Genomic DNA, 56522 nt, shown 5'->3' with positions numbered 1-56522 from the left:
TGGCGCACGCCGGCTTCCTGCTCACCGGTGTGGTGGGCCTGGCAGCCGGCCGCGACGGGTCGGGGCTGTCCGCGACGCTGTTCTACCTGCTCACCTACGCGGCCACGACGCTCGGCGCCTTCGCCGTCGTCACCCTGGTCCGGCGCGGCGACGGCGAGGCCACCGGGCTCGCCGACTGGGCGGGGCTCGGCCGCCGCTCGCCGGTGACCGCCGGGCTGATGACGCTGTTCCTGCTGGCGCTCGCCGGCATCCCGCTCACCAGCGGCTTCACCGGGAAGTTCGCGGTGTTCCGGGCCGCCATCGAGGCCGGGGCCTGGCCGCTGGCGCTGGTCGGCGTGGTGGTCAGCGCCGTCGCCGCCTGGTTCTACCTGCGGCTGGTCGTGCTCATGTTCGTCAGCGAGCCCGCCGCCGACGGGCCCACCGTCGGCGTGCCCGGGCTGCCGACCACGATCGTGCTGGCGGTCACCGCCGCGATCACCCTGGTGCTCGGCGTCGTCCCGGGCTCGCTGCTGGACCTGGCCCGCGATGCGGCCGTCTTCACCCGGTGACACCGCCGTGAGCAGGGCGGTGCGGTGTGACGCGCGACCGGCGGCTATCTTCGTCGGTTGATGACCGGGACCGGGACCACCAGCGCGCGCGGCGGCGCGGCGGAGAAGCAGCTCTGGCACCGCCCCTCCACGCCGCCGTCGACGATCGGCCCCTGGCTGCCCGAGGGCGAGCTGGGCGAGACGCTGGCCGAGGGGCTGGCCCGGGTCGAGGCCGCCCTGCACGGGGCGGCCACCAGCGACAACGAGTTCGTCAGCGAGACCGCCGGTCACCTCATGAGCGCCGGCGGCAAGCGGTTCCGGCCGATGCTCGCGCTGCTGGCCGCGCAGCTGGGCGACCCGTCCGCCGCCGATGTCGTCACCGCGGCCGTGGTCTGCGAGCTCACCCACCTGGCCACGCTGTACCACGACGACGTCATGGACGAGGCCGCCGTGCGCCGCGGTGCGCCCAGCGCCAACAGCCGGTGGAGCAACAGCGTCGCCATCCTCACCGGCGACTTCCTCTTCGCCCGGGCCAGCGACCTGCTCGCCGACCTCGGCCCCGAGGCGGTGCGCATCCAGGCCCGCACCTTCGAGCGGCTGGTCACCGGCCAGCTGCGGGAGACCGTCGGCCCCCGCCCCGGCGAGGACCCGGTCGAGCACCACCTGTCGGTGCTCGCCGACAAGACCGGCTCGCTGGTGGCCACCTCCGCCCGGTTCGGCGCCTCCTTCGCCGGCGTCGACGAGGAGCTGGTGGCCGCGCTGACCGCGTTCGGCGAGGAGGTCGGGGTCGCCTTCCAGCTCTCCGACGACCTGATCGACATCGTCAGCGACGGCGGCACCTCCGGGAAGTCGCCCGGCACCGACCTGCGCGAGGGCATCGCCACGCTGCCGGTGCTGTTCGTGCGCGCCGGCGACGACCCGGCCGAGGCCCGGCTGCGCGCGCTGGTCGCCGGCCCGGTGGTCGACGAGGCCGAGCACGCCGAGGCGCTGGCGCTGCTGCGCACCTCCGCCTCGCTGCAGCGGGCCACCGCGGTGCTCGAGGAGTACGCCGACCGGGCGCGGGCGCGGCTGACCGCCGTCCCCGAGGGTCCGGTCCGCGAGGCGCTCACCGCGCTGTGCGGCTACGTGGTGACCCGCACCAGCTGACGGCGCGCCCCGGCCGGACCGGGGATGCTGGTGGCATGCCCACCCCGCGCCTGGTCGGCGCCGCGCTGCTCGCCGCCGTCCTGCTGACCGGCTGCACCTCCGGCTCGGCCGACCAGCCCGGGCGGGAGGGCGATACGGCGGCCACCGACGTGCCCGACGACGCCGCCCCGGCCACGACCGGGGTGCCCGCGCTGCAGGTCGAGGTGGTCGCCGGCGGCCTGGACCACCCGTGGGACGTCGCGCAGGCCCCCGACGGCACGCTGCTGCTCGACGAGCGCGGCGGCGGGCTGACCGCCGTCCGCCCCGACGGGACCGTGCGGCCCCTGGACGCCGACTTCGGCGACCTGTTCGCGCGCGGCGAGACCGGGCTGATGGGCCTCACCCTCGACCCGGCGTTCGCCGGCAACCGGCGCTTCTACACCTGCCAGGGCGTGCAGGAGGACGGCGGACCGGAGATCCAGGTGATCGCCTGGACCGTCGACGAGGGCTGGACGGCGGCCACCCGGGTCGCCGACCCGCTGCTCGGCGGCATCCCGGTCAACCCGTCCTCGGGCCGGCACGGTGGCTGCCGGCCCCGGTTCGACCCGTCCGGGCAGCTGCTGGTGGGGACCGGCGACAACGCCGTCGGCCGCAACCCGCAGGACCGCGGCACGCTGGCCGGGAAGGTGCTGCGCATCGACCCCGCCACCGGCGGGCCGTCGGCCGGCAACCCGTTCCTGGACTCCACCGACCCGGCCACCCGGCTGATCTGGAGCTACGGGCACCGCAACGTGCAGGGCATCGCCGTCCAGCCGGGCACCGGCGCCGTCTACACCGTCGAGCAGGGCACCGCCCGGGACGACGAGGTGAACTCCTCGGTCGCCGGCGGCAACTACGGCTACGACCCGGACGGCGCGGGGAGCCGCTACGACGAGAGCGTGCCGATGACCGACCTCGACATCCCGGGGGCGATCCCGGCGGTCTGGTCGTCGGGCTCGCCCACCATCGCCACCAGCGGCGGCGACTTCCTCGCCGGCAGCCGGTGGGGCGGCTACGACGGCGTGCTGGTGGTGGGCGTGCAGAAGGACACCGGGCTGCTGGCGCTGCGGCTCGGCGCCGACGGCCGGCTGGCCGACCAGTTCCGGGTCCCCGAGCTGGAGGACACCCACGGCCGGGTGCGCACCCCGCTGCTGGGCCGCGACGGGCTGCTCTACCTGACCACCGACAACGGCGACGGGGACGACGAGCTGCTCCGGGTCACCCCGCGGAGCTGACCCGGGCCTGCACCCGGTCGGGCACCGCGGTGCCGGCCGGCAGCAGCGGGTCGGGCTCCGGCTCCCCGTAGACCGTCCGCACCGGCAGCACCCCGCCCCACACCGGTGCGGCCAGGTCGCGCTCGTCGTCGCCGGGCGGGCCGCTGCGCGCCTTGACGCTCGCCTCGGTGAGGTCCAGTGCCAGCACCGCGGTGGCGGCCAGCTCCTTGCGGTCGGGCAGCCGGGTGGCGTCCCACGAACCGGGGGCCAGGTGCTCGGTGAGCGCCGTGAGCCCGCGCAGCCGCTCGTCCGGGTCGGTCACCAGCCGCAGCACGCCGTGCACGACGGCGCACCGGTAGTTCATCGAGTGGTGGAACACCGAGCGGGCGTAGACGACGCCGTCGAGCAGGGTGACGGTGAAGCAGACCGGAGCCCCGGCAGCCGCGGCCCGCAGCGTCGCGGCGCCGGTGGAGCCGTGCAGGTACAGCGTCCCGCCGTCCCGGCCGTACCCGGTGGGCAGCACGACGGGCGCGTCCCCGAGCTGCACCCCCAGGTGACCGACGAGCCCCGCGTCCAGCACCGCGTACAGCTCGGCGCGGTCGGTGCGGGCGCGCACCGGGTTGCGGCGGACCGTGCTGCGGGGGGTGGGGGAGAGGGGAGGCGCGTCCATGCGGTCGATCGTGGCTGGCAGAGTGGCTCCCTCCAAGGTCCACTCCGGAGCGATTCCAGCAGGCCACTCGACGGGAGGCGGAGATGAACGACCTCCCACCGGTCGTGCTCGACCGGGCCGGCGGCGTGCCGCTGGCCGTGCAGCTCGCCGACGCGCTGCGCCGGGCGGCCGGTGACGGCACGCTGCGCCCCGGCGACCGGCTGCCCTCGACCCGCGCGCTGGCGGCCGCGCTGCGGATCAGCCGCACAGTTACCGCCGCCGCCTACGACCAGCTGCTCGCCGAGGGCTGGGCGCAGGCCCGGCGCGGCGCCGGCACCTTCGTGGTCGGGACGTCGGTCGCGGCCCCGGCCGCGCCGGCGGCGGTCGAGGGGCCGGTGCCCGCCGCGGGCACGCCGGTCGACCTGCGCGCCGGGGCGCCCTGCCTGGAGGTGCTCGACGCCGCCGCCTGGCGGCGGGCGTGGCGGGCGGCGGGGGACCAGCCGCCGGACGCCGCCCCCGACCCGGCCGGCGACCTGGGGTTCCGCGCCGCGGTCACCGAGCACCTGCTCCGGCACCGCGGCCTGGTGGTGCAGCCCGCGGACCTGCTGGCCACCGCCGGCACCTCCGCCGCGGTCGGCGAGCTCGCCCGGGTGCTCCCGCCGGGCAGCCGGGTGGGCGTCGAGGACCCCGGCTACCAGCGGGTCGCCGGCGCGCTCCGGGAGGCCGGGGCCGAGGTGGTGCCGCTGCGGGTCGACGACGACGGGCTGGTGGTCGACGAGGTGCCCGCGGGGCTCGCCGCCGTCTACTGCACGCCCGCCCACCAGTACCCGCTCGGGCGCCGGATGCCCGCCGCCCGCCGGACCGCCCTCGTCGGGCGCGCCCGGGCGGAGGGCTGGTGGGTGCTGGAGGACGACTACGACGGCGAGCTGCGCTACGACGTGGCGCCGCTCCCGCTGCTCGGGTCGCTGGGCCCGGACGTCGTCGTGCACCTGGGTACCACGAGCAAGATCGTCAGCCCGACGCTCGGGGTGGGCTGGCTGGTCGCGCCCGCGCCGCTGCGGGCCCAGCTGGTGGCCCGGCGCACCGCCACCGGCACCCGGCCCGCCCGCGCCGGCCAGCGGGTGTTCACCGCGCTGGCCACCTCCGGTGACCTGGCCCGGCACCTGCGTCGGCTGCGGCGCGAGCTGGCCGGCCGGCGCGCCCTGGTGGTCGCCGCGGTCGCCGGCGCCGGGCTGCGCGCGGCCGGCGACCCGGCGGGCGCGCACCTGCTGGTGCCGCTGCCGGACCGGGCGGCCGAGGACGCGGTGGTCGCCGCGGCGGCCGGCCGGGGCATCGCGCTGGAGGGCCTGACCCGGCACGGTGGCGCGGCGGCCGGGCTGGTGCTCGGGTTCGCCGCGCCGACCCGCGCGCAGCTCACCGCCGCGCTGCCGGTGCTCACCGAGCTGCTCGGCCACCGCTGAGCCCTGGCGCGGCGACCGCCGCGGTCAGCCCTCCGGAGCCCGCCGGGGCGCGGCCAGCGCGCGGAGCAACCCCAGCGCGTGTGGACCGTCGACCACGGAGAAGAACGCGGCGTCCGCGGCCTCCACGGCCGCGACCGCGCGCGGGGCGAGCGCGGCACCGGCCTCGGTGACCTGCAGCCGCCGGGCGCGCGTGTCGGCCGTGTCGACCTGCCGGGTCAGCAGGCCCTTCCGCTCGAGGGTCCGGAGGACCTGCGAGGTCATCTTGACGTCCGCGCCGGCCCGGCCGGCGGCCTCGGCCTGGGTGGGGGTCTCGCCGTGGGTGTTGGCCCACCAGGTGACCGCGAGCAGCACGAACTGGACGTGCGTGAGGTCGAAGGGCGCCAGCGAGACGGCGATCCGGCGCTGCCAGGCCAGGGTCGCCTGCCACAGCAGCAGGCCGGGGCTGTCCTCGGGGGTCAGCGCCATCAGCGGACCGGTGCGCGGTCGGCGGCGGCGAGGAGCGAGGCGAGGACGTCGGGGAAGTCGCCGGACACCGCCCGCCCCACCTCCTCCAGCACGTCCCCGGGGGCCGCGCCGGTCACGGTCAGCGAGTAGACGACGCGGTGCCGGCCGGGTGCCGTCCCCGGCTCGATGCGGTGCTCGGTGCGCACCACCAGGCCGTCGACGGTGGCGGTGTCGACGAAGCGGGCGCCCGGCTCGACCGTCTCCAGGGTCAGGACCACGACCTCGCGGTCGGGCAGGGTCATCGCGACGGTGGAGCCGGTCGCGAAGGGGCCGTCCACCGTGGCGCTCGCGACGCCGGGGTTCCAGTGCTGCCAGCCCGGCACGTCCTGCCACAGCTGCCAGATCGCCGCCGGGCTCGTCCCGGTCTCCGCCGCGTGCTCGAAAGTGTCCATAACAATTCCTCTCTCCACGGATGATCTGCACACAGACTATCTGCCGGCCGGGTGCGGGGGAAGAGCACCGCGTGCTGCCGGCGTCAGCCGCTGACCGGGAAGCGGAGCGGGCCCCGCAGCACGGTCGCCACCCGCGGCACCGGGCGGCCCAGCGCGCGCAGCCGGGGCGCCCGCTCCGCGAGCACCCGGAGCGCCACCTCGCCCTCCAGCCGGGCCAGCGGGGCGCCCAGGCAGTAGTGCACCCCGCTGGAGAACGCCAGGTGCGGGGTGGTCTGCTCGCGGTGCAGGTCGAACCGGTCGGGGTCCGGGTGCGCCGCCGGGTCGCGGCCCGCCGCGGCGAGCAGCACGAGCACCCCGCCGTCCCGGCGCACCACCGCCCCGCCGACCTCGGCGTCCTCGTGCGCGACCCGGGCCGTCAGCTGCACCGGCGGGTCGAAGCGCAGGGTCTCCTCCACCGCGGCGCCGGCCAGCGACGGGTCGTCGGCCAGCGCCGCCCACTGGCCCGGCGTGCCGAGCAGCGCTCGGACCGCGCTGCCGATCAGGTTCGTGGTGGTCTCGAACCCGGCGACCAGCAGCAGCTGCGCGAGGGCCAGCGCCTCGTCGGCGGTGGCGGCGTCCTCGTCGACGGCGGTGGCCAGCGCGGACACCACGTCCTCACCCGGCGCGCGGCGGCGCTGCTCGAGCAGCGCCCCGAACAGCTCGCGCAGCTCGGCGGTCGTCGCGGTGAGCTGCCGCAGGTGGGCGGGGGAGCGGACGCCGTCCAGGGCGCTGCCCAGCGCCCGCCCCCAGCGGGCGAACCGCTCCTGGTCGACCGCGGGCACGTCCAGCAGGGCGGAGATCACCGTGATCGGCAGCGGCGAGGCCAGGTCGCGCACCAGGTCGAACCCGCCCTCGCGACGGCCGCGGGCCAGCGCCTGGTCCAGCAGCCCGGCGGTCACGTCCTCGGTGACCGCGCGGTAGCGGGCCAGCCGGCGCGGGGCGAACGCGGGCTGCGCGAGCCGGCGCAGCCGGTCGTGGTCGGGCGGGTCGAGGGTCAGCAACGACAGGTCGACCGGTTCGAACAGGTCGGCGGCCGCGCCCCCGGCGTCCCGGTCCTCCATCCGTCGGCGGCCGTCGGCCAGCCGGACGCCGAACCGGCGGTCCCGCAGCACCGCCTCGCAGGTCGCGTGGGTGGCGACGGCCGAGATGCCGGTGCGGCTGCGCACCGGGCTCCCGCCCGCGGCCGCCTGCGCGGTCCGCAGGTCGCGGTAGACCGGGTAGGGGTCCAGCCGCCACGGCCGGTGCAGCAGCCGGGCGACCCGGTCGCCGCCCACCGCCAGCGCCAGCCCGCCCGCGCGCAGCGCCCCGATCCGCAGGCCCAGTCCCGCGTCCGACCGCAGCCGGCCCACCCGCTCGTCCCCGACGGTCATGCCCACCATCCCACCCGTTCCGGTGCGGAGGACGCCAGTGGCCCAGGACCGGTCCGGTCCTGGGCCACTGGCGTGCAGGGCTCGTGCCTACGCGCTGACGGTCCAGCTGTCCTGGCCGGCGAGCAGCGCGCCGAGGTCGGCCGGCTGCTGCGCGGCGGCGTCCTCGAGCTGGTCGGCCATCATCCGCTCGTAGCTGGGCTTGACGACCTTCCGGAACACGCCCATCGGGGTGTACCGCAGGTCCTGCGAGCTCAGCCGGGAGAGCGCGAACGCGTACGACGGGTCCTCGCGGGTCGAGTCGTGGACGACGATCTCGGACGCGTCGACCTGGTTGGTCTCGGCGATCCGCAGCCCGCCGACGTCGTCCCGGACCACGCACGAGGCGCCGTCCGGACCGAAGACCAGCGGCTTGCCGTGCTCGAGCGGGATGGTCCACATCGGGCCGGTCGTCGGGTCCTTGAGCAGCTCGAACGCGCCGTCGTTGAAGATGTTGCAGTTCTGGTAGATCTCGACCAGCGCGGTGCCCTGGTGCTCGGCCGCCTGGCGGAGCACCTCGGTGAGGCCCTTGCGGTCGGAGTCCATCGCCCGGCCCACGAAGGTGGCGTCGGCGCCCAGCGCCAGCGACACCGGGTTGAACGGGTGGTCCAGCGAGCCCATCGGCGTCGACTTGGTGATCTTGCCGACCTCGCTGGTGGGCGAGTACTGGCCCTTGGTGAGCCCGTAGATCCGGTTGTTGAACAGCAGGATCGTCATGTTCACGTTGCGGCGCAGCGCGTGGATCAGGTGGTTGCCACCGATGCTCAGCGCGTCGCCGTCACCGGTGACGACCCACACCGACAGGTCCGGCCGGGAGGCGGCCAGGCCGGTGGCGATCGCCGGGGCGCGGCCGTGGATCGAGTGCATCCCGTAGGTGTTCATGTAGTACGGGAAGCGCGAGGAGCAGCCGATCCCGGACACGATGACCATGTCCTCGCGGGCGATGCCGAGGCTGGGCAGGAAGCTCTGGACCGCGTTGAGGATGACGTAGTCACCGCAGCCGGGGCACCAGCGCACCTCCTGGTCGGTCTTGAGGTCCTTGGCCTTGAGGTCGGCCTTCTTCTCGCCGGCCAGCTCGACGGACCGGGAGATGGCGGCCGAGATGGGGTTGCCCGGCATCCCGAGGTCGTGGACGTGCGGGTCGAGCGCGGTCACAGGGTCGCTCCGTTCCCGGCCGGGGCAGTGGCCGGAGTGGTGGTGCCGTCGATGGCGTCCTGGAGCACGGCGGCGAGCTCCGCGGCGCGGAAGGGCAGGCCGCGCACCTGGGTGTGGCTGACGACGTCGACCAGGTACTTGGCGCGCAGCAGCATCGCCAGCTGGCCGAGGTTCATCTCCGGGCAGATCACCCGGTCGTAGCGGCGCAGCACGTCGCCCAGGTCGCTGGGCATCGGGTTGATGTGCCGCAGGTGCACCTGCGCGATCGACCGGCCCGAGGCGCGGATCCGCCGGCAGGCGGCGCCGATCGGCCCGTAGGTCGACCCCCAGCCGATGACGGCGACCCGCGCGTCGCCGTCCGGGTCGTCGACCTCGGTCAGCGGGATCGTCGCGGCGATGCCGTCGACCTTCGCCTGCCGGGTGCGGGTCATGAAGTCGTGGTTGGCCGGGTCGTAGGAGATGTTGCCGGTCTTGTCGGCCTTCTCCAGCCCGCCGATGCGGTGCTGCAGCCCGGCCGTGCCCGGCACCGCCCAGGCGCGGGCCAGCGTCTCCGGGTCGCGCAGGTAGGGGAGGAACTCGCCGTCCTCGCTGTTCGGCTCGCTGGCGAACACGACCCGCAGGTCGGGCAGCTCCTCCACGTCCGGGATCTGCCACGGCTCGGCGCCGTTGGCCAGGTAGCCGTCGGACAGCAGCATGACCGGGGTGCGGTAGGTCAGCGCGATGCGCGCGGCCTCCAGCGCGGCGTCGAAGCAGTCGGCGGGCGACCGCGGGGCGATCACCGGCACCGGCGCCTCGCCGTTGCGGCCGAACATCGCCTGCAGCAGGTCGCTCTGCTCGGTCTTGGTCGGCAGGCCGGTCGAGGGGCCACCGCGCTGCACGTCGACGATCACCAGCGGCAGCTCGGTCATCACGGCCAGGCCGATGGTCTCGGCCTTGAGCGCGACACCCGGGCCGGACGTCGTCGTGACGCCCAGCGCGCCGCCGAACGAGGCGCCCAGCGCCGCGCCGATGCCGGCGATCTCGTCCTCGGCCTGGAAGGTGCGCACGCCGAAGGCCTTGTGCCGGCTGACCTCGTGGAGGATGTCCGACGCCGGGGTGATCGGGTAGGCGCCGAGGAAGACCGGCAGGCCCGAGCGGGCGCCGGCGGCGACGATCCCGTAGGCCAGCGCCTGGTTGCCGGAGATGTTGCGGTAGCGGCCCGGCGCCATCGGGGCCGGCTTGACCTCGTAGGAGACGGCGAACGCCTCGGTGGTCTCGCCGTAGTTGAAGCCGGCGCGGAAGGCGGCGATGTTGGCCGCGGCGATCTGGGGCTTGCGGCGGAACTGCCGCTCCAGGAAGCGCACGGTGCCCTCGGTGGGCCGGTGGTACATCCAGCTCAGCAGGCCGAGGGTGAACATGTTCTTGCTGCGCTCGGCCTCCTTCTTGCCCAGGCCCGAGTCGGCGAGCGCCGCGAGGGTCATGGAGGTGAGCGGCACGCTGACCAGCTGCCAGCCCTGCAGCGAGTCGTCCTCGAGCGGGTTGGTGGCGTAGCCGACCTTCGCCAGGTTCCGCGGGGTGAACTCGTCGGAGTCGGCGATGATCAGCCCGCCGCCCGGGAGGTCGGGGAGGTTCGCCTTCAGCGCGGCCGGGTTCATCACGACCAGGACGTCGGGCGCGTCGCCCGGCGTCATCACGTCGTGGTCGGCGAAGTGCAGCTGGAAGGAGCTGACCCCGGGCAGGGTGCCCGTCGGCGCCCGGATCTCGGCGGGGAAGTTCGGCAGCGTGCGCAGGTCGTTGCCGAACGACGCGGTCTCGCTGGTGAACCGGCCGCCGGTCAGCTGCATGCCGTCGCCGGAGTCGCCGGCCAGCCGGATGACGACCCGGTCGAGCTCGACGACGCTCTTGACGAGGCCGCCGGGGGCCGAGCTCTGCACGGGCGCGTCGGTCTCCATGGTGGGGGCAACGCCGCTGTCGGCGGAGCTGATTCCGGGGTTGGTGCCAGTCATGTGTGTGAGCTACCTCCGGCCCGCCAGGTTACGTGCGCCGGGTCCGGGCCACCCGGTCCGGCCGACGACGTGAGGGAAGCCACACAGGAGAGCCTTCCCTGCCCGGCCCCGCCCGGCCGGGTGACCTGGGGGAACGAGGGGCCGGGAGCCGGCGTTCTACCCGACGTGCACCGCTGGAACAACGGTCTGAAGACCGCTCTGCTGCTCGGCCTGATGGCCGGGCTGATCCTGGCCGCCGGTGCGCTCATCGGTGGCCGGAGCGGGCTGTTCATCGCCCTGCTCATCGCGCTGGGCATCAACGGCTTCGCCTACTTCAACTCCGACAAGCTCGCGCTGCGCGCGATGCGCGCCTTCCCGGTCACCGAGACGCAGGCGCCGCAGATGTACGCGATCGTGCGCGAGCTCGCCACCGAGGCCCGTCAGCCGATGCCCCGGCTGTACGTGAGCCCGACCGGCCAGCCCAACGCCTTCGCGACCGGGCGCAACCCGCGCAACGCCGCGGTCTGCTGCACCCAGGGCATCCTCGAGCTGCTGGACCGCCGGGAGCTGCGCGCGGTGCTCGCGCACGAGCTGTCCCACGTCTACAACCGCGACATCCTGATCAGCTCCGTCGCCGGGGCGATGGCGTCGGTGATCACCTACCTGGCGCACATGGCGATGTTCGCCTCGCTGTTCGGCGGCCGGTCCGACGAGCGCGACGGCGGGAACGCGCTGGGCGGGCTGCTGCTGGTCTTCCTCGGCCCGATCGCCGCGGGCCTGGTGCAGATGGCCGTCAGCCGCAGCCGCGAGTACCAGGCCGACGCGTCCGGTGCCCAGCTCTCGCACGACCCGCTGGCGCTGGCCGGCGCGCTGCGCAAGCTCGAGCTGGGCGTCGCCGCCCGGCCGCTGCCGCAGGACGAGCGGCTGGTCACCCAGAGCCACCTGATGATCGCCAACCCGTTCCGCGGGCAGGGCATGGCGTCGATGTTCGCCACCCACCCGCCGATGCCGCAGCGCATCGCCCGGCTGGAGCAGATGGCCCGCGAGATGGGCCAGTAGAAGGACCCCGCTGCCCCCCACCACTCGCAAGCTCGCGGTGGGCCCCTGCACCGGGGCCGGCGGCTGGTTGCGGGACGCAGCCTTCTTACGCTGGGTGTCATGCGTTACGTGGCGATCGGGGACAGCTTCACCGAGGGCGTCGGCGACGAGCTGCCCGACGGGACGGTGCGCGGGTGGGCGGACCTGGTCGCCGAGGGGCTGGCAGCCGGCTCCCGTGAGCCGGTGCAGTACGCGAACCTCGCCGTCCGCGGCCGGCTGCTGGACCGGATCGCGACCGAGCAGGTGGACGCTGCCCTCGCCCTGGACCCGGCGCCGACGCTGGTCACGTTCAACGGCGGCGGCAACGACCTCATGCGCCCCGGGGTGGACGCCGAGCGGCTGCTCGCCCTCACCGAGCAGGCGGTCCGCCGGTTCACCGCCGCCGGCGTCGACGTGGTGCTGCTGAGCGGCCCCGACCCGTCGGCCCGGCTGCCGTTCGGCCGGGTGATGCACCGGCGCGGTGAGGTGCTCACCGAGCAGCTGGCCCAGCTCGCGGCCCGGTGCGGGGTGCGCTTCGTCAGCGCGTTCGGCGACGTCGAGGTGCGGCGTCCCGGGTACTGGTCGCCGGACCGGCTGCACCTGGGCCCCGCGGGCCACCGGCGGGTGGCCGGGCTGGTGCTGCGGGCGCTCGGTCAGGACGTCGCGGCGCACGTCGTCGATCCCGGGCCGGAGGCGCCCCGCGGACTGCGCACCGAGGCCCGGTACTACCGCGAGCACGTGCTGCCCTGGGTGGAGCGCCGGCTGCGCGGCCGCTCGTCCGGCGACGCCCGAACGGGCAAGCACCTGGACTGGGTGACCGTCGCCGGGCCCGCCCCGGCGGACCGGACGGCCTAGCGGCGGTCGTCCGGCCGGCCGCCCGGCAGCGGCTGGCCGGCTCCAGGAGGAGGGTCAGCCGGACGTCGTGCCCGGCCGGCCCGGCTGGGCGCGCAGGCCGAGGTCGACGAGGTCGATGAGCCAGTCGAAGCTCTCGTCGGTGGCGGTGCCCCACCGGAACCCGCCGCCGGCCTCGATGGTGGCGAAGCCGTGGAAGATGCTGCGCAGTGCGCGCAGGGCGTGGGTGGTGTCGGCCGGGGCGAGGTCGTAGCCGCGGAGCACCGCGGTGAAGGGCTCCATGCTCCGCGCCGCGGCGACGGCGAGCGGGTCGTCGGGGCCGGTGAGGCTGAAGCCGAGGGTGGCTGCGTACCGGCCGGGGTGGGCCAGGACGAAGTCGCGCAGCGCGCGGGCGGCGGCCCGCAGCGCGTCGCGGCCGGCGCGGCCCTGGATGGCAGCCCCGATGGCGTCGGTGGCCTCGCCCACGGCGAGGGCGGCGATGCGCCGGTTGAGGTCCTCCTGGCTCGCGACGTGCTTGTAGAGCGAGGGGGTGCGCACCCCGAGCCGTTCGGCCAGCCGGCCCATGGTGAGGGCGGGGAAGCCGATCTCGTCGGCGAGGTCGGCGCCGGCGGCGACGACGGCGGCGGGGTCCAGGCCGGCCCTAGGCACCGACGGCTGCCAGGAAGGTGAGCACGGCGGTGGCGACCTCGGCGGGGTGCTGGACGTGCGGGTAGTGACCGGCGCCGTCGACCACCACCAGCCGGCCCAGCCCGGTGGGCAGGTCGGCCACGACGGCCTCGCCCTCGGCACGGGGATCGGCCCAGTCGCAGTCGGCGCCGCCCTGGACGACCAGCACCGGGCAGCGCACGTTGCCCAGCTGCTCCCCGGCGTCGACGGGGGAGGTCCGGGCCATGGCCTGCAGGGCCTTCATCCGGCCGGGCTCCGCGAGCATGGTGGTGATCTGCTGCAGGCGGGTGGCGTGGTCGGCGGGCCTGGTGCCGGGGTACGCGACGTCGAGGTACCTGGTCCACTGCGCGGCGCTGCCGAGCACGCTCGTGCCCAGCAGGTGGCCCAGGCCGCGGCGGTGGGAGGCCACCCGGAGGTCACCCAGGCGCAGCGTCTGCTTGCGGGTGAACGGCGCGAGCTCGACCAGCGCGGTGACCAGCTCCGGGGCCTTCGCGGCGGCGATCGTGGCGGCTCCGCCGGCGATGGAGTGACCGACCAGGACGGCGGGGCCGCCCAGGTGCTCGACGAGGCCGACCAGGTCACCGGCGATGTCGGTGCGCGAGTACCCCGCCCACCCGACGCTGGACTCGCCGTGGCCGCGCAGGTCCAGCGCCGCGACCCGGTAGCCGGCCGCCACGAGAGCGGGGGTGAGGAAGCGGTAGGCCTGGCGGCTGTCGCCCATGCCGTGCGCCAGCACGACCAGCGGGCCGGTGGTGCCGGAGAGCTCGTAGGCGAGGGTCCCGCCGTCGACGGTCAGGAACTCGGTCATGTCGTCCTCCGGGAACTGTCTGCCGCAGTGGCTTACTACGTTAGCCAAAAGCTAGAGCGATTAGCCAATGGACGTCAAGAGGGTGCCGTGCGGCGGTGTCCGAGAGGCGACGGTGCGCCCCGCAGGTCGGGCGAGCAGCTGGCCTGCGGGGCGCGCCCGATCAGCGGTAGTTGTCGAACTGCAGCGCGACGTCGAGGTCCTTGCCGCGCAGCAGCTGCTGGACCGCCTGCAGGTCGTCGCGCTTCTTGCCGCTCACCCGCAGCTGGTCGCCCTGGATCTGCGCCTGGATGCCCTTCGGGCCCTCGTCGCGGATGATCTTGGCGATCTTCTTCGCGGTGTCGGACTCGATGCCCTGCTTGATGGTGGCGCTGATCTTGTACGTCTTGCCGGACGCCTGCGGCTCGCCCGCGTCCAGCACCTTGAGCGAGATCCCGCGCTTGACCAGCTTCTCCCGGAACACCTCGAGGGCGGCGTTGGTGCGCTCCTCGGTGTCGGACTGCAGGGTGACGCCGTTCTCGCCGGCCCACTCGATCGAGGCGTTGGTGCCCCGGAAGTCGAACCGCTGGGACAGCTCCTTGGCCGCCTGGTTCAGCGCGTTGTCGACCTCCTGCCGGTCGACCTTGCTCACCACGTCGAAGGACGCATCGGCCATGTCGGTTCCCCTCCTCTGGCACGCGGGCGGACCCGCGCGCACCGGGGACCGGCGCGAGCGCCGGCCCCACCGTCTTGTACTCTCTCCCCGTACCACCACGGCGGGTTGCCCGAGTGGCCAATGGGAGCGGACTGTAAATCCGTCGGCTTAGCCTACGAAGGTTCGAATCCTTCACCCGCCACGCCTGGTACGAACGGCCCCCGACCGCACGGTCGGGGGCCGTTCTGCTGTGCGGGGGCGCTGGTCAGGGGGCCGTCGGCGCCCGGGCGCTGGCGACGGCGGTGCGCTCCAGCCGCTGCCCGCCCAGGAACAGCCAGTCGAAGGCGATCCGCACCGACCGGGTGCAGCGCACCGTGACCTCGGCCCCGTCGGTCTGCGCCGACCAGGAGTCCAGCCGGGTGCCGGCGCCGGCCAGCTGCTCGGCGACGGCGCTCTCGGCGACCTCCCGGGACAGCGGGACGGTGGCGCCGACCCCGTCGCGGTAGACGGCGGGCTCGTCGGCCCGGCCGGCCGCGGCCAGGGCTGCGCCGTCGCACACCGACTGGACCTGCTGCTGGGCCAGGAACGCGTCGGACGCGGCGATCCCGCCGACCACCATGAGCGCCGCGACCAGCCAGCAGACCAGCACGAACGGCAGGGCGGACCCGCGCTCGCGGTCCGCCTCCGGCACGCGCGCGGGGCCCATGGGCGCAGCGTAGGGCCGCGGACCGGGCGGTCCGCCCGGTTGTCCACCGATTGTGGACAGCGGGTGTGGACCGTGTGGACGACGACGCCGCCGGGCCGTCACCCGGCCGGGGGACCTGTGGACGACGGGCCGCCCGGCTCCCGCGCCGCCCCAGACTGCCGGCATGACGATCGAGGTGGTCCCCCCGCAGCTGCACGCCCTGGCCGAGGTGCTCACCTCCGCGGCCGACCGGTGCCGGCTGACCGCCACCGCGGTGCCCGACGAGGCGGTCGGCGGGCCGCTGGGGCCGCCGCTGACCGCCTTCACCGAGACCGCCCGCACCGCCGGGAACTGCCTGGCCGGGGAGCTGCGCCGGCTCGCCGGCGCCGTCACCGCGGCCGCCGACGCATGGCTCGGGGTCGACGCCGGGGTGCTCGCCCCGCGCGGTGCCGCGGTGCCCCGGTGACCGGGCCGCTGCCGCCGCGCACCCCGCTGCCCGACCCGCCGGGTGAGCCGGCGGCGCTGGACCGGGCCGCCGCGGACCTGGTCGACGCCGCCTTCTCGGCCGGCCTGCTGGTGCACCTGCTCGGACCCGCCGCGGTCCTCCCGGGCTGGACCGGCGCGGACGCCGACGCGGCGGGGGCCGAGGTGGCCGCGGCGACCGCGGTCGCCGGTGACCTGCACCGCGCGCTGACCGCCGCGCTCGGCCGGCTCGAGGAGCACGCGGCCCTGTGGCGGCGGGTGCGGGACCGGGTGGCCGAGCTCCGCGCGGAGCAGGACCGGGAGCACGCGGCAGCGGCCCGCCGGCTGCCGGCCGAGGTGGCGGTGGCCGACCTGGAGGCCCGTGCAGCGGCCGGGTCGCGCGTCGCGGCCGAACTGGCGGCCGCGGAGGCCGACCGGGCCGCGGAGCACCGCGCGCTGCTGGCCGCGCTGGCCGAGGACGCGGCTGCCACCGGGGCCGTGCTCGCGGACGCCGGGCGGGGGCTCGGCGGGACCGGCCGACCGGGGGAGTCGGCCCGGGTCACGATCGCGCTGGCGGCGCGGCTGCCCGGCTGGGGCACCGGGGTGCTGGCCCGGCTCGGGTCGTCGGCCGCCGCGGACCTGCTCGCCACCGACCGGCTGGTGGACCTCCCCGCGGTCGCGGCCCGCTGGGCGCCCTGGGCGACCGCCCCGCCGTTCGCCGCGGCGCTGCTGACCGGGCTGGGCGCCGACGGGCTGTCCGCGGTGCTGACCCTGCTCGGCACGGTCGCCGGCAGCGACGACGGCGTCGCGCTGGCCGGCCTGCTGGCCGCTGCCTCGGCGGCCGCCACCGCCGGCGGCGGGCCCCTGCCCGGCGGCCTCGGGCAGCCGGTCCCGGACCCGGCGGGCCGCGACGCGGCGGCCGACCCGGTGGCGCTCGGCATGGGTGCGGTGCTGGCGGCGCCGGGCGCACCGGCCGCACTGGCCGCGGCGTGGGGCGGGCAGCTGCTGGCCCGGGAGCGGGCCCGTGGCGGGCCGGTCCCCTGGGGCGGGCCCGATCCGGTGCAGTCGGCGGTCGACCGGCTCGCGGCGGCCGGGGACGCCCGTGCTGCCGCGGCGCTGCTCGCCGACCCGGCGGCCTGGACGGCGCTGCTCGCCCGCGCCTGGCCGGGTGGCACCGGGTCGCTGGCGGCCGTCGTCCGGCTGGCCGGCCGGGGCGCGGGTGGGGGACCGGCGGCCGGGGCGGCACTGCAGGCGCTCGGGCAGGGGCTCGCCCCCGGCAGCACGGACCCGGTGCTCGCCCGGCCCGCGAACCTGACCGCGCTGGGCGGTGCCCTCACCGGGTTGCTGACCGACCAGGTCGACGTCGTCGTGGCGCTGACCGGGCGCGCGGTCGCGGCGGCCGGCGGGCTGCCGCCGGCCGCGGACGCCGCCCTGCGCGGGCTGGCCCTGGCGCTCAGCGGGTCCGACGTCGTCTCCGTGGAGCGGGCGGTGCTGGCTGCCCTCGCACCCGGGGACGCCGCCACGCTCCTCGGGGGATGGGTCGCCGTGCGCGAGCACGCGCACCGGATCGGACACGCCCTCCGCTACGCCGAGGCGCGGGACCGCACCGTGGACGGGGACGTCCTCGACGTGCTCTGGCGGCTGGCCACGGCGCCGGCCACGCGCGGCACCGGGGAGGCCTTCGACGCCGCCGGCGACCTGACGAGCGCGCTCCGCGGCGCGGGCCACACGCCGGCGATGGGCCGGGACACCGGCCCCGTCTACACCGACGAGCAGGCCGCCACCTTCGCGACAGCCGCGCTGGGGCCGGTGACGCCGCCCGGGAGCGCGGTCGGCCCCCGGGCCAGGGCGGGTTTCCGCACGGTCGCCGACCTGCTCGGCCGGCCGGTCCCAGCGGCCTACGAGCCACCGCTGGACATGGCGCTGCACGCCGTGGGCCTGCACGCGGCGGACGAGTCGCCCGGTGCGCCCGGGGTGGTCGACGAGGTCACCGACCGGCTCCGGGACACCGTGCACGACCGGGTCGACGGGTGGCGGGAGCGCGCGACCACCGGTCGGGTGACACCCGGACGGTGACGCAAGTTCGATCATCGTTGACGGACAGTGACGACACGTCGAGTTGTCGATCATGAGCGGTGTGTCCTCTTGCCCCTTTTGGGTGACGGCTTGCAATCTCCCCATTGCGGACTGTGCCGGACGACGCTCTGCCCCCGCTCGGGCGGCTCCCGCGGCCTGAGCAACCCATGTCCTGACACGGAGGCGTCATGTCCAGCACCAGCACCCAGTCCGTCGTTGCCGCTGCCCGCACCTGGCGGTGGGGTCGCACCTGGCGCTGGGGCCGTTGACCTCGACTCGCTGACGTGAGAGCGGCCCGCGGTGGCGGGCCGCCCTCACGAGTGAGAAACCTGTCTGGGCGGCATCCGCGCTGTTACCGTCGGTCCCCGCCGCCGCCCCCCGATCAGACAGGCCGACCGTGGCCCTTGAGCCATCCGCCCCCGAGCAGCCGGGGGTCCGCGTCTCCACGCGCCCGTGGGTCATCGCCGTGCTGGCGGCCCTCGTCGCCTGCGTCGTCGCGCTCGTCACCCTCCCGGGGACAGCGCACGCCGTGCCGGTCTGGGGCGTCCTCGCGCTGACGGCGGCCTTCGTGATGTCGGAGTCCGTGCAGCTCGACATCGAGTTCCGCAAGCAGACGATCTCGCTGGCCCCCAACGAGATCGCCCTGGTCATCGGGCTGGTCGAGCTGGGCGGCACGTGGACCCTGGTGGCCCGCGCCGCGGCCGTCCTGCTGGTGCTGGGCTGGAAGCGCTGGCCCGCGCCGAAGGTGGCCTTCAACGTCGCCCTCGCCGTCACCGACCTGGCCGTCGCGCTGGCCGTCCTCGAGGCGTTCCCGCCCCTGGACCTGGGTCACCCGGTCACCTGGCTCGGGCTGGTCGTGGCGGTCCTCGCCGCCGGTGTGGTCAGCATGCTCGGTGTCGGGGCCGCGGTGACCCTCAGCGAGGGCTTCCCCGGCCTGTCGTTCTTCTCCGCGGCAGTGCCCACCGTCGTGCTCGGCCCGCTGAGCGCCGTGGTCGCGATCGTGACCCTGCTGGTCACCCGGCAGACCTCGTGGGGCTGGGTGCTCATCGTCCCGCTCCTGGTGGGCGTCGTCGGCATCTTCCGGCAGAGCGCACGGGCGGTCCGCGAGCGCCGCACGGTCCAGCGCGTCTACGACTTCGCCCGCCGCGTCGAGGTGGTCACGCCCGACGAGGTCGGCACCCAGGAGATCGTCCGCGCCGTCCGTGAGCTGCTGCACGCCGACCGGGTGGCGCTCTGGCTGCCGCCCTACCTCGACGAGGGCCCGCAGCTCGTCGTGGACGCCGACGAGAGCGACCTGGTCTGGTTCGAGGGCCCCGGTGACCCCGACGACCCGCTGCGCCGCCGCGCGCTGTCCGCCGACGGCGGGCCGGTGCTGATCACCACCGGCCGCGCCGAGGGCGACGAGCAGCAGGCCCTGCAGCGGCGCAACGCCCGCGCCGTGCTCGGCGCCGCCGTCACCACCGCCGCCGGCGAGCCCGGCTACCTCGAGGTCTGCGACCGCCAGGGCGACATCGTCAGCTTCGTCGACGGCGACCGCGGCGCGCTGGACTCGATGCTCACCCACGTCAACGCGGCGGTCCGCCAGCAGCAGCTGCTCATGCAGCTGCGCCACGAGGCCGACCACGACCGGCTCACCGGCCTGCCCAACCGGCAGCGGCTGGCGGCGGAGATCGACGCCCTGCTGGACGGCGAGCCCGACGGCACCCGGCTCGGCCTGGTGCTCGCCTCGCTCGACGGCTACACGAGCGTCACCGACACCCTGGGCCACGCGGCCAGCGACGAGCTGCTGGTCGTGACCGCGGGCCTGCTGCGCGAGCACGCCCCGCCGGGGGCGCTGGTCGCCCGCATGGAGGCCGGTCAGTTCGCCGTCCTGCTGCCGGGCCTGTCGCTGCCGGCCACCGAGCGGGCCGCGCGGCGGCTCCGCGAGGCCGCCTCCACCCGGGCCTCGGTCGCCGGGCGCGACCTCGAGCCCGGGCTGGACCTGGAGATCTCGCTGACCATCGGGGTCGCGGCGGCGCCGGTCCACGGCACGGACTCCGGCACGCTCATCCAGCGGGCCGACGTCGCGCTGCTGGCCGCGGCCAGCGGTGGCGGGGTCGCCACCTACCACCCGGTGCTCGACCAGCAGAGCCTGCGGCGGCTGCAGCTGGGCACCGAGCTGGAGCAGGCGATGGCCGACGGGCAGATCAGCTGCGTCTTCCAGCCCATCGTCGACGCCCGCACGGCCGACATCGTCGGCGTCGAGACGCTCGTCCGCTGGGCGCACCCCCGCTACGGCAACATCCCGCCGGACGACTTCATCTCCCTGGCCGAGCAGATCGGCCGGATCGGCCCGCTCACCGACTTCGTGCTGGACAGGGCGCTGGACCGCTGCCGCCGCTGGCTGGACCAGGACATCGCCATCTCGGTGTCGGTGAACCTGTCGGCCCACTGCCTGGCCGAGCCCGACCTGGTCGACCGCGTCCGGGCCGCGCTGCGCAAGCACGGGGTGCCGGGGGAGCTGCTCACCCTGGAGCTGACCGAGGGCAGCGTGGTCGACGACACGGTGCGCAACAGCACCGTGCTGGCCGACCTGCACGGCCTGGGGGTGCTGCTGTCGATGGACGACTTCGGCACCGGCTACTCGTCGCTGTCCCAGCTGCGGCTGCTGCCGATCGACGAGCTCAAGATCGACAAGTCCTTCGTGCTGGGCATGTCGACCAGCCAGAACGAGTCGTTCATCGCCCGCTCGATCGTCGAGCTCGCGCACAACCTGGGGCTGCGCGTCGTCGCCGAGGGCGTCGAGGACGAGATGACCCGCGACGCGCTGGCCCAGATGGGCTGCGACAAGCTCCAGGGCTTCCTGGTCGGCCGGCCGCTGCCCGACGACCGGCTGGAGGGCTGGCTGCTGGCCCGCACCGGCGTGCGCACCGCGGCGCCGGGGGCCACCCACCGCCGGCTGTTCATCCGGACGTGACTGCTACAGTCCTCCGCGTCGCCGGGTCGGCGGCGGTGCCACCCCGGACCCCCCGCTGCAAGGCGGGGAAACGGATCGGGTAGAGTTCCTCCCGGCCCGACAACGCCCCTTTAGCTCAGTCGGCAGAGCGTCTCCATGGTAAGGAGAAGGTCTACGGTTCGATTCCGTAAAGGGGCTCGTAGCATGGACCCCGACCTCCGGGTCGGTCCTCGAGACCGACCCGCACGGTCGCCTGGCGGTGTAGCTCAGCCTGGTAGAGCAAGCGGCTCATAATCGCTGTGTCACCGGTTCAAGTCCGGTCACCGCTACTCCAGACGGACCCCGGCCTCCGGGGTCCGTCGTCGCGTCCGGCACCTGCCGGGCGCGTGCACCACCCGACCAGAACAAGGCGAGGAAGCACTCATGGCTGCCACTGACGTCCGTCCGAAGATCACCCTGGCGTGCCAGGAGTGCAAGAACCGCAACTACATCACCCGCAAGAACCGTCGGAACGACCCCGACCGGATCGAGCTGATGAAGTACTGCCCGAAGGACCGCAAGCACACGCTGCACCGCGAGACCCGCTGACCCAGCGGTAGCGCAGCCCGCGGGCTGCAGGACGAGCGAGAGGGCGGGAGCATGGCGCTGGACCCAGGACTGGTCGGGCGCAGCTACCCGCCCTCCGCCGTCTACGAGGTCGGGCGGGAGAAGATCGCCGAGTTCGCCACCGCGCTCGGTGACCCCGACCCGGCCTACCGCGACCCGGCCGCGGCCCGGGCGCTCGGCCACCCCGACGTCATCGCTCCGCCGACGTTCGCCATCGTGCTGAGCCTCGGCGCCGGGAACGTCGTCGTCGAGGACCCCGACGTGGCCCTCGACTACAGCCGCGTGGTGCACGGTGAGCAGCGGTTCACCCACCACCGCCCCATCCGGGCCGGGGACCGGCTGGTCGCCACCGCCTCCATCGACGCGGTGAAGACGATCGCGGGCAACGACATGCTCACCACCCGGGTCGACCTGGCCACCGAGGACGGCGAGCCGGTGTGCACCACCCGATCGATGCTCGTCGCGCGGGGCACGGCATGACCCGGCTGCGCGCCGCGGACGTCGCCGTCGGTACCGAGCTGCCCGAGCAGGTCTCGCGGGTCACCCGCGCGGACCTGGTCCGCTACGCCGGCGCGTCCGGCGACCTCAACGTCATCCACTGGAACGAGCGGGTCGCCCGCGAGGTCGGCCTGCCCGGGGTCATCGCCCACGGCATGCTCACCTCCGGCCTCACCGCCCGCGCGGTCACCGCGTGGGCCGGCGACCCCGGTGCGGTCGTCGAGTACCACGTGCGCTTCAGCCGGCCGGTCGTCGTCCCCGACGACGACGCCGGCGCCGAGCTCACCGTCCGCGGGCGCGTGGCAGCGGTCCTCGAGGGCGGTCAGGTGCGGGTCGACCTCACCGTCACCAGCGGCGGGGAGAAGGTCCTCTCCCTCGCCCGGGCCGTCGTCGCCCTGGGCTGACCCCGTGGCCGGGCGGCGGGTGCGGGCCCTCGCCGCGCTGCCCCTCGCGACCGCCCTGGCGCTGACCGGCTGCGGGGGCGACCCCGAGCGCCGGGCCGACCCGGCTCCGCCCACCGCCGACGCGGGCGGGTGCCCGAGCGAGCGTGCCGCTCCCGACCCCCACCGGCCCCGGGTCGACCTCCGGTTCTCGCTGGCCGACGACCGCCGCACCGTGACCGGCCGCGAGACCGTCGAGTTCACCCCCGATCTGCCCACCGCGGAGCTGGTCTTCCGGTTGCTGCCGAACGCGCCCGACGCCGCGGCGGAGGGGAACGCGCTCACCGTCGACGCCGTCACCGGCCCGGACGTCGCCGGCAGCGGCTACGAGCCGGCCGGCGGGGCCGGTCCCGGCGGGCTGCACGTCGTCCGGCTCGGCCGCACCCTCGCCCCCGGCGAGACCACCCGGGTCCGGCTCGACTTCACGACCCGGCTCGGGTCGGGCGGGTTCGACCGGCTGGGCGTCGCCGACGCGGTGTCGTGGTGGGGGAGCGGCGCCCCGCTGCTCGCGTGGGAGCCGGGCACCGGGTGGGCGCGCGACCCGTACGTGCCCCTGGTGGGGGAGACGGCGGTCAGCCCGGCTGCCGACACGACCGTGTCGGTGACCGCGCCGGCCGACCTCACCGTGCTGATGACCGGTGACCAGGAGGACCCCGTCCCCGCGGGCACCGGCCGGCGCACCTGGCGGGCGCACGAGCCGGCCGCCCGGGACGTCAGCGTCGCCGCCGGGGAGTTCACCACCGCGACCGAGCAGGCCGGGGACGTCCGCGTCACCAGCGGCGTGCTGGCCGACCAGGACGAGGACGGCGACCCGGACGGCGACCCGGACGGCCGGGCCCGGGAGCTGGCCGCGGCCACCGCGGACGCCGTCCGCGCGCTGTCGGAGCGCTTCGGCCCGTTCCCGTACCGGACGCTGACGGTGCCCCAGCTGCCCCCGTACGGCGGCGGGATCGAGTACCCGTCGTCGGTGCAGCTCGCCGTCCCGACCGGCGCGCGGCGGGTGCTCGTGCACGAGGTCGGGCACATGTGGTTCTACGGGATGGTCGGCAACTCCCAGTTCCGCGACCCGTGGCTGGACGAGTCGTTCGCCGGCTACACCGAGACGGTGACCGACCCGCTGCCCCCCGACGAGGTGGCCGACGCGCTGCGGCTGCCCGGCGGGGTCGGCGGCGCGATGTCCGACTTCCCGGACGACGACCGCTACGTCGCGACCGTGTACGAGAAGGGCGCGGCCGCGCTGGTGGCGGCGCGCGAGGCGGCGGGGGCGGCGGCGTTCGACGCGGCCGTGCGCTGCTACGTCGACGCCCGCGCCTGGGCGGTCGCCACCCCGGCCGACGTCGGGACGGCGCTGGCCGGGCTGCCGGCCGCGCTCGAGGTCCTCCGCGACGTCGGCGCGCTCGACGCCGACGACCTGCCCGACTGACCGCCGTACGCCCCCGGGCCAGGGACTGCTCCGGGGCGTGTTGGCCGGAGGGTGGGCGGGTCCCGTACACTCGTTGACCTGGGGCCGCGAGACCCCGCCACCGGCGTGCCCCGGTGCTCCTCTCCACGGAGCGACCGGGGCCTGTTCACGAGAGCGCCAGCTCGGGTGTGCGACGGTGGTGGAGCAGGCGGGTTCCCCTAGGGGTGTAGCTCAATTGGCAGAGCAGCGGTCTCCAAAACCGCAGGCTGCAGGTTCAAGTCCTGTCACCCCTGCCACACCATCCGACGACGACCGACACTTGCGAGGCGCTGTGAGCGAGAAGGACGGCGAGCCGACCGACGGCGCCCGCGCCGACGACGAGCTGACCGCCGAGGACATCGACGCGCAGTCGCCGGGTGTCGAGGACGCCGCCGAGCTGGAGGCGGCCGAGGCGGAGATCGCGGAGGAGGCCGAGTCCGACGAGGACAAGGTCGTCGCGACCCCCACCCGCCGCCGTCAGCGCCCCTCCTCCCGGCCCGCCGGCCGCACCGGTGGGGCCTCGCCGGCCCGCACCGGCGAGGGCACCCGCTCGCGCGCGGAGGCCGAGCGGGCCCGCGCCAAGGAGCTGCGCGACAAGCGCACGATCGGCCGGTTCCTCCGCGAGGTCGTCGCCGAGCTGCGCAAGGTGATCTGGCCCGGCCGCCGGGAGCTCATCACCTACACGACCGTGGTCATCGTCTTCGTCGCCGTCATGGTGGCGCTGGTGTCCGGACTCGACCTGGCCTTCGCCCAGGGCGTCCTCGCCGTCTTCGGCTGACCCGCCCCGCGACTGCACCGCACCGAGAAGGAAGAGACCCTGTGACCGACCCCCGCGAGCCCTTCGAGACCGACAGCGCCGTCGAGGGCACCGACCTCGACGACGCCCGTTTCGACGTGCGCGGCAGCGCCGACATCGAGACCGGTACCGACGACAGCACCGGCTCCGCCGAGGGGTCCAGCGACACCGCCGACCAGGACACCGCGAGCGGCACCGCCGACGTGACCCCGCTGGTCGAGAGCGGTGGCCGCGACAGCGTCGTCGGCGACCCGCTGGCCACCCCGGCCCCGGACCACGACCCGCTGGTGACCGAGACCCTCGCCGCCGCCGAGGCCGAGGACGAGGACCCGGTCGAGGCGCTCCGCAAGGCGCTGCGCATCGCCCCCGGCGACTGGTACGTCGTCCACTCCTACGCGGGCTACGAGAACAAGGTGAAGACCAACCTCGAGTCCCGCATCCAGTCGCTGGACATGGAGGACTTCATCTACCAGATCGAGGTGCCCACCGAGGAGGTCACCGAGATCAAGAACGGCAAGCGGACCCAGGTGAACCGCAAGGTGTTCCCCGGGTACCTGCTCGTCCGGATGGACCTCAACGACGAGTCGTGGGGCGCGGTGCGCAACACCCCCGGCGTCACCGGCTTCGTCGGCGCCACCTCGCGGCCCTCGCCGCTGACCCTGGACGAGGTCGTCAAGATCCTCGCCCCGGCCACCCAGCCCAAGCCGGCCGCGGCCGCCGAGGCGGCGCCCGCCGCCACCGGTGGCGGGGCTGCCGCGCCGGTCGTCGACTTCGAGGTCGGTGAGTCGGTGACCGTCATGGACGGCCCGTTCGCCACCCTCCCGGCGACCATCAACGAGATCAACGCCGAGCAGCAGAAGCTGCAGGTCCTGGTCTCCATCTTCGGCCGCGAGACGCCGGTCGAGCTGTCGTTCACCCAGGTCTCGAAGATCTGACCCGGGGCTCGCGCACCACCACCTGATTCGAAGAAGGAAGAAGTCATGCCCCCCAGGAAGCGGTTGACCGCGGTCATCAAGCTCCAGATCAACGCCGGTGCGGCCACCCCCGCGCCGCCCGTGGGCCCCGCCCTCGGTCAGCACGGCGTGAACATCATGGAGTTCTGCAAGGCGTACAACGCCGCGACCGAGTCGCAGCGCGGCAACGTCATCCCGGTCGAGATCTCGGTCTTCGAGGACCGGTCGTTCACCTTCGTCACCAAGACCCCGCCGGCGGCGCGCATGCTGCTCAAGGCCGCGGGTGTCGAGAAGGGCTCCGGCGAGCCGCACAAGACCAAGGTCGCCACGGTCACCCGTGACCAGGTCCGCGAGATCGCCCAGACCAAGATGGCCGACCTCAACGCCAACGACCTCGACCAGGCCGAGAAGATCATCGCCGGCACCGCCCGGTCGATGGGCATCACCGTCCAGTGACGGAAGCCGCGGGCTGACCGCGGCGTTGCACCACCGGGGTCCGACCGGACCCGGAGAGCACTCGTGGGAGGGCCTGCGCCAGGCCCGCGCACCACACGACCCCCGTCCCGGGGGGAAGGAGCACCACCATGGCGAAGCACGGCAAGAACTACCGCAAGGCCGCCGAGCTGGTCGACGAGAACACCCTGTACTCGCCGCTGCAGGCCGCCGGCCTGGCGAAGCAGACCTCGACCACCAAGTACGACGCGACCGTCGAGGTCGCGATCCGGCTGGGCGTCGACCCGCGCAAGGCCGACCAGATGGTCCGCGGCACGGTCAACCTGCCCCACGGCACCGGCAAGACCGCCCGCGTCATCGTCTTCGCGACCGGTGACAAGGCCGCCGAGGCCCAGGCCGCCGGTGCCGACGTCGTCGGCTCGGACGACCTGATCGAGCGCATCCAGGGTGGCTTCCTGGACTTCGACGCCGCGATCGCGACCCCCGACCAGATGGCCAAGGTCGGCCGCATCGCCCGCATCCTCGGCCCCCGCGGCCTGATGCCGAACCCGAAGACCGGCACCGTGACCCCCGACGTCACCAAGGCCGTCAACGACATCAAGGGCGGGAAGATCAACTTCCGCGTCGACAAGCAGGCCAACCTGCACCTGGTGATCGGCAAGGCCTCGTTCGACGAGGCCAAGCTGGTGGAGAACTACGCCGCCGCCCTCGACGAGGTGCTCCGCGCCAAGCCGTCCGCGGCCAAGGGCCGGTACGTCAAGAAGGTCACCGTCTCCACGACGATGGGCCCGGGCATCCCGGTCGACCCGAACCGCACCCGCAACCTGACGGTGGACGAGCCCTCCGCCTGACGCGCGCAGCTGTCCCGAACGGCGTCGCTCCCTCCCGGGAGCGGCGCCGTTCGGCGTTCGGCCGGGGGTGTGACCGACGCGGTACGTCGGGTGCCGCGGGAACGGTGTACTCTTCTCCTCGTTCCCCCCAAGACCGCTTGGTCGTCGCACGCCCGCGTGCGATCGAAGGTCCGGATCCTCGGACGGCCCGCGCAGGAGGACGGTTCGACGGCCGTGAGGTCGCCGCAGGCCCTGCCTGCCGGCCCCCGCGCTCCTCGCCCCGTGCGCCCTGCGCCGGGGCGTTCCTCGTCTCCGGGCCCCGATCGTCACGGGTGGGCCCCGTCCGGGTGGTCGCCCGACAGACGAGAGGAGGCCCATGCCCACGCAGGCCAAGAACGCCGCGATCGACGAGATCACCGAGCGTTTCCAGGCATCCAGCGCGGCCGTGCTCACCGAGTACCGCGGGCTGACCGTGGCGCAGCTGACCGAGCTGCGCCGTTCCCTCGGTGCGGGCAGCAGCTACGCCGTCGTCAAGAACACCCTGACGAAGCGGGCCGCGGACGCGGTCGGCCACGCCGACCTCGCGCCGCTGCTCTCCGGCCCGACCGCGATCGCCTTCATCGAGGGCGACCCGGTCAACGCGGCCAAGGCCATCCGTGACTTCTCGCGGGCCAACCCGCTGCTCGTCATCAAGGGTGGCGTGGTCGAGGGCCGCACGGTCGATGCCGCCGAGGTCTCGCGCCTCGCCGACGTCGAGCCCCGTGAGGTCCTGCTGGCCAAGCTGGCCGGCGCGATGAAGGGCAACCTGTCCAAGGCTGCCGGGCTGTTCCAGGCCCCGCTGTCGCAGGTCGCCCGGCTGGCCGCCGCGCTGCAGGAGAAGAAGCCCGCCGAGGGCGACGCTCCGGCCGCCGACACCGCTGCTGCTGACACCACCCCCGAGACCACCGACGCTGCCGCGGACACCGCGGCCAGCGACGCCTGAACCCAGAAGGAGACATCATGGCCAAGCTCTCGACCGACGAGCTGCTGGACGCGTTCAAGGAGATGACCCTCCTCGAGCTGTCCGACTTCGTGAAGCAGTTCGAGGAGACCTTCGAGGTCACCGCTGCTGCCCCCGTCGCCGTGGCCGCTGCCGGCCCCGCCGCCGGTGGCGCTGCCCCCGAGGCCGCCGCGGAGCAGGACGAGTTCGACGTCATCCTCGAGTCCGCCGGTGACAAGAAGATCCAGGTCATCAAGGAGGTGCGCGGCCTCACCTCGCTCGGCCTCAAGGAGGCCAAGGACCTGGTCGACGGCGCGCCCAAGCCGCTCCTGGAGAAGGTCGCCAAGGACGTCGCGGAGAAGGCCAAGGCTGCCCTCGAGGGCGCCGGCGCCACGGTCACCGTCAAGTGACCCCCCGCCCGGCGGCTCTGTACGCCGGGTAGGTCACGGTCACGTGGCCCCCCGCCCGGTCGTCTGACCGGGCACTGCACCACCTGCACCAACGACAAGGGGCCGTCCTCCTCGCGGAGGGCGGCCCCTTGTCGTGCTCTCAGGGGCGGACGACCTGGCCGACCCGCAGCACCCCGGCCGGGTCGTACTGCCCGGCGAGCTCGCGCAGCCAGTGCAGGGTGTCCGGGTCGTAGCGGCGGTCGACCAGCGCCGGGTCGGCGGTCGCGGCGAAGTTCGGCATCAGCCCGCCGGTCGACCACGGCTCCAGCGCCGCCACGACCTGGCCGGCGTGCGCCGCGACCTGCTCGGCGACCGGCGGTGCCGGCACGCCGATGACGGCGAGGGTGTACGCGGCCGACCGGTGGGAGAACGCGTCCCGGTGCGCCGGCGGACGGGCGTACGCCCCACCGAGCAGCCGCAGCTCCACGATGATCTGCGGCGAGCCGGAGCCCGGTCCGGCGAGGGCCAGCAGCCGGTCCACCGCCTCGGCCGGCAGCTCCCGCAGCAGCGCGGCGTCCTCGTGCACCGGCATCGGGTCGACCGGGTCGCTGTGCACCCGGCCGATCTCGGCGTACGGCAGCTCGCCGACGGCGTCGATGAGCACCGGGGCCGCTGCCCGCATCGGGGCGAGCGCCGCCTCCGCGACGGCCGGGTCGGCCACGCTGGCGTACCGGACGGCGACGGTCAGCCGGCCGGCCAGCGGCGGGGGCACCTGCGGCAGCGGGGGCAGCTGCTGGAGCGCCACGGACGTCGAGGCGTGCTCCGGCAGGGTCCGGCCCCAGTCGGCCCAGGCGTGCAGCACCGCCGCCGCGTCAGCACCGTCGAAGAACAGCGCCCCGCCGGTGAACGAGGCGACCTCGGGCAGGTCGATCTCCACCGCGGTGACGATGCCGAGGGTCGCCTTGCCGCCGCGGAGCCCGAAGAACAGATCGGGGTGCTCGTCCGGCGTCACCCGGCGCAGCTCGCCGTCGCCGGTCACCACCTCGAACGCGCGCACGGTGTCCGAGGAGAGTCCGTGCGAGCGCACCAGCGGGCCCACCCCGCCGCCGGTGAGGTAGCCGACGACGCCCACGTGCGGCGCGGAGCCCGCCAGCGGGGCAAGGCCGTGCGGCGCGGCTGCCTCGATGACCGTGCCCCAGCGCACGCCCGCACCCACCCGCGCCCAGCGCCCGGCCGGGTGCACCGTGCACTCGTCGAGCCGGCCGGTGTGCAGCAGCAGGACGTCGTCGGGCAGCGGCACCGCCCCGTGGCCGGTCGCGTGCACGGCCACCTGCAGGCCGTGCCGGGCGGCGAAGCGCACGGTGCGGGCGACGTCGCGGTCGTCGGCGGCGAGCACCACGGCCCGCGGCGCGCGCGGCACGGCGACGTTCCACGGGGTGGCCGCCGCGTAGCCGGGGTCGCCCGGCCGGGCCAGCTCGCCGGTCAGCTCCGCGGCGAGCTCGTCGAGCAGGTCGCCGCCGGACCGCTCGGCGGCCGGGACGGGCGCCGGGGCGGGGACGGCGGGGCCGTCGGCGGCGGTGGCGCCCCGCACGGTGCGGACCGCGCCGCGCAGGGTGCTGCCGACGGCGGTGCGGAGCGCGTTCAGGTCGGTGTTCATCGATTCCTCCGGTTCGGGGTGGCTTCGGCCCCGAACCTGGCGCAGCGGACTTGGCGTCTTCTTGGCGTCCGCTTGCGGTCACCGGCCGGGGGCGGTCCGGGCCCGGGCGGCGACCCCGGTCATCCCCAGCCGGTCCGCGTCCGCGGCCACCTCGGCCAGCCGGGCCCGCCGCCGGGCCGGGTCCGGGTCGAGCTCCGCGGCCACCGCCCGGCAGCGCAGCAGCGACGGCCGCCCGCCGGTGCGGCGCGCCAGGGCGGCCGCGGCGTCGAGGGCGCCCCGGGCGGACTCGCGGTCCCCGCACAGGGCGTGCAGCCGGCCCAGCGCCAGGTCGACCGGGCCGACGACGCCCACCTGCCCCACGTTGGCGACCAGCCCGGCGTCGGGGGTCAGCCGGGTGAGCAGCTCGTCGGCGAGGTGCCGCAGGCCCAGGTCGGCGACCACGTGCGCGAGCAGGACGAGGTGGGACAGCGCCGTCCACGGGGCCGCGCTCGGGACCTGCAGCCGTGCGGTCACGAGCTCTGCTGCCGCGGTCCGGTCCCCCAGGGCGGCGGCCACCGCGGCGGCGCCCCAGGGGACCGGCTCCCAGGAGCCGGTGTCCAGCGGTGGCAGCTCCGCCAGCCGGCCCTGGTCCCAGCGCAGCGCGATGAGGGCGGGGTCGGGGTCGCCCATGCCGTAGAGCTCGGTGGCGCGGTGCAGCTCGGCGGCCAGGTCGTGCGCCCGCTCGGCCTCCGCGAAGTCGCCGCGCCACTGGCTGAGCGTCGTGGCCAGCCAGCGCAGCTGCGCCCGGTAGACCGGCAACCGGAGCAGGTCGCTGCCGGCGACCGCCAGCCGGGCGTGCCCGCCGATCCGGTCGAGCTCGCCGAGGGAGAGCAGGGCGAGGGTCATGGCGTCGTGCGCCAGCACGTCGTCGACCCGGCTCTGCGCGTGCGGCAGCGCGAGCAGCCGGTCCAGGAGCCGCACCGACTCGGCGGCCCGGCCGGCCAGGCCCGACTGGGACAGGACCCGGCCGAGCAGCGCGTCGGCCAGGACGTCCGGGTCGCCGAGCGCCTCCGCTCGGTGCAGGGCGCGGGCGCTGAGCGTCTCCCGCAGCGCCGGGTCCGGCTCGTAGTAGCTGCCGACGGCGAGCGCCGCGAGCACCCGCACGTGGGCGGCCGGGTCCCCGGCCACCAGCGGTTCGACGGCCGCGAGCCGGTCGCGCAGCGGGCCGGGGTCCTCGCCGTAGGCGGCCCACGGCCACGAGCCCGCGCTCCGCAGCAGGACGGCGACCAGCCGGCCGGCGGTGGCGGTGCGCCCGGCGCGGACCGCGTCCAGCAGACCCTCGGCGACCACCTCCTGCACCGTCTGCCCGCGGCCGGCCCGGGCCAGCGCGGTGACCCGGGCGATGAGCAGGTCGTCCCGCTCCTCCGCCCAGGTCGCGCCGCGGGGGAGCAGCTCGGCGGTCCGCAGCGCGGCGCCCCACCAGTGCGCCGCGCTCTCCGAGCTCCAGCGCTCCTCGGCGTCCCGGGCGGCGGCGCGGCACACCGCGACCACCTCCACCGGATCGGCCAGGGGGAGCGCCGCGAGCAGGTGGCCGGCCCGCTCGGCCAGCCGGTCGCCCCCGGCACCGGCCAGCGCGGCGGCCACCCGGGCGTGCAGCCGCTGGCGGCGGGGCGGCGGCAGCTCGGCCAGCACGGCCTCCCGGAGCAGCCCGTGGGCGAACGCGTACGCCCCGCCGTCGGGGGTGCACACGACCAGCCGCTCGTCGGCCGCGTCGTCGAGGCGGTCGGCCAGCGTGTCGGCGTCCAGGCCGGTGACGGCGGTCAGCAGTTCGACGTCCAGCACGTCGCCGGCGACCGCGGCGGCGCGCAGCACCTGCCGCACCGCCGGGTCCAGGCCGGTCAGCCGGCGGCCCAGCACGGTGCGGACGGCGAACGGGATGCCCTCGCCCAGCCGCTCGGACGGCGGCAGCCGGGCGTACTCGCAGACGAACAGCGGGTTGCCGCCGGTCCGCTCGGCCAGCAGGAACGCCTCGCTGGGCCGCAGCCGCTCGGCGGCCACCTGGTCGGCCAGCACGCTCACCTCCGCGGCGGCCAGCGGCGGGACGGCGAGCTGGCAGGTGCCGTCGGCCCGGGCGGTGGCGGCGACCAGGTCGGCGACCGCGGGCCCGGCCTCCCCGTCGCGGACGGTCAGCACGACCAGCACCGGCACGTCGCGCAGCGTCCCGGCCAGCGACGCGAGGCAGCGCAGCGTCGTCCGGTCGGCCCACTGCGCGTCGTCGACGACCAGCGCGAGCGGCCGGCCGGGGTCGGCCGCAGCGGCCACCAGCCGGTGCACCCGGTCGTAGACGGCGAACCGGGCGGCGTCGGCGTCCACCCCGGCGGGCGGCACGAGCACCTCGTCGGGGTCCGCGCCGAGCGCGCGGACGGCCGGGCGCAGCGGCCACCAGGCGGGCGTGCCCTCGTCGTCCGGGCAGCGCACCCACACCTCCCGGCCGCCGGCGGCGACCACCCGGGCCGCGGCCTCCTGCGCCAGCCGGCTCTTGCCGATCCCGGCCGGCCCGCACAGCAGCAGCCACCGGGTGCGGCCGGCGGTCACGTCCGCCAGCACCCGGTCGAGCTCGCCCAGCTCGCGCGCGCGGCCGACGAGGGTGGTGGGCGGCGCGGGGGCGGGCGCCGGTGCCGGTGGCTCGGCCGGGGCCGGTGCCGAGGGCGGCGGGGGACCCGGCCGGTGCAGCAGCGCGGGGTCCTGCCGGAGCACCGCCGCCTGCAGGTCGCGCAGCCGCGGTCCGGGCTCGAGCCCCAGCTCGTCGGCGAGGGTGCGGGCGTGCCGGGCCCAGACCTCCAGCGCCTCGGCCGACCGACCGGCCCGGTGCAGCGCCAGCACCTGCAGCTCGGCGGCGCGCTCGCGCAGCGGGTGCTCGGCGCGCAGGGCGGTCAGCTCGGCCAGCGCCGCGCCGGTCCGGCCGGTCGCCAGGAGGGCGGCGGCCAGCGTCTCCCGGCACTCCGCCCGCTGCTCGTCCAGCCGCACCCGCTCGACCTGCACCCACGGCTCGTCGGCCAGGTCGGCCAGCAGCGGCCCCCGCCAGCGGTCGAGCGCGGTGGCGGCGGCACCGGCGGCGGCCGACCAGTCGCCGCGCTCCCCGGCGGCCCGCGCCTGCTCGGCGCCGTCGGTGAACGCGACCAGGTCGACCGCCGCCGCCGGCACGTCGAGCACGTAGCCGGGGGCCTGGCGGCGCAGCGGGGAGCCGGCGCCGGCGGGGGAGCGCAGCACCCGGCGGAGGTTGGACACGTACGCCTGCAGGCCGGCGCGCACGCTGGGCGGCACTGCGGCGCCCCAGACGGCGTCGACCAGCCGGTCGGTGGAGACCACCCGGCCGCGGTCGAGCAGCAGGACCGCCAGGACGGCGCGCTGCTTCGGCGCCCCCAGGTCGACCGGTGCGCCGTCGCGGAGCACCTCGAGCGGGCCGAGCAGCCTGTACTCCACGGGTCCCCCCGTCGTCCCCGCGATCCGACCTGGTCCGGCCCGCGCCCGGGCGCGGGCGAGTGTAGGGGCCCGGACGCGCCCGGCGGGGGCTCCGCTGCGCGCGGGCACCGGGACGCCGGCCGGGGGCGCCGGACCACCCGCGAGGTCACCCGCGCGTCGCCCGGTCTTCGTCCACCGGTCCGGCGTGGCAGTCCCACGGCGGGCCCGGCACTGGCATCATCGACCGCGGCAGCACGCCGCCCGAGCTGCCCCCGCGGTCCGCCGCGGGCAGCGCCCCCGGGCGCCGGCCACCCCTCGCGGGTGGGTCCCCGGTCCCGCACCCGCCGGTGCGGGACCCGGCGTGGACACCGGCGCGGATCAGGGGTAGGGTCTCCTGTTGCGCTGCCCTCTGACTGCCTGCCCGCCGAGCCGGGTCACCAGGGGTGCCCGGGAACGGCCCCGGGTGACCCTGTGTCGACCTCCGTGGCGGGGCCCGGCGTCCGCGGTCAGCCTCGCCGACACCAACGACGACCCCCGGCCTCGACACGCCGAACAGCACTCCCCGCCCGCACGTCGTGAGGTCCTTGGAAGGACGCATCTTGGCAGGCTCTCGCCCCACCAGCATCACCCCCGGCACCACCGAGTCCAGCTCCACCCAGACCACCCCGCAGGAGCCGCAGGCCGGCGTCCGCACCGGCGGCGCCGACGCGCAGAAGATCCCCGGCGCGCCGCTCCGCGTCTCGTTCGCGAAGATCCACGAGCCCCTCGAGGTGCCGGACCTGCTCGCGCTGCAGACCGCCTCCTTCGAGTGGCTGGTCGGCAGCCAGAAGTGGCGGGCCACCCTGGCGCCCGAGGAGCAGGCCGACGCCATCGGCGGTCTGGCCGAGATCCTCGAGGAGATCTCCCCGATCGAGGACTTCAGCGGCTCGATGTCGCTGTCCTTCTCCAACCCGCGCTTCGAGGACGTCAAGGCGTCCCTCGAGGAGTGCAAGGACAAGGACATGACCTACGCGGCGCCGCTGTTCGTCACCGCCGAGTTCATGAACAACACCACCGGCGAGATCAAGAGCCAGACGGTGTTCATGGGCGACTTCCCGATCATGACGAGCAAGGGCACGTTCGTCATCAACGGGACCGAGCGCGTCGTCGTCTCGCAGCTGGTCCGCAGCCCGGGCGTCTACTTCGACAAGACCCTGGACAAGACGTCGGACAAGGACGTCTACAGCGCCAAGGTCATCCCCAGCCGCGGTGCGTGGCTGGAGTTCGACGTCGACAAGCGCGACACCGTCGGCGTCCGCATCGACCGCAAGCGCCGCCAGCCGGTCAGCGTCCTGCTCAAGGCCCTCGGCTGGACCGAGGACCGCATCCGCGAGCACTTCCAGTGGTCGCCCACGATGCTGGCCACCCTGGAGAAGGACCACATCGCCGGCCAGGACGAGGCGCTGCTCGACATCTACCGCAAGCTGCGCCCGGGCGAGCCGCCGACGCGTGAGTCGGCGCAGGCGCTGCTGGAGAACCTGTTCTTCAACTCCAAGCGCTACGACCTGGCCAAGGTCGGCCGCTACAAGGTGAACAAGAAGCTGGGCGTCGAGATCCCCGTCCCGACGACCACGCTGACCGAGGACGACATCGTCGCCACCATCGAGTACGTGGTGCGCCTGCACGCGGGCGAGCCCGACCACGGCGTCGACGACATCGACCACTTCGGCAACCGCCGCCTGCGCACCGTCGGCGAGCTGATCCAGAACCAGATCCGGGTCGGCCTCTCCCGCATGGAGCGCGTCGTCCGCGAGCGGATGACGACCCAGGACGTCGAGGCGATCACGCCGCAGACCCTGATCAACATCCGGCCGGTCGTCGCCTCCATCAAGGAGTTCTTCGGCACCAGCCAGCTGTCCCAGTTCATGGACCAGACCAACCCGCTCGCGGGCCTGACCCACAAGCGCCGCCTGTCGGCGCTGGGTCCGGGTGGTCTGTCCCGTGAGCGGGCCGGCATGGAGGTCCGCGACGTGCACCCGAGCCACTACGGCCGGATGTGCCCGATCGAGACCCCTGAGGGCCCGAACATCGGCCTGATCGGCTCGCTGTCGTCCTACGGCCGGGTCAACGCGTTCGGCTTCATCGAGACGCCGTACCGCAAGGTCGTCAACGGTGTGGTCAGCGACCAGATCGACTACCTGACCGCCGACGAGGAGGACCGCTTCGTCGTCGCCCAGGCGAACTCGCCGCTGGACGCGCAGGGCCGGTTCGCCGAGGACCGCGTCCTGGTCCGCACCAAGGGCGGCGAGGTCGACTACCTCGTCCCGGAGAACGTCGACTACATGGACGTCTCGCCGCGGCAGATGACCTCGGTCGCGACGGCGATGATCCCGTTCCTCGAGCACGACGACGCCAACCGCGCGCTCATGGGCGCGAACATGCAGCGCCAGGCCGTGCCGCTGCTCCGCTCGGAGGCCCCGCTCGTGGGCACCGGCATGGAGCTGCGCGCCGCGGTCGACGCCGGCGACGTCGTGGTGGCCGAGAAGGCCGGTGTGGTCGAGGACTCCACCGCCGACTACGTCACCGTGATGGCCGACGACGGCACCCGGCAGACCTACCGCCTGCTGAAGTTCCGTCGCTCGAACCAGGGCACCTCGATCAACCAGACCCCGGTCGTCGAGGAGGGCCAGCGGGTCGAGGTCGGCCAGGTCGTCGCCGACGGTCCGTGCACCGACCAGGGTGAGATGGCGCTGGGCAAGAACCTGCTCGTCGCCTTCATGCCGTGGGAGGGCCACAACTACGAGGACGCGATCATCCTGTCGCAGCGCCTCGTGCAGGACGACGTCCTGTCCTCGATCCACATCGAGGAGTTCGAGGTCGACGCCCGCGACACCAAGCTCGGTGCCGAGGAGATCACCCGGGACATCCCGAACGTCTCCGAGGAGGTCCTCGCCGACCTCGACGAGCGCGGCATCATCCGCATCGGTGCCGAGGTCGTCCCCGGCGACATCCTCGTCGGCAAGGTCACGCCCAAGGGCGAGACCGAGCTGACCCCCGAGGAGCGGCTGCTCCGCGCGATCTTCGGTGAGAAGGCGCGCGAGGTCCGCGACACGTCGTTGAAGGTCAAGCACGGCGAGTCCGGCAAGGTCATCGGCGTCCGGGTCTTCTCCCGCGAGGACGGCGACGAGCTGCCCGCCGGCGTGAACGAGCTCATCCGGGTCTACGTGGCCCAGATGCGCAAGATCAGCGACGGCGACAAGCTGGCCGGCCGCCACGGCAACAAGGGCGTCATCTCCAAGATCCTGCCGGTCGAGGACATGCCGTTCCTCGAGGACGGCACCCCGGTCGACATCGTGCTCAACCCGCTGGGCGTGCCCGGCCGGATGAACATCGGCCAGGTGCTGGAGACCCACCTCGGGTGGATCGCCAAGTCCGGCTGGCAGGTCGAGGGCACCCCGGAGTGGGCCGCCAAGCTGCCCGACGCCGCCCGCTCGGCCGCCCCGGGCACCCGCACCGCCACCCCGGTGTTCGACGGTGCGCGGGAGGAGGAGCTCATCGGGCTGCTCGGCTCGACCATCCCGAACCGGGACGGCGACCGGATGGTCCAGGAGACCGGCAAGGCCCGGCTGTTCGACGGCCGGTCCGGGGAGCCCTTCCCCGAGCCGATCTCGGTGGGCTACGTCTACATCCTGAAGCTGCTGCACCTGGTCGACGACAAGATCCACGCCCGTTCGACCGGCCCGTACTCGATGATCACGCAGCAGCCGCTGGGTGGTAAGGCGCAGTTCGGTGGCCAGCGCTTCGGCGAGATGGAGTGCTGGGCGATGCAGGCCTACGGCGCGGCCTACGCGCTGCAGGAGCTGCTCACCATCAAGTCCGACGACATCCTCGGCCGCGTCAAGGTGTACGAGGCGATCGTCAAGGGCGAGAACATCCCGGAGCCGGGCATCCCGGAGTCGTTCAAGGTGCTGCTCAAGGAGCTCCAGTCGCTCTGCCTGAACGTGGAGGTCCTCTCCAGCGACGGCAACGCGATCGAGCTGCGCGACACCGACGACGAGGTCTTCCGGGCCGCGGAGGAGCTGGGCATCGACCTGTCCCGCCGCGAGCCCTCCAGCGTCGAGGACGTCTGATCGGCAGCCGGCCGGCCCTGGCACCCAGGGCCGGCCGGCCAGCCTCCCCGACAACAGCAGAAGTGCAGTACCTAGCCCCCTGAAAGGGGTCACTCAGTGCTCGACGTCAACTTCTTCGACGAGCTGCGCATCGGCCTGGCCAGCGGCGACGACATCCGTCAGTGGTCGCACGGCGAGGTGAAGAAGCCCGAGACCATCAACTACCGCACCCTCCGCCCGGAGAAGGACGGTCTGTTCTGCGAGAAGATCTTCGGTCCCACCCGGGACTGGGAGTGCTACTGCGGCAAGTACAAGCGCGTCCGCTTCAAGGGCATCATCTGCGAGCGCTGCGGCGTCGAGGTGACCCGCGCCAAGGTGCGCCGTGAGCGGATGGGCCACATCGAGCTGGCCGCCCCGGTCACCCACATCTGGTTCTTCAAGGGCGTCCCCTCGCGCCTGGGCTACCTGCTCGACCTGGCGCCCAAGGACCTCGAGAAGATCATCTACTTCGCCGCCTACATGATCACCTCGGTCGACGACGAGGCGCGCCACCGCGACCTCCCGACCATCGAGGCCGAGATGAGCGCGGAGAAGCACAACCTCGAGACCCGCCGGGACGGCGACGTGGAGGCCCGCCAGCAGAAGCTGGAGGCCGACCTCGCCGAGCTGGAGGCCGAGGGTGCCAAGTCCGACGTGCGCCGCAAGGTGCGCGAGGGCGGCGAGCGCGAGATGCGCCAGCTCCGCGACCGCGCGCAGCGGGAGATCGACCGCCTCGACGAGGTGATCGACACCTTCCGCAAGCTCGAGGTCAAGCAGCTCATCGCCGACGAGGGCCTCTACCGCGAGCTGCGCGACCGCTTCGGTGAGTACTTCGAGGGCGGCATGGGCGCCGCGGCGCTGCAGAAGCTGCTCGCCGGCTTCGACCTCGAGGCCGAGGCCGTCTCGCTGCGCGAGACCATCCGCACCGGCAAGGGCCAGCGCAAGCTGCGCGCGCTCAAGCGGCTCAAGGTCGTGGCTGCCTTCCAGCAGACCTCGAACTCGCCGATGGGCATGGTGCTCGACTGCGTCCCGGTCATCCCGCCGGACCTGCGCCCGATGGTGCAGCTCGACGGTGGCCGCTTCGCGACCAGCGACATGAACGACCTGTACCGGCGCGTGATCAACCGGAACAACCGCCTCAAGCGGCTGCTCGACCTGGGCGCTCCGGAGATCATCGTCAACAACGAGAAGCGGATGCTCCAGGAGTCCGTGGACGCGCTGTTCGACAACGGCCGGCGCGGCCGTCCGGTCACCGGTCCGGGCAACCGCCCGCTGAAGTCCCTGAGCGACCTGCTCAAGGGCAAGCAGGGCCGGTTCCGCCAGAACCTGCTGGGCAAGCGCGTCGACTACTCCGGCCGTTCGGTCATCGTCGTCGGCCCGCAGCTGAAGCTGCACCAGTGCGGTCTGCCCAAGCAGATGGCGCTGGAGCTGTTCAAGCCCTTCGTCATGAAGCGGCTGGTCGACCTCAACCACGCGCAGAACATCAAGTCCGCCAAGCGGATGGTGGAGCGCGCGCGCCCGGTCGTCTGGGACGTGCTCGAGGAGGTCATCACCGAGCACCCGGTGCTGCTCAACCGCGCACCCACGCTGCACCGCCTCGGCATCCAGGCCTTCGAGCCCCAGCTGGTCGAGGGCAAGGCCATCCAGATCCACCCGCTCGTCTGCACCGCGTTCAACGCGGACTTCGACGGTGACCAGATGGCGGTGCACCTGCCGCTGTCGGCCGAGGCGCAGGCCGAGGCCCGGATCCTGATGCTGAGCTCCAACAACATCCTGAGCCCGGCCGACGGTCGTCCGATCACCGCGCCGACCCAGGACATGGTGCTGGGCCTGTACCACCTGACGACCCTCGCGGCGTCGGCGGAGCTGGCCGAGGGCGAGCTGCCCAAGGCCTACGGCTCCACCGCCGAGGCGATCATGGCCTACGACAAGGGCTCGCTGGGTCTGCAGGAGCGGGCGCTCATCCGGGTCGACGAGGTCTTCGGCGTCGACAACGGCCCGAACGCCGCGTGGGAGGCCCCCGAGGGCTGGGAGCCCGGCCGGCCGGCCGTCATCTCCACCAGCCTGGGCCGGGTCCTGTTCAACGAGGCCCTGCCGGAGGACTACCGGTTCGTCAACTACCAGGTGCCGAAGAAGGCGCTGGGCGCGATCGTCAACGACCTCGCCGAGCGCTACCCCAAGGTCATGGTCGCGGCGACCCTGGACGCCCTCAAGGCCGCCGGCTTCCGCTGGGCGACCCGCTCGGGCGTCACGATCGCCATCGACGACGTCGTCACCCCGCCGGTCAAGCAGCAGATCCTGGACCGGCACGAGGACGAGGCCCGCAAGATCGAGCGCCAGTACGAGCGCGGTGTCATCACCGACTCCGAGCGTCGTGCCGAGCTCATCGAGATCTGGACCCGCGCGCGGGCCGAGGTCAGCCAGGCGATGGTCGACAACTTCCCGACCACCAACCCGGTCTGGGTCATGGTCAACTCGGGTGCCCGAGGCAACATGATGCAGATCAGCCAGATCGCCGGCATGCGTGGTCTGGTCGCCAACCCGAAGGGCGAGATCATCCCGCGGCCGATCAAGGCCAACTTCCGGGAGGGTCTGTCCGTGCTGGAGTACTTCATCTCCACGCACGGTGCCCGCAAGGGCCTGGCCGACACGGCGCTGCGCACCGCCGACTCCGGGTACCTCACCCGCCGGCTGGTCGACGTCTCGCAGGACGTCATCATCCGCGAGGAGGACTGCGGCACCGAGCGCGGCGTCATCATGCCGATCGGCACCGTCGTCGACGGCAAGGTCACCCGGGACGCCCACGTGGAGACCAGCGTCTACGCCCGCTCCCTGGCCGCCGACGTGGTGGCCGAGGACGGCACGGTCATCGCGACGGCCGGGTCCGACCTGGGCGACGTGCTGATCAGCCAGCTGGTCGACGCGAACGTGTCCGAGGTCAAGGTCCGCTGCGTGCTCACCTGCGAGTCGCTGCTGGGCACCTGCGCCACCTGCTACGGCCGGTCGCTCGCGACCGGCAAGCTGGTGGACGTCGGCGAGGCGGTCGGCATCATCGCCGCCCAGTCGATCGGTGAGCCCGGCACCCAGCTGACGATGCGCACCTTCCACACCGGTGGTGTCGCGGGTGAGGACATCACCCACGGTCTGCCGCGTGTGGTGGAGCTCTTCGAGGCCCGCGTCCCCAAGGGCAAGGCCCCGATCGCCGAGCTGGCCGGCTCCGTCCGGATCGAGGACGGCGAGCAGTTCCGCAAGCTGACCATCACCCCGGACGACGGTTCGGACGAGGTCGTCTACGAGAAGCTGTCGCGTCGCTCGCGGCTGCGGGTCGAGGACGGCGGCCACGTCGAGGTCGGCGAGCAGCTGACCGAGGGTGCGGTCGACCCGCACGAGGTGCTGCGGATCATGGGCCCGCGCGAGGTGCAGCTGCACCTGGTCCGCGAGGTCCAGGAGGTCTACCGCAGCCAGGGTGTGTCGATCCACGACAAGCACATCGAGGTGATCATCCGGCAGATGCTGAAGCGGGTGACCATCATCGACTCGGGCGCGACGGAGTTCCTGCCCGGTGCGCTGGTCGAGCGGACGCTGTTCGAGACCGAGAACCGCCGGGTCGTCGCCGAGGGCGGCGAGCCCGCCTCGGCCCGCCCGGTGCTGATGGGCATCACCAAGGCGTCGCTGGCGACGGAGTCGTGGCTGTCCGCGGCCTCGTTCCAGGAGACGACCAAGGTGCTGACCGACGCCGCGATCCAGGGCAAGAGCGACAGCCTGCTCGGGCTCAAGGAGAACGTGATCATCGGCAAGCTGATCCCGGCCGGTACCGGCATCAGCCGCTACCGGAACATCACGGTCGAGCCCACCGAGGAGGCGCGCGCCGCCGTCTACACGATGGCCGGCTACGACGACGGGCAGTACTACAGCCCGGACGTCTTCGGGTCGGGCTCCGGCGAGGCGGTCCGCCTCGAGGAGTACGACTGGCGCTGATGCGCTGACGAACGCGAAGGGCCCCGCACACCTCGGTGTGCGGGGCCCTTCCGCGTCCGGCGTCACGTGACGCAACCGGCCCCGTCCGTCCCGCTACGGCGGACTGGTCGCCAGGACCGCGGCGCAGCCGCGTCCGCTGCGACGACGGGGCCCGGAGGGTCCCACGAGGAGCAGCGGCAACGGCTCATCCTGGTCGGGCACGGCTCCTGGCCGCGGTGGAGGCCGGTAGGCCGACCATCAGCACAGCCGGCGCATGGTCTCCACGGTGCGCAGCCGGCCCTCGCGGGTGTCGTCGAGGGGCTGCAGGGTCAGCGTGGTCACGCCGGCCTCGGCGAAGGCGGCGATCCGCTCGGCCACGTACGACTCCGGGCCGATGAGCGAGGTGAGGCGCACCAGGTCGTCGGGGACCGCGGCGGCCGCCTCCTCCTTGCGGCCGGCCAGGTAGAGCTCCTGCACGGTCTCCGCCTCGGCCTCGAACCCGTAGCGGCGGGCGAGGTCGTTGTAGAAGTTGCGGCCCCTGGCCCCCATCCCGCCCACGTACAGCGCGAGGGCCGGGCGGACGGCGTCGACCAGGTGGTCGACGTCCTCGCCGATCGCCACCGGGACGCCGGCCACCACGTCCAGCTCGCCCAGCGCCGGGTCCCGCTTGGCCCGGCCGGCGGCGAGCGGCGCGCCCCAGACGTCGGCGGCCCGCTCGGGGAGGAAGAAGATCGGCTCCCACTTCTCGGCGATCTCCGCGGCCAGCTCGACGTTCTTCGGGCCGAGCGCGGCCAGCAGCACCGGCACCCGCTCCCGCACCGGCGTGTTGATCAGCTTCAGCGGCTTGCCGAGACCCGTGCCCTGGTCCGGGGGCAACGGCACGGTGTACTTCGGGCCGTCGTGCACCAGCCGGTCGCGGCGCCAGACCTGCCGGCAGATCTCCACGACCTCCCGGGTGCGCTGCAGCGGGGCGTCGTAGGGGACGCCGTGCCAGCCCTCGACGACCTGTGGCCCGGAGGCGCCCAGCCCCAGGGTGAACCGGCCCCCGGAGACCAGGTCCAGCCCGGCGGCGGTCATCGCGATGAGCGCCGGTGTCCGGCTGTAGATCGGCAGGATCGCGCTCATCAGCTCGACCCGCTCGGTCACCGCGGCCAGGTACCCCAGCTGGCTGACCGCGTCGAAGGTGTAGACCTCGGCGCACAGCACGACGTCGAGGCCGGCCGACTCGAGGTCGCGCACCTCCGCCGCGGTCTGGTGGAAGTCCCCGGCGTAACTGGCCTGCATCCCGATCCGCACGCGCCCTCCCAGGCGTCCGCGGTGCCCTCGTCGGCGCCGCGCCTCGGACGCTAACGGAGCCGGGTCACCCGGACGGACGCGCGGGGGTCCGGAGGCCGTCAGCGGCGGCTACAGCGGGCGGACGACGCCGATGACGTGCGTGACCACCCGGACGCCGTCGACGTCCCGGGGCACCCGGGCGCCGGCCCCGGCGTCGGTGAGGTCGACGCGCACCACGTACTCGCCGCCGGACCGGGCCAGCCCGATGCCTGCGACGCCGGGATCCGCCGCGATGCGGTCGGCCAGCGCCGACTTGGCGGCACGCGCGGAGGCCCGGTCGGTCACAGCCCCATGGTGCCCCGGCCGGCGCCGTCTGCCCAGTGCCCGGGCTCCCGGGCGCACGCACCCCCTCAGCCGGCGACCCACTCCACCGCCAGCGCGGCGAGCACGGTGGCCAGCGGGTTGGCGAAGGTCACCCCGCCGCCGGCCGAGCCGCCCTGGTCCGAGCCGGCGAACAGCAGCCCCAGCGGCGCGCGGTCGGCGCTGCGCCAGATGACCGAGCCGCTGTCGCCGCCGGCGCTGAAGGCACCGGTCAGGCCCTCGATCTCCACCTGGTCGTCGAACGTGTGCACCCCGTCGTCGTACTGGACCCCCACGCCGTCGACCTCGACGGCCGTGATCCGGCCGCGGGTGTGCCCGGTCGTGCGGCCCAGCTTCTCGACCTGCTGCTCGGGGTCGACGTCGTCCGCGGCGACCACCGTGCCCAGCAGCGCACCGCCGGGGTAGGCGGTCGGGTCGGCGGCCACGCCCTCGTCCAGCGCCGCCACCGCGGCGTCGACCAGCGCGCCCGGCTCCGGGGCGAGCGGGACGAAGGCCACGAGCGTGCCGATCCGGTCGGCGGCGGTGCCGCCGTCGGCCACCCCCGGCTGCAGCACCGGGTCGCCCACGGTCGCCGCGTCGCTGTCGGCCAGCACGTGGTCGTTCGACAGCACGAGCAGCCCGGGCTCACCGGGCCGCCGGACGAACCCGCCGAGCGTGCCGGCGGTGACGTCGGGGTGGCCGACCGACAGCCCGGGGCGCAGCGGGCGCACCCGCCGCTGCAGGTCGTCGGGCGTGGGGGAGGACAGCGGCCGCACCGGACCGATGACCCGGACGTCGACCTCGCCACGGGTGACGTCGTCCAGCCCGCCGAGCACCAGGTCGGCGTCCGCCCGGTCCAGCACCCGGATGGCCAGGTGCACCTGGCCGCCGCCCACGGGGGCCAGGCCGAGCGAGATGCCGCTCCAGCGACCGGGCAGGTCCTGCGCCCGCGGCGTGCGCGTCCCCGGCGGCGCCTCGGACAGCCGGGAGGACAGCCGGGCCTTGAGCTCGCGGGCGGAGTCGGGGAGCACGGGGCCTCCTGGGTCGGCGCGGGACGTGCCCCGACCGTAGGGCCGGGGTCCGACAACGGCCCTTCCGCGCGGGGTCCGGGCGGCACGCGGGCCGTCGGGCGTGACCGCCGGGGGGCCGGGGCGGTAGATTGACCGGCGGTAGTACCCGGCCGGCCTCCGCCCGGGGTGCACGCCCTGCGACACCGCACCCGCTGTGGCCGCCGCCGGGTCGTCGCTCCTCGCAGGGGCCGGGCACCGGCGTAGCGACCGTCGTCACCCGGGGAATGACCTGCGCACCGCGCAGGTTGGCCCTGGATGAGACGGACGACGCGGTGTCCGCGCAGGCATCGGGACCCGGCTTTGACCGGGTCGACATGCCCGGGTATCGTGGTCAGCCGTGCCCAGGGAGACCTGGGCCCTTGCTCCCGTTCGCGGTGCACTCAGGTGCCCGGTGGCCTCGCGCCGCTGGTCGCCGGGGGTCGTCCCCACCAGTCAGGTGGGGGACGGCGGTGCCGGGTCGCGCGGGGCGACGAGTCCGGTACGAACGACTGGCCGGGTCCTGCGACGGGCGACACGCCCGAACGCGGGGGCCGGACAGTGCAGCACGTGCAGACTCAGGGCCGGCTCACCGGGCGCACACGAGCACGCACCACATCCACAGCACGACCCAGCGCAGGCAGGAGATCAAGGCCACCCATGCCCACGATCCAGCAGCTGGTCCGCAAGGGCCGCGAGGACAAGGTCGAGAAGACCAAGACCCCGGCGTTGAAGGGTTCCCCTCAGCGCCGCGGCGTGTGCACGCGCGTCTACACGACGACGCCGAAGAAGCCGAACTCGGCGCTGCGCAAGGTCGCTCGCGTCCGCCTCACCAGTGGCATCGAGGTGACGGCCTACATCCCGGGCGTCGGCCACAACCTGCAGGAGCACTCGATGGTGCTCGTGCGCGGCGGCCGTGTGAAGGACCTCCCCGGCGTCCGGTACAAGATCATCCGCGGCTCGCTGGACACCCAGGGTGTCCGCAACCGCAAGCAGGCTCGCAGCCGGTACGGCGCGAAGAAGGAGAAGAGCTGACATGCCCCGCAAGGGTCCCGCTCCCCGTCGTCCGCTCGTCGCCGACCCGGTCTACCAGTCGCCGCTGGTCACCCAGCTGATCAACAAGGTCCTGGTCGACGGCAAGCGCTCGGTCGCCGAGGCGATCGTCTACGGCGCCCTCGAGGGCGCTCGCGCCAAGAACGACACCGACCCGGTGGTCACGCTCAAGCGGGCGCTGGACAACGTCAAGCCGGCTCTCGAGGTCCGCAGCCGCCGCGTCGGTGGTGCGACCTACCAGGTGCCGATCGAGGTCCGCGCCTCCCGCAGCACGACCCTCGGCCTGCGCTGGCTCATCCAGTACAGCCGGGCGCGCCGCGAGAAGACGATGACCGAGCGTCTGATGAACGAGCTGCTCGACGCGAGCAACGGTCTCGGCGCTGCTGTGAAGCGGCGCGAGGACACCCACAAGATGGCCGAGTCGAACAAGGCCTTCGCGCACTACCGCTGGTGACGCATCGCGGCTGGTGGGCGAACCCCACCAGCCGCGAACCACCGGCACCCCGGGCGAACTCCGGGGGCCGCGTCCAGATCGGGACAAAGAGGAGCTACTGACATGGCTGACAAGGCCAACCTCGCCACGACCCGCAACATCGGGATCATGGCGCACATCGACGCCGGCAAGACGACGACGACCGAGCGCATCCTCTTCTACACCGGTATCAACTACAAGATCGGTGAAGTCCACGACGGCGCGGCCACGATGGACTGGATGGAGCAGGAGCAGGAGCGCGGCATCACCATCACGTCGGCCGCGACGAAGTGCACCTGGAACGGCCACGACATCAACATCATCGACACCCCCGGGCACGTCGACTTCACCGTCGAGGTGGAGCGGTCGCTGCGGGTGCTCGACGGTGCGGTCGCGGTCTACGACGGTGTCGCCGGCGTCGAGCCGCAGACCGAGCAGGTCTGGCGGCAGGCGGAGAAGTACAGCGTCCCGCGCATGTGCTTCGTCAACAAGCTCGACCGCACCGGTGCCGACTTCTTCCGCTGCGTCGACATGATGGTCGAGCGGCTGGGCGCCAACCCCGCCGTGCTGCAGCTGCCGATCGGTGCCGAGGCCGACTTCATCGGCGTCGTCGACCTGGTCGGCATGCGGGCGCTGACCTGGCGCGGTGAGACCAAGATGGGCGAGGACTACGCCATCGAGGAGATCCCCGCCGAGTTGGCCGACCAGGCCGCGGAGTACCGCGAGAAGCTGCTCGAGACCGTCGCCGAGACCGACGACGAGCTCATGGAGACCTACCTCGGTGGCGAGGAGATCTCCGTCGAGCGCCTCAAGGCCGCGATCCGCAAGGCCACCATCGCCGCGCAGATCAACCCGGTCCTGACCGGCACCGCCTTCAAGAACAAGGGCGTGCAGCCCCTGCTCGACGCGGTCGTCGACTACCTGCCCAGCCCGCTGGACATCGAGGCCATCGTGGGCACCGCCCTCGACGGCGAGACCGAGGTCCTGCGGCACGCCGACGAGGACGAGCCGTTCTCGGCGCTGGCCTTCAAGATCCAGACCGACCAGCACCTCGGCAAGCTCACCTACGTGCGCGTCTACTCCGGCAAGATCGACGCCGGCTCCCCGGTCCTGAACAGCACCAAGGACCGCAAGGAGCGCATCGGCAAGATCTACCAGATGCACGCGAACAAGCGTGAGGAGCGTGCCGGCGTCGGCGCCGGTGAGATCGTCGCCGTCAACGGCCTGAAGCAGACGACCACCGGTGAGACCCTCTGCGACCCGCAGAAGCCGGTCATCCTGGAGTCGATGACCTTCCCGGCCCCGGTCATCTCGGTTGCCATCGAGCCGAAGACCAAGGGCGACCAGGAGAAGCTGGGCACGGCGATCCAGAAGCTCGCCGAGGAGGACCCGACCTTCCAGGTCCGCCTGGACGAGGAGACCGGCCAGACCGTCATCTCCGGTATGGGCGAGCTCCACCTGGAGATCCTGGTCGACCGCATGCGCCGCGAGTTCCGCGTCGAGGCGAACGTCGGCAAGCCGCAGGTCGCCTACCGCGAGACGATCCGCAAGGCGGCAGAGAAGGTCGACTACACCCACAAGAAGCAGACCGGTGGGTCCGGCCAGTTCGCCAAGGTGCAGGTCACGATCGAGCCCCTCGAGGTCACGGCCGACGGCCCGACCTACGAGTTCGTCAACGCCGTCACCGGTGGCCGCATCCCGCGGGAGTACATCCCGTCGGTCGACGCGGGCATGCAGGACGCCATGCAGTACGGCATCCTCGCCGGCTACCCGATGGTGGGCGTCAAGGCGACCCTCATCGACGGCCAGTACCACGAGGTCGACTCCTCGGAGATGGCCTTCAAGATCGCCGGCTCGATGGTCTTCAAGGAGGCCGCGCGCAAGGCCAGCCCGGCCCTGCTCGAGCCGCTCATGGCCGTCGAGGTCGTCACGCCCGAGGACTACATGGGTGACGTCATCGGCGACCTGAACTCCCGCCGCGGCACCATCCAGGCGATGGAGGAGCGCTCCGGCGCCCGCGTCGTCCGGGCCCTGGTCCCGCTGTCGGAGATGTTCGGCTACGTGGGCGACCTGCGCAGCCGCACCCAGGGACGGGCGAGTTACACCATGGTGTTCGACTCGTACGCCGAGGTCCCGGCCAACGTCGCCAAGGAGATCATCGCCAAGGCGACCGGCGAGTAACCGGACGGCGGGCCTGCCGGCCCGCCGTCCCCGAGCACTGCCCACCCCCAGACACGCGCACGACTGCGAAACACGGAGAGAGGAACCCAGTGGCCAAGGCCAAGTTCGAGCGGACCAAGCCGCACGTCAACATCGGCACCATCGGGCACATCGACCACGGCAAGACGACGCTGACCGCGGCGATCACCAAGGTGCTGCACGACAAGTACCCGGACCTCAACGAGGCGTCCGCCTTCGACCAGATCGACAAGGCGCCCGAGGAGAAGGCCCGCGGCATCACGATCTCGATCGCGCACGTCGAGTACCAGACCGAGAACCGGCACTACGCGCACGTCGACTGCCCCGGTCACGCCGACTACATCAAGAACATGATCACCGGTGCGGCGCAGATGGACGGCGCCATCCTGGTGGTCGCGGCGACCGACGGCCCGATGCCGCAGACCAAGGAGCACGTCCTCCTGGCCCGCCAGGTCGGCGTCCCCTACATCGTGGTGGCCCTGAACAAGGCCGACATGGTGGACGACGAGGAGATCCTGGAGCTCGTCGAGCTCGAGGTCCGCGAGCTGCTCAGCGAGTACGAGTTCCCGGGCGACGACGTCCCCGTGGTCCGCGTCTCGGCGCTGAAGGCCCTCGAGGGCGACGCCGAGTGGGGCGACAAGCTCATGGAGCTCATGAACGCTGTCGACACCGCCATCCCGGAGCCGCAGCGCGACATCGACAAGCCGTTCCTCATGCCCGTCGAGGACGTCTTCACCATCACCGGCCGCGGTACCGTGGTGACCGGTCGCGTGGAGCGCGGCATCGTCAAGGTCTCCGAGGAGATCGAGATCGTCGGCATCCGCCCCGGCTCGACCAAGACCACGGTCACCGGCGTCGAGATGTTCCGCAAGCTGCTCGACCAGGGCCAGGCCGGCGACAACGTGGGCCTGCTGCTCCGCGGTGTCAAGCGCGAGGACGTCGAGCGCGGCCAGGTCATCGTGAAGCCGGGCTCGATCACCCCGCACACCAACTTCGAGGGTTCGGTCTACATCCTCTCGAAGGACGAGGGTGGCCGGCACACGCCGTTCTTCAACAACTACCGCCCGCAGTTCTACTTCCGGACCACGGACGTGACCGGCGTCGTGACGCTGCCGGCGGGCACCGAGATGGTCATGCCCGGTGACAACACCGAGATGACCGTCGAGCTGATCCAGCCCATCGCCATGGAGGAGGGCCTGCGGTTCGCCATCCGTGAGGGTGGCCGTACTGTTGGCGCTGGCCGGGTCACCAAGATCATCAAGTGACACCCTGACGGGCGGCGGCCGTCTCCGGCCGCCGCCCGTCCCTGGGTCGGGAGACCCATCCCGGGTCAACGGACCCACTGAACTTTCACAACCGATCGGCAGGAGCAAAAAGGGCGATGGCGGGACAGAAGATCCGCATCCGGCTGAAGGCCTACGACCACGAGGCCATCGATGCCTCGGCGCGGCGCATCGTGGACACGGTGACGAAGACCGGAGCGCGCGTCGTCGGCCCGGTGCCGCTGCCGACGGAGAAGAACGTGTACTGCGTCATCCGCTCGCCGCACAAGTACAAGGACTCGCGCGAGCACTTCGAGATGCGTACGCACAAGCGGCTCATCGACATCCTCGACCCGACGCCGAAGACGGTCGACGCGCTCATGCGCATCGACCTGCCGGCCTCGGTCGACGTCAACATCCAGTAAGGGCTGTCCCAGACATGGCGAGCACATTCCGTGGTCTCCTCGGCGAGAAGCTGGGGATGACCCAGGTCTTCGACGAGAACAACCGCATCGTGCCGGTGACCGTCGTCAAGGCGGGCCCGTGCGTGGTGACGCAGGTGCGCACCCCCGAGCGCGACGGCTACTCGGCCGTCCAGCTCGGCTTCGGCGAGATCGACCCCCGCAAGGTGAACCGGCCCGAGGGTGGGCACTTCGCCAAGGCGGGCGTCACTCCGCGCCGGCACCTGGTCGAGCTGCGCACCGAGGACGCCGGTCAGTACGAGGTCGGCCAGGAGCTGACGGCCGAGGTCCTCTCGGACGTGGCCAAGGTCGACGTCATCGGCACGAGCAAGGGCAAGGGCACCGCAGGTGTCATGAAGCGTCACGGGTTCAAGGGCCTGGGCGCCGGGCACGGCGTGCAGCGCAAGCACCGTTCGCCGGGCTCCATCGGTGGCTGCGCCACCCCCGGCCGGGTCTTCAAGGGCCTGCGCATGGCCGGGCGCATGGGCGCGGTCACCACGACCACGCTGTCGCTGAAGGTGCACGCGGTCGACGCCGACAAGGGCCTCGTGCTGATCAAGGGCGCCGTCCCCGGCCCGCGTGGCGGGCTGCTGCTCGTCCGCTCCGCCGTCAAGGGCGGCCCCGTGGGGAGTGACGCGAAGTGACCGCATCCACCAGTGAGCGCGCCGACCGCCAGGTCGACGTCCGCACCCCGGCGGGGGAGACCTCCGGCAGCGTCACGCTGCCCGGCGAGCTCTTCGATGCGCCGGCCAACGTCTCGCTGCTGCACCAGGTCGTCGTGGCCCAGCTGGCCGCGGCCCGCCAGGGCACGCACTCGACCAAGACGCGCGGCGAGGTGCGCGGTGGTGGCGTCAAGCCCTACCGCCAGAAGGGCACCGGCCGCGCCCGCCAGGGCTCGATCCGCGCTCCGCAGTTCGCCGGCGGTGGCACCGTCCACGGCCCGCAGCCGCGGAACTACGAGCAGAAGACGCCCAAGAAGATGAAGGCCGCCGCCCTGCGCGGTGCCCTCTCCGACCGGGCGCGCGAGGACCGCGTGCACGTGGTGACGGCGTTCGTCGACGGCGACAAGCCCTCGACCAAGGCCGCCCGCAAGGTGCTCGACGCCCTCACCTCGGCCAAGCGCGTGCTGGTCGTCCTCGACCGCGAGGACGTCCTCAACTGGATCAGCCTGCGCAACGAGCCCCGCGTGCACCTGCTCGAGGCCGGTCAGCTGAACACCTACGACGTCCTCGTCTCCGACGAGGTCGTCTTCACCGAGGCCGCGCTGGCCGAGTTCGTGGCCGGCCCCGCCAAGGGCGCCACCGGCCGGGCCAGCTCGCTCGAGCTGCCCGACCTGACCACGCCGGACATCCCGGGCGCCATCCCCTCCATCGAGGGTGAGGGCACCACCGACCTCGACCTGGGCGAGAGCACGGTCGACGAGGTGGCCGAGAAGGCCCCGCGCCAGCGGGCGCCCCGCAAGGTGGCCGCCGCCGACGTGACCACCCCGGCCGAGGCCGCCCAGGCCGACGCCGAGACCGTCACCGACACCACTGAGGAGCAGGCGTGAGCGTCCGCGACCCCCGGGACGTCCTGCTGTCCCCGGTCATCTCGGAGAAGAGCTACGGCCTCCTGGACGAGAACAAGTACACGTTCATCGTCCGGCCGGACGCCAACAAGACGCAGATCAAGATCGCTGTCCAGCAGATCTTCAACGTGAAGGTCACCGCTGTGAACACGATCAACCGGCAGGGGAAGAGGAAGCGCTCGCGTGGCGCTGTCATGGGGAAGCGCAAGGACACCAAGCGCGCCATCGTCTCCGTGGCCCCCGGCGACCGCATCGAGCTCTTCGGGGGCCCGGGCGCCTGAGGCGCCCGGACCACCTGACCGGATCAGAGGACTCTGAGGAACCATGGCCATCCGTAAGTACAAGCCGACGACGCCGGGTCGCCGCGGCTCGTCGGTCGCCGACTTCGCCGAGGTCACCCGCGACCACCCCGAGAAGTCGCTGGTGCGGCCGCTGCACGGTCGTGGCGGGCGCAACGTCCACGGGCGCGTCACGGCCCGGCACCAGGGCGGCGGGCACAAGCGCGCCTACCGGGTGATCGACTTCCGCCGCGCCGACAAGGACGGTGTGCCGGCCAAGGTCGCGCACATCGAGTACGACCCGAACCGCACCTCGCGGATCGCGCTGCTGCACTTCGCCGACGGTGAGAAGCGCTACATCATCGCGCCGGCCCGGCTGCAGCAGGGCGACACGGTGGAGTGCGGTCCCGCCGCCGACATCAAGCCCGGCAACAACCTGCCGCTGCGCAACATCCCCGTCGGCACGGTCGTGCACGCGATCGAGCTGCGGCCCGGTGGCGGCGCGAAGATCGCCCGCTCGGCCGGCACCAGCGTGCAACTGGTCGCCCGCGAGGGTCGGTTCGCGCAGCTGCGCATGCCGTCCGGCGAGATCCGCAACGTCGACGTCCGCTGCCGCGCGACGGTCGGCGAGGTCGGCAACGCCGAGCAGTCGAACATCAACTGGGGCAAGGCCGGCCGCATGCGGTGGAAGGGCAAGCGCCCCACCGTCCGCGGTGTCGCCATGAACCCGGTCGACCACCCGCACGGTGGTGGTGAGGGCAAGACCTCCGGTGGTCGCCACCCGGTCAACCCGAAGGGCAAGCCCGAGGGCCGCACGCGCAAGCGCAAGGCCAGCGACGCCATGATCGTCCGTCGCCGTCGCACCAACAAGAAGCGCTGAGCGGGTAGAGGAGTCCGACAGACATGCCACGCAGCCTCAAGAAGGGCCCGTTCGTCGACGACCACCTGCTCGCCAAGGTGGACGCGCAGAACGACAAGGGCACCAAGAACGTCATCCGCACCTGGTCGCGGCGCTCGACGATCATCCCCGACATGCTCGGGCACACGATCGCCGTGCACGACGGCCGCAAGCACGTCCCGGTGTTCGTCACCGAGGCGATGGTCGGGCACAAGCTCGGCGAGTTCGCGCCCACCCGCACCTTCCGTGGGCACGTCAAGGACGACCGCCGGTCGCGGCGCGGCTGACCAGGTAGAGAAGAGACAGTCACATGACTTCCCAGTTGGGACAGGAGACGCCGGTCGCCCGGGCCACGGCCCGGTTCGTCCGCGTCACCCCCATGAAGGCACGCCGGGTGGTGGACCTGATCCGCTACCTGCCGACCGATGAGGCCCTGGCGCTGCTGCGGTTCGCGCCGCAGACGGCCAGCGAGCCGGTGGCCAAGGTCGTCGCCAGCGCGGTGGCCAACGCCGAGCACAACCTGCGGCTCGACCCGGCCGCGCTGGTCGTCAGCGCCGCCTACGTCGACGAGGGCCCGACGCTGAAGCGGATCCGTCCGCGTGCGCAGGGCCGCGCGTTCCGCATCAACAAGCGGACCAGCCACATCACCGTCGAGGTGAGCGAGGTGACCAGCAGCGCGGAGCTCGCGCAGCGGTCGCGCAAGGCACGTCGGGACACCGGTCAGTCCGGCCCGGCCACCCAGCAGAGCAACAACACGAGGGGAGGGACCCGCTAGTGGGTCAGAAGGTCAACCCGCACGGGTTCCGGCTCGGCATCACCACCGACTACAAGTCCCGGTGGTACGCCGACAAGCTGTACAAGGACTACGTCAAGGAAGACGTGGCCATCCGCAAGCTCATGAGCAAAGGCATGGAGCGGGCCGGCATCTCCAAGGTGGAGATCGAGCGCACCCGCGACCGCGTCCGCGTCGACATCCACACCGCCCGGCCGGGCATCGTCATCGGCCGTCGCGGCGCGGAGGCCGACCGCATCCGCGGTGAGCTGGAGAAGCTCACCGGCAAGCAGGTGCAGCTGAACATCCTCGAGGTCAAGAACCCCGAGTCGGACGCGCAGCTGGTCGCCCAGGGCGTGGCCGAGCAGCTGTCCAGCCGCGTCAGCTTCCGCCGCGCTATGCGCAAGGCCATGCAGTCGGCCCAGCGCAGCCCGCAGGTCAAGGGCATCCGGGTGCAGTGCTCCGGTCGCCTGGGCGGCACCGAGATGAGCCGGTCGGAGTTCTACCGCGAGGGTCGTGTGCCGCTGCACACGCTGCGCGCCAACATCGACTACGGCATCTACGAGGCCCGCACGACCTTCGGCCGCATCGGCGTGAAGGTGTGGATCTACAAGGGTGACGTCAGCGGCTCGCGTGCCGAGCGGGAGGCCCTCGAGGCCCTCGCCCAGCGTCGCGACCGTCGTGACCGCAACCAGCGGCCGCCGCGTCGTTCGGGCTCCACCGGCACCACCGCCGGCGGGACCGAGGCCGGCCGCGCCGCCGCCGAGGGCACCGGCCCCGTGCAGGACACCGCTCCCGCGCAGGACACCGTGGCCGTCAGCTCGGGCGACGTCCCCGTCGAGCAGACCGTCGCCGCGGCTGCGGGTGCCGAGGGCACCGCTGCCTCCGAGGCGGCCGCCACCGAGAACACGGAGGCCTGACCATGCTGATCCCCCGCCGGGTCAAGCACCGCAAGCAGCACCACCCGGACCGTGGCGGCCGGGCCAAGGGCGGCACCGCGATCAACTTCGGTGACTACGCCATCCAGGCCCTCGAGCCGGCGTACGTGACCAACCGCCAGATCGAGTCCGCCCGTATCGCCATGACCCGCCACATCAAGCGTGGCGGCAAGGTCTGGATCTCGATCTACCCGGACCGTCCGCTGACGAAGAAGCCGGCCGAGACCCGCATGGGTTCCGGCAAGGGCTCGCCGGAGTGGTGGGTGGCCAACGTGAAGCCGGGCCGCATCATGTTCGAGCTCTCCGGTGTCGCCGAGCCGGTGGCCCGCGAGGCCATGCGCCGCGCGATCCACAAGCTCCCCATGAAGTGCCGCTTCATCACGCGTGAAGGAGAAGTGTGATGGCCGCCGGACTGACCGCGCCCGAGCTGCGCGAGCTGTCTGCCGACGAGCTGGCCACCCGGCTGCGCGAGTCGCGCGAGGAACTGTTCAACCTGCGGTTCCAGGTGGCCACCGGCCAGCTGGACAACAACCGGCGACTGCAGACCGTCCGCCGTGACATCGCCCGGATCTACACGATCATGCGCGAGCGCGAGCTGGGCCTCTCGGTCGCCCCGAACGAGGGTGTGGCATGAGCGAGACCACCAGCGGCGTCGCGAAGGCCCGCGCCGACCGCAAGGTCCGCGAGGGCCTGGTCGTCAGCGACAAGATGGACAAGACCATCGTCGTCGAGGTCGAGGACCGCGTGAAGCACGGTCTCTACGGCAAGGTCATCCGTCGCACCAGCAAGCTGAAGGCGCACGACGAGCAGAACACCGCCGGCATCGGCGACCGTGTCCAGATCATGGAGACCCGGCCCACCTCCGCCACCAAGCGGTGGCGGCTGGTGACCGTGGTCGAGAAGGCCAAGTAGGCCTTCCTCCACGGACCAGGTACTCTGGACCACCGGCGCGCCGGGTCGACATGGTCGACGATCGCGCGCCGGATCCCGGGACTCTCGCACGGACGGCCGGTGGCGCACGCCACCGGCTGTCCGTGTGTGGGAACCGGACAGCCGGTTCACCGATCCGGCCCGGCTGTCACCACGAATCGAGGAGCAGGAAGTGATCCAGCAGGAGTCGCGTCTGCGGGTCGCCGACAACACCGGTGCCAAGGAGATCTTGTGCATCCGCGTGCTCGGTGGCTCGGGGCGTCGCTACGCGGGCATCGGTGACGTCATCGTCGCCACCGTGAAGGACGCGCTGCCCGGCGCCGGCGTGAAGAAGGGCGACGTGGTCAAGGCCGTCGTCGTCCGCACGGTGAAGGAGCGTCGTCGTCCGGACGGCTCCTACATCCGCTTCGACGAGAACGCCGCGGTCATCATCCGCGACAGCGGCGACCCGCGCGGCACGCGCATCTTCGGCCCCGTCGGCCGCGAGCTCCGCGACAAGCGCTTCATGCGGATCATCTCGCTCGCTCCGGAGGTGCTGTGATCATGGCGGAGAAGACCCCGTCGATGAAGGTCAAGAAGGGCGACCAGGTCGTCATCCTGTCCGGCAAGGACAAGGGTGCGAAGGGTCGCGTCATCGCGGCCTTCCCCAAGACCCAGAAGGTGCTCGTCGAGGGCGTCGGCCGGGTGAAGAAGCACACCCGCGTCAGCCAGACGCAGCGCGGTGCCCAGTCGGGCGGCATCGTCACGCAGGAGGCCGCCATCCACGTGAGCAACGTGATGGTCGTCGACTCCGAGGACAAGCCGACCCGGGTCGGCTACCGCAAGGACGAGGAAGGCCGCAGCATCCGGGTCTCGCGGCGCACCGGTAAGGACCTCTGATCACCATGAGCGCACCCACCCGTGAGCTGCCCCGCCTGCTGGCCCACTACCGCGCGGAGATCGCGCCGGCCCTGCAGAGCGAGTTCGGCTACAGCAACGTCATGCAGATCCCCGGTCTGGTCAAGATCGTGGTCAACATGGGCGTCGGCGAGGCCACCCGTGACGCCAAGCTGATGGACGGCGCGGTCCGCGACCTCACCGCCATCACCGGGCAGAAGCCGGCCGTCGTCCGGGCCCGCAAGTCCATCGCGCAGTTCAAGCTGCGCGAGGGCATGCCGATCGGCGCGAAGGTGACCCTCCGCGGCGACCGCATGTGGGAGTTCCTGGACCGCCTGCTGGCCCTGGCGCTGCCCCGCATCCGCGACTTCCGCGGCCTGAACCCCAAGCAGTTCGACGGCCACGGCAACTACACGTTCGGCCTGACCGAGCAGTCGATGTTCCGCGAGATCGACGTCGACAAGATCGACCGGCCGCGCGGCATGGACATCACCCTGGTGACCACCGCCACCACCGACGAGGAGGGCCGCGAGCTGCTCACGCTGCTCGGCTTCCCCTTCGCCGGCCGGCCTGTCGTCAACACGACCCGCTGACCGCGGGCGAGGAGAAGTCGAGATGGCCAAGAAGGCTCTGATCAACAAGGCGGCCCGCAAGCCCAAGTTCGCGGTCCGCGGCTACACCCGCTGCCAGCGCTGCGGTCGCCCGCACGCGGTCTTCCGCAAGTTCGGCCTGTGCCGGATCTGCCTGCGGGAGATGGCGCACGCCGGCGAGCTGCCGGGCGTCAGCAAGTCGTCCTGGTGACGACGCCCGAGCTGGCCGAGAAGGACACCATCGGCGGATGACCCGCGGGAGGTGGTCAGTCGTCGTCCTTCTCCACGTCGCCGCGGTCCGAGCCGGGGCTG

The 56522-nt window shown here is 73.6% G+C and carries 54 protein-coding genes, 4 tRNA genes and 1 pseudogene (1 of these 59 running past the window's edge); 44 read left to right on the top strand and 15 right to left on the bottom strand.

Annotation, left to right across the window (positions count from 1 at the left end; genetic code table 11):
- The 3 genes in view from nuoN to AB0J00_RS00285 are tightly spaced (at most 60 nt apart) and all read left to right on the top strand, a layout consistent with a single transcriptional unit that may run on beyond the window.
- A protein-coding gene (gene nuoN, locus AB0J00_RS00295) for an NADH-quinone oxidoreductase subunit NuoN (RefSeq protein ID WP_357738459.1) crosses the window boundary here: on the top strand, positions 1-548 show its final stretch. The gene continues 997 nt to the left of window position 1, outside the view; only the last 548 of its 1545 coding nucleotides appear in the window; its start codon lies off the left edge, out of view; the stop codon is at positions 546-548.
- A 60-nt stretch (positions 549-608) separates the two neighbouring features.
- Positions 609-1673, top strand: a complete 1065-nt coding sequence (locus AB0J00_RS00290) for a polyprenyl synthetase family protein (protein WP_357738457.1) — start codon at positions 609-611, stop codon at positions 1671-1673.
- 35 nt (positions 1674-1708) lie between these two features.
- Positions 1709-2926: a PQQ-dependent sugar dehydrogenase gene (locus AB0J00_RS00285; protein ID WP_357738454.1), complete on the top strand. Its 1218-nt coding sequence runs from the start codon at positions 1709-1711 to the stop codon at positions 2924-2926.
- Here AB0J00_RS00285 and AB0J00_RS00280 read toward each other — a convergent pair.
- Entirely contained in the window at positions 2910-3575 is a 666-nt protein-coding gene (locus AB0J00_RS00280) for a pyridoxamine 5'-phosphate oxidase family protein (protein ID WP_357738452.1), read from the bottom strand. The two genes, AB0J00_RS00285 and AB0J00_RS00280, sit on opposite strands and share 17 nt — an antisense overlap.
- 83 nt (positions 3576-3658) lie before the next feature.
- Between AB0J00_RS00280 and AB0J00_RS00275 the strand changes: the two genes are divergently transcribed.
- Entirely contained in the window at positions 3659-5014 is a 1356-nt protein-coding gene (locus AB0J00_RS00275) for a PLP-dependent aminotransferase family protein (RefSeq protein WP_357738450.1), read from the top strand.
- Positions 5015-5038: 24 nt separating this feature from the next.
- Here the strand turns inward: AB0J00_RS00275 and AB0J00_RS00270 are convergent, their stop codons facing one another.
- From AB0J00_RS00270 to AB0J00_RS00250, 5 genes are all read right to left on the bottom strand, one after another.
- Positions 5039-5479, bottom strand: coding sequence for a MarR family winged helix-turn-helix transcriptional regulator (locus AB0J00_RS00270; RefSeq protein WP_357738448.1), 441 nt, complete (start codon positions 5477-5479; stop codon positions 5039-5041).
- Positions 5479-5910, bottom strand: coding sequence for an SRPBCC family protein (locus tag AB0J00_RS00265; RefSeq protein ID WP_357738445.1), 432 nt, complete (start codon positions 5908-5910; stop codon positions 5479-5481). The genes AB0J00_RS00270 and AB0J00_RS00265 overlap by 1 nt, the downstream gene beginning before the upstream one ends.
- A gap of 83 nt (positions 5911-5993) precedes the next feature.
- Entirely contained in the window at positions 5994-7319 is a 1326-nt protein-coding gene (locus tag AB0J00_RS00260) for a cytochrome P450 (RefSeq protein WP_357738442.1), read from the bottom strand.
- An 87-nt stretch (positions 7320-7406) separates the two neighbouring features.
- Complete coding sequence (locus AB0J00_RS00255) at positions 7407-8510, bottom strand: 2-oxoacid:ferredoxin oxidoreductase subunit beta (protein WP_357738439.1); 1104 nt, start codon at positions 8508-8510, stop codon at positions 7407-7409.
- Positions 8507-10495, bottom strand: coding sequence for a 2-oxoacid:acceptor oxidoreductase subunit alpha (locus tag AB0J00_RS00250; protein ID WP_357738436.1), 1989 nt, complete (start codon positions 10493-10495; stop codon positions 8507-8509). The genes AB0J00_RS00255 and AB0J00_RS00250 overlap by 4 nt, the downstream gene beginning before the upstream one ends.
- Positions 10496-10660: 165 nt before the next feature.
- On the opposite strand from AB0J00_RS00250, the gene htpX reads away from it, so the two are divergent.
- Both htpX and AB0J00_RS00240 read left to right on the top strand, forming a co-directional pair.
- Entirely contained in the window at positions 10661-11533 is an 873-nt protein-coding gene (gene htpX / locus AB0J00_RS00245; RefSeq protein ID WP_357738433.1) for a zinc metalloprotease HtpX, read from the top strand.
- A 99-nt stretch (positions 11534-11632) separates the two neighbouring features.
- Positions 11633-12406 carry an SGNH/GDSL hydrolase family protein gene (locus AB0J00_RS00240; protein WP_357738430.1) on the top strand — a complete coding sequence of 258 codons (774 nt, stop codon included), beginning with the start codon at positions 11633-11635 and terminating at the stop codon, positions 12404-12406.
- A gap of 54 nt (positions 12407-12460) precedes the next feature.
- On the opposite strand, the gene AB0J00_RS00235 is transcribed toward AB0J00_RS00240, so the two are convergent.
- From AB0J00_RS00235 to AB0J00_RS00225, 3 genes are all read right to left on the bottom strand, one after another.
- The gene (locus tag AB0J00_RS00235; RefSeq protein WP_357738428.1) at positions 12461-13051 is read right to left on the bottom strand and encodes a TetR/AcrR family transcriptional regulator; all 591 of its coding nucleotides are present in this window, start codon (positions 13049-13051) and stop codon (positions 12461-12463) included.
- Positions 13044-13877, bottom strand: a complete 834-nt coding sequence (locus AB0J00_RS00230; RefSeq protein ID WP_357738425.1) for an alpha/beta hydrolase — start codon at positions 13875-13877, stop codon at positions 13044-13046. The genes AB0J00_RS00235 and AB0J00_RS00230 overlap by 8 nt, the downstream gene beginning before the upstream one ends.
- Positions 13878-14037: 160 nt before the next feature.
- Entirely contained in the window at positions 14038-14529 is a 492-nt protein-coding gene (locus AB0J00_RS00225) for a YajQ family cyclic di-GMP-binding protein (protein ID WP_357738422.1), read from the bottom strand.
- A 99-nt stretch (positions 14530-14628) separates the two neighbouring features.
- On the opposite strand from AB0J00_RS00225, the gene AB0J00_RS00220 reads away from it, so the two are divergent.
- Positions 14629-14710 (top strand) — tRNA-Tyr (locus AB0J00_RS00220).
- A gap of 63 nt (positions 14711-14773) precedes the next feature.
- Here the strand turns inward: AB0J00_RS00220 and AB0J00_RS00215 are convergent.
- Positions 14774-15214, bottom strand: a complete 441-nt coding sequence (locus AB0J00_RS00215; protein ID WP_357738419.1) for a pilus assembly protein TadG-related protein — start codon at positions 15212-15214, stop codon at positions 14774-14776.
- Positions 15215-15377: 163 nt separating this feature from the next.
- Between AB0J00_RS00215 and AB0J00_RS00210 the strand changes: the two genes are divergently transcribed.
- The 16 genes from AB0J00_RS00210 (at position 15378) to rplL (ending at position 28072) form a co-directional block, all read left to right on the top strand.
- Positions 15378-15659, top strand: coding sequence for a hypothetical protein (locus AB0J00_RS00210; protein WP_357738416.1), 282 nt, complete (start codon positions 15378-15380; stop codon positions 15657-15659).
- The gene (locus AB0J00_RS00205) at positions 15656-17731 is read left to right on the top strand and encodes a hypothetical protein (RefSeq protein ID WP_357738413.1); all 2076 of its coding nucleotides are present in this window, start codon (positions 15656-15658) and stop codon (positions 17729-17731) included. Before AB0J00_RS00210 ends, AB0J00_RS00205 begins: the two co-directional genes overlap by 4 nt.
- Positions 17732-18128: 397 nt before the next feature.
- The gene (locus AB0J00_RS00200; RefSeq protein ID WP_357738410.1) at positions 18129-20687 is read left to right on the top strand and encodes a bifunctional diguanylate cyclase/phosphodiesterase; all 2559 of its coding nucleotides are present in this window, start codon (positions 18129-18131) and stop codon (positions 20685-20687) included.
- 104 nt (positions 20688-20791) lie between these two features.
- Positions 20792-20864 (top strand) — tRNA-Thr (locus tag AB0J00_RS00195).
- Positions 20865-20921: 57 nt separating this feature from the next.
- Positions 20922-20995 (top strand) — tRNA-Met (locus AB0J00_RS00190).
- A gap of 94 nt (positions 20996-21089) precedes the next feature.
- On the top strand, positions 21090-21254 hold the full coding sequence (gene rpmG, locus AB0J00_RS00185; protein WP_357738408.1) for a 50S ribosomal protein L33: 165 nt from the start codon (positions 21090-21092) through the stop codon (positions 21252-21254).
- Between the two features lie 51 nt (positions 21255-21305).
- A complete protein-coding gene (locus tag AB0J00_RS00180; RefSeq protein WP_357738405.1) occupies positions 21306-21752 on the top strand; it encodes a MaoC family dehydratase N-terminal domain-containing protein in 447 nt (148 codons plus the stop codon).
- Positions 21749-22174, top strand: coding sequence for a MaoC/PaaZ C-terminal domain-containing protein (locus AB0J00_RS00175; protein ID WP_357738402.1), 426 nt, complete (start codon positions 21749-21751; stop codon positions 22172-22174). Before AB0J00_RS00180 ends, AB0J00_RS00175 begins: the two co-directional genes overlap by 4 nt.
- A gap of 4 nt (positions 22175-22178) precedes the next feature.
- Positions 22179-23633 (top strand): peptidase M1, encoded by a 1455-nt coding sequence (locus AB0J00_RS00170; RefSeq protein WP_357738399.1) that lies wholly within the window; start codon positions 22179-22181, stop codon positions 23631-23633.
- A 199-nt stretch (positions 23634-23832) separates the two neighbouring features.
- Positions 23833-23908, top strand: a tRNA-Trp gene (locus tag AB0J00_RS00165).
- Between the two features lie 35 nt (positions 23909-23943).
- The gene (gene secE / locus AB0J00_RS00160; RefSeq protein ID WP_357738396.1) at positions 23944-24429 is read left to right on the top strand and encodes a preprotein translocase subunit SecE; all 486 of its coding nucleotides are present in this window, start codon (positions 23944-23946) and stop codon (positions 24427-24429) included.
- Between the two features lie 41 nt (positions 24430-24470).
- Complete coding sequence (gene nusG, locus AB0J00_RS00155) at positions 24471-25382, top strand: transcription termination/antitermination protein NusG (protein WP_357738393.1); 912 nt, start codon at positions 24471-24473, stop codon at positions 25380-25382.
- 45 nt (positions 25383-25427) lie between these two features.
- Complete coding sequence (rplK, locus tag AB0J00_RS00150) at positions 25428-25856, top strand: 50S ribosomal protein L11 (RefSeq protein ID WP_357738390.1); 429 nt, start codon at positions 25428-25430, stop codon at positions 25854-25856.
- Between the two features lie 128 nt (positions 25857-25984).
- Positions 25985-26704, top strand: coding sequence for a 50S ribosomal protein L1 (gene rplA / locus AB0J00_RS00145; protein ID WP_357738387.1), 720 nt, complete (start codon positions 25985-25987; stop codon positions 26702-26704).
- Between the two features lie 355 nt (positions 26705-27059).
- Positions 27060-27665, top strand: coding sequence for a 50S ribosomal protein L10 (gene rplJ, locus AB0J00_RS00140; protein ID WP_357738384.1), 606 nt, complete (start codon positions 27060-27062; stop codon positions 27663-27665).
- A gap of 17 nt (positions 27666-27682) precedes the next feature.
- A complete protein-coding gene (gene rplL / locus AB0J00_RS00135; RefSeq protein ID WP_357738381.1) occupies positions 27683-28072 on the top strand; it encodes a 50S ribosomal protein L7/L12 in 390 nt (129 codons plus the stop codon).
- A gap of 139 nt (positions 28073-28211) precedes the next feature.
- Here the strand turns inward: rplL and AB0J00_RS00130 are convergent, their stop codons facing one another.
- Together AB0J00_RS00130 and AB0J00_RS00125 are read right to left on the bottom strand one after the other, a co-directional pair.
- Positions 28212-29708, bottom strand: a complete 1497-nt coding sequence (locus AB0J00_RS00130) for an FAD-binding oxidoreductase (RefSeq protein WP_357738379.1) — start codon at positions 29706-29708, stop codon at positions 28212-28214.
- A 78-nt stretch (positions 29709-29786) separates the two neighbouring features.
- The gene (locus AB0J00_RS00125; RefSeq protein WP_357738376.1) at positions 29787-33170 is read right to left on the bottom strand and encodes a BTAD domain-containing putative transcriptional regulator; all 3384 of its coding nucleotides are present in this window, start codon (positions 33168-33170) and stop codon (positions 29787-29789) included.
- Between the two features lie 695 nt (positions 33171-33865).
- On the opposite strand from AB0J00_RS00125, the gene rpoB reads away from it, so the two are divergent.
- Together rpoB and AB0J00_RS00115 are read left to right on the top strand one after the other, a co-directional pair.
- Positions 33866-37258 carry a DNA-directed RNA polymerase subunit beta gene (gene rpoB, locus AB0J00_RS00120; RefSeq protein WP_357740101.1) on the top strand — a complete coding sequence of 1131 codons (3393 nt, stop codon included), beginning with the start codon at positions 33866-33868 and terminating at the stop codon, positions 37256-37258.
- A gap of 96 nt (positions 37259-37354) precedes the next feature.
- On the top strand, positions 37355-41254 hold the full coding sequence (locus AB0J00_RS00115) for a DNA-directed RNA polymerase subunit beta' (protein ID WP_357738373.1): 3900 nt from the start codon (positions 37355-37357) through the stop codon (positions 41252-41254).
- 237 nt (positions 41255-41491) lie between these two features.
- Here AB0J00_RS00115 and AB0J00_RS00110 read toward each other — a convergent pair whose 3' ends face one another.
- The 3 genes from AB0J00_RS00110 to AB0J00_RS00100 all read right to left on the bottom strand — a co-directional run bounded on the left by AB0J00_RS00110 (position 41492) and on the right by AB0J00_RS00100 (position 43899).
- Positions 41492-42529, bottom strand: a complete 1038-nt coding sequence (locus AB0J00_RS00110) for an LLM class F420-dependent oxidoreductase (protein ID WP_357738370.1) — start codon at positions 42527-42529, stop codon at positions 41492-41494.
- A gap of 108 nt (positions 42530-42637) precedes the next feature.
- Positions 42638-42853 carry a hypothetical protein gene (locus AB0J00_RS00105; protein ID WP_357738367.1) on the bottom strand — a complete coding sequence of 72 codons (216 nt, stop codon included), beginning with the start codon at positions 42851-42853 and terminating at the stop codon, positions 42638-42640.
- 65 nt (positions 42854-42918) lie between these two features.
- A complete protein-coding gene (locus AB0J00_RS00100) occupies positions 42919-43899 on the bottom strand; it encodes a hypothetical protein (protein ID WP_357738365.1) in 981 nt (326 codons plus the stop codon).
- A 675-nt stretch (positions 43900-44574) separates the two neighbouring features.
- On the opposite strand from AB0J00_RS00100, the gene rpsL reads away from it, so the two are divergent.
- The 19 genes and pseudogenes from rpsL to AB0J00_RS00005 all read left to right on the top strand — a co-directional run bounded on the left by rpsL (position 44575) and on the right by AB0J00_RS00005 (position 56421).
- Positions 44575-44949 (top strand): 30S ribosomal protein S12, encoded by a 375-nt coding sequence (rpsL, locus tag AB0J00_RS00095; protein WP_153359811.1) that lies wholly within the window; start codon positions 44575-44577, stop codon positions 44947-44949.
- Between the two features lies 1 nt (position 44950).
- Positions 44951-45421, top strand: a complete 471-nt coding sequence (rpsG, locus tag AB0J00_RS00090; RefSeq protein WP_357738362.1) for a 30S ribosomal protein S7 — start codon at positions 44951-44953, stop codon at positions 45419-45421.
- Between the two features lie 102 nt (positions 45422-45523).
- Positions 45524-47620, top strand: coding sequence for an elongation factor G (gene fusA / locus AB0J00_RS00085; RefSeq protein WP_357738359.1), 2097 nt, complete (start codon positions 45524-45526; stop codon positions 47618-47620).
- Positions 47621-47709: 89 nt separating this feature from the next.
- Positions 47710-48903, top strand: coding sequence for an elongation factor Tu (gene tuf, locus AB0J00_RS00080; RefSeq protein WP_357738356.1), 1194 nt, complete (start codon positions 47710-47712; stop codon positions 48901-48903).
- A 116-nt stretch (positions 48904-49019) separates the two neighbouring features.
- Positions 49020-49325 carry a 30S ribosomal protein S10 gene (rpsJ, locus tag AB0J00_RS00075; protein ID WP_014742859.1) on the top strand — a complete coding sequence of 102 codons (306 nt, stop codon included), beginning with the start codon at positions 49020-49022 and terminating at the stop codon, positions 49323-49325.
- A 14-nt stretch (positions 49326-49339) separates the two neighbouring features.
- Complete coding sequence (gene rplC, locus AB0J00_RS00070) at positions 49340-50005, top strand: 50S ribosomal protein L3 (RefSeq protein ID WP_357738350.1); 666 nt, start codon at positions 49340-49342, stop codon at positions 50003-50005.
- Positions 50002-50910 carry a 50S ribosomal protein L4 gene (rplD, locus tag AB0J00_RS00065; protein WP_357738347.1) on the top strand — a complete coding sequence of 303 codons (909 nt, stop codon included), beginning with the start codon at positions 50002-50004 and terminating at the stop codon, positions 50908-50910. The genes rplC and rplD overlap by 4 nt, the downstream gene beginning before the upstream one ends.
- Positions 50907-51209: a 50S ribosomal protein L23 gene (gene rplW / locus AB0J00_RS00060; RefSeq protein WP_357738344.1), complete on the top strand. Its 303-nt coding sequence runs from the start codon at positions 50907-50909 to the stop codon at positions 51207-51209. Before rplD ends, rplW begins: the two co-directional genes overlap by 4 nt.
- Before the next feature lie 43 nt (positions 51210-51252).
- Positions 51253-52086 (top strand): 50S ribosomal protein L2, encoded by an 834-nt coding sequence (gene rplB, locus AB0J00_RS00055; protein WP_357738341.1) that lies wholly within the window; start codon positions 51253-51255, stop codon positions 52084-52086.
- Positions 52087-52109: 23 nt separating this feature from the next.
- The gene (rpsS, locus tag AB0J00_RS00050; RefSeq protein ID WP_153359827.1) at positions 52110-52391 is read left to right on the top strand and encodes a 30S ribosomal protein S19; all 282 of its coding nucleotides are present in this window, start codon (positions 52110-52112) and stop codon (positions 52389-52391) included.
- Between the two features lie 23 nt (positions 52392-52414).
- A pseudogene (gene rplV, locus AB0J00_RS00045) lies at positions 52415-52768 on the top strand (50S ribosomal protein L22); the annotation flags it as partial.
- 110 nt (positions 52769-52878) lie between these two features.
- The gene (rpsC, locus tag AB0J00_RS00040; RefSeq protein WP_357738338.1) at positions 52879-53796 is read left to right on the top strand and encodes a 30S ribosomal protein S3; all 918 of its coding nucleotides are present in this window, start codon (positions 52879-52881) and stop codon (positions 53794-53796) included.
- Between the two features lie 2 nt (positions 53797-53798).
- Positions 53799-54215, top strand: a complete 417-nt coding sequence (rplP, locus tag AB0J00_RS00035) for a 50S ribosomal protein L16 (protein WP_357738335.1) — start codon at positions 53799-53801, stop codon at positions 54213-54215.
- Entirely contained in the window at positions 54215-54448 is a 234-nt protein-coding gene (gene rpmC, locus AB0J00_RS00030; RefSeq protein ID WP_014742850.1) for a 50S ribosomal protein L29, read from the top strand. The genes rplP and rpmC overlap by 1 nt, the downstream gene beginning before the upstream one ends.
- The gene (gene rpsQ, locus AB0J00_RS00025; RefSeq protein WP_357738332.1) at positions 54445-54726 is read left to right on the top strand and encodes a 30S ribosomal protein S17; all 282 of its coding nucleotides are present in this window, start codon (positions 54445-54447) and stop codon (positions 54724-54726) included. Before rpmC ends, rpsQ begins: the two co-directional genes overlap by 4 nt.
- 190 nt (positions 54727-54916) lie before the next feature.
- The gene (gene rplN, locus AB0J00_RS00020; RefSeq protein WP_029433456.1) at positions 54917-55285 is read left to right on the top strand and encodes a 50S ribosomal protein L14; all 369 of its coding nucleotides are present in this window, start codon (positions 54917-54919) and stop codon (positions 55283-55285) included.
- A 23-nt stretch (positions 55286-55308) separates the two neighbouring features.
- Positions 55309-55623 (top strand): 50S ribosomal protein L24, encoded by a 315-nt coding sequence (gene rplX, locus AB0J00_RS00015; RefSeq protein ID WP_357740098.1) that lies wholly within the window; start codon positions 55309-55311, stop codon positions 55621-55623.
- A gap of 5 nt (positions 55624-55628) precedes the next feature.
- Complete coding sequence (rplE, locus tag AB0J00_RS00010) at positions 55629-56213, top strand: 50S ribosomal protein L5 (RefSeq protein WP_357738328.1); 585 nt, start codon at positions 55629-55631, stop codon at positions 56211-56213.
- A 22-nt stretch (positions 56214-56235) separates the two neighbouring features.
- A complete protein-coding gene (locus AB0J00_RS00005) occupies positions 56236-56421 on the top strand; it encodes a type Z 30S ribosomal protein S14 (RefSeq protein ID WP_113838243.1) in 186 nt (61 codons plus the stop codon).
- Positions 56422-56522: the final 101 nt, after the last annotated feature.

The organism is Modestobacter sp. NPDC049651 (assembly GCF_040659695.1).
In the GTDB taxonomy this organism is placed as follows: domain Bacteria; phylum Actinomycetota; class Actinomycetes; order Mycobacteriales; family Geodermatophilaceae; genus Modestobacter.
Note: the sequence above shows the minus strand (reverse complement) of the source record. Positions and strands in the feature narration are given on the sequence as shown.

Coding starts and splice junctions, on each gene's coding strand:
- AB0J00_RS00270 (WP_357738448.1), bottom strand. CDS start 5,479: ATGGCGCTGACCCCCGAGGACAGCCCCGGCCTGCTGCTGTGGCAGGCG.
- rpmG (WP_357738408.1), top strand. CDS start 21,090: ATGGCTGCCACTGACGTCCGTCCGAAGATCACCCTGGCGTGCCAGGAG.
- AB0J00_RS00285 (WP_357738454.1), top strand. CDS start 1,709: ATGCCCACCCCGCGCCTGGTCGGCGCCGCGCTGCTCGCCGCCGTCCTG.
- rplL (WP_357738381.1), top strand. CDS start 27,683: ATGGCCAAGCTCTCGACCGACGAGCTGCTGGACGCGTTCAAGGAGATG.
- AB0J00_RS00280 (WP_357738452.1), bottom strand. CDS start 3,575: ATGGACGCGCCTCCCCTCTCCCCCACCCCCCGCAGCACGGTCCGCCGC.
- rplE (WP_357738328.1), top strand. CDS start 55,629: ATGAGCGCACCCACCCGTGAGCTGCCCCGCCTGCTGGCCCACTACCGC.
- fusA (WP_357738359.1), top strand. CDS start 45,524: ATGGCTGACAAGGCCAACCTCGCCACGACCCGCAACATCGGGATCATG.
- rplC (WP_357738350.1), top strand. CDS start 49,340: ATGGCGAGCACATTCCGTGGTCTCCTCGGCGAGAAGCTGGGGATGACC.
- rplP (WP_357738335.1), top strand. CDS start 53,799: ATGCTGATCCCCCGCCGGGTCAAGCACCGCAAGCAGCACCACCCGGAC.
- AB0J00_RS00180 (WP_357738405.1), top strand. CDS start 21,306: ATGGCGCTGGACCCAGGACTGGTCGGGCGCAGCTACCCGCCCTCCGCC.
- rplK (WP_357738390.1), top strand. CDS start 25,428: ATGCCCCCCAGGAAGCGGTTGACCGCGGTCATCAAGCTCCAGATCAAC.
- AB0J00_RS00290 (WP_357738457.1), top strand. CDS start 609: ATGACCGGGACCGGGACCACCAGCGCGCGCGGCGGCGCGGCGGAGAAG.
- AB0J00_RS00210 (WP_357738416.1), top strand. CDS start 15,378: ATGACGATCGAGGTGGTCCCCCCGCAGCTGCACGCCCTGGCCGAGGTG.
- AB0J00_RS00275 (WP_357738450.1), top strand. CDS start 3,659: ATGAACGACCTCCCACCGGTCGTGCTCGACCGGGCCGGCGGCGTGCCG.
- AB0J00_RS00250 (WP_357738436.1), bottom strand. CDS start 10,495: ATGACTGGCACCAACCCCGGAATCAGCTCCGCCGACAGCGGCGTTGCC.
- rpsS (WP_153359827.1), top strand. CDS start 52,110: ATGCCACGCAGCCTCAAGAAGGGCCCGTTCGTCGACGACCACCTGCTC.
- AB0J00_RS00225 (WP_357738422.1), bottom strand. CDS start 14,529: ATGGCCGATGCGTCCTTCGACGTGGTGAGCAAGGTCGACCGGCAGGAG.
- AB0J00_RS00130 (WP_357738379.1), bottom strand. CDS start 29,708: ATGAACACCGACCTGAACGCGCTCCGCACCGCCGTCGGCAGCACCCTG.
- rplX (WP_357740098.1), top strand. CDS start 55,309: ATGAAGGTCAAGAAGGGCGACCAGGTCGTCATCCTGTCCGGCAAGGAC.
- rpsG (WP_357738362.1), top strand. CDS start 44,951: ATGCCCCGCAAGGGTCCCGCTCCCCGTCGTCCGCTCGTCGCCGACCCG.
- AB0J00_RS00215 (WP_357738419.1), bottom strand. CDS start 15,214: ATGGGCCCCGCGCGCGTGCCGGAGGCGGACCGCGAGCGCGGGTCCGCC.
- rplB (WP_357738341.1), top strand. CDS start 51,253: ATGGCCATCCGTAAGTACAAGCCGACGACGCCGGGTCGCCGCGGCTCG.
- rplJ (WP_357738384.1), top strand. CDS start 27,060: ATGCCCACGCAGGCCAAGAACGCCGCGATCGACGAGATCACCGAGCGT.
- rpsQ (WP_357738332.1), top strand. CDS start 54,445: ATGAGCGAGACCACCAGCGGCGTCGCGAAGGCCCGCGCCGACCGCAAG.
- AB0J00_RS00175 (WP_357738402.1), top strand. CDS start 21,749: ATGACCCGGCTGCGCGCCGCGGACGTCGCCGTCGGTACCGAGCTGCCC.
- rpmC (WP_014742850.1), top strand. CDS start 54,215: ATGGCCGCCGGACTGACCGCGCCCGAGCTGCGCGAGCTGTCTGCCGAC.
- AB0J00_RS00005 (WP_113838243.1), top strand. CDS start 56,236: ATGGCCAAGAAGGCTCTGATCAACAAGGCGGCCCGCAAGCCCAAGTTC.
- rpsJ (WP_014742859.1), top strand. CDS start 49,020: ATGGCGGGACAGAAGATCCGCATCCGGCTGAAGGCCTACGACCACGAG.
- AB0J00_RS00240 (WP_357738430.1), top strand. CDS start 11,633: ATGCGTTACGTGGCGATCGGGGACAGCTTCACCGAGGGCGTCGGCGAC.
- rplA (WP_357738387.1), top strand. CDS start 25,985: ATGGCGAAGCACGGCAAGAACTACCGCAAGGCCGCCGAGCTGGTCGAC.
- AB0J00_RS00265 (WP_357738445.1), bottom strand. CDS start 5,910: ATGGACACTTTCGAGCACGCGGCGGAGACCGGGACGAGCCCGGCGGCG.
- AB0J00_RS00260 (WP_357738442.1), bottom strand. CDS start 7,319: ATGACCGTCGGGGACGAGCGGGTGGGCCGGCTGCGGTCGGACGCGGGA.
- rpsL (WP_153359811.1), top strand. CDS start 44,575: ATGCCCACGATCCAGCAGCTGGTCCGCAAGGGCCGCGAGGACAAGGTC.
- AB0J00_RS00230 (WP_357738425.1), bottom strand. CDS start 13,877: ATGACCGAGTTCCTGACCGTCGACGGCGGGACCCTCGCCTACGAGCTC.